The organism is Streptomyces sp. NPDC092370 (assembly GCF_044755265.1).
In the GTDB taxonomy this organism is placed as follows: Bacteria; Actinomycetota; Actinomycetes; order Streptomycetales; family Streptomycetaceae; genus Streptomyces.
In genome coordinates this window covers 425,061-482,731 of record NZ_JBIVQO010000002.1, presented here as the reverse complement: position 1 = coordinate 482,731, position 57,671 = coordinate 425,061, and the positions used below count along the sequence as shown (strand labels likewise).

Below are 57,671 nucleotides of genomic sequence, written 5' to 3'. Positions count from 1 at the left end.
GTCGGTGGCCGGGATGGTGCTGGTGGCCTTGGCGTAGTCGACGAAGTACTTGGTCTGGCGGGAGAACTTCAGCCACGCCTGCGCGCCGGCCTTGTTGGAGCAGGTGGAACTCATGGCCCACTGCCAGGAGGCGCCGCCGATCTTGGGCCCGTTGCCGAAGTCGACCGGCGGGATGATCGCGAGGTCGTCGCCGAGCTTCTCGGCGTTCTTGGTCGCGTTCCAGCTGCCGTCCCACTGGATGGCGCTCTTGCCGGCGAGGAAGTCCTTGTTGGGGTCGGCCCCGGACTTCTTGGACAGGTACCCCTTCTTCACGAGCGACCCGAGCCAGGTCGCCCACTCGACGGACTTCTTGCCGTCGAGGGTGTCCGAGGCGGTCTTGTATCCGTCGCGGTTGATCAGGTCGCCGCCGAAGCTCTGCAGCTGAGGCGAGTAGGCGTACGGGTACCACTCGCCGAGGCTGCCGGTGCCCATCTCCAGCGGGTACTGGAACTTTCCGCTCTTCTTCAGCGTGGCCAGCGCGGAGTCGAACTCGGCCTTGGTCCAGGGCTTGTCGATGGTCGGGATGCGGATGTCGTAGTCGTTCAGCACCGACTTGCGGGCGAAGAAGGTGAGGGCGACGTCGTAGAAGCCGAAGGCGTAGACCTTGTCCTTGTAGCGGCCGACGGTGCTGGGCAGCTGGTCGTCCAGCGGTACCTCGCTGCCGGAGACGTCGATCGGGGCGAGGTAGCCGCCCCAGGCCCAGTTCGGCACGTTGGGGCCGTCCACGTCGAGGAGGCACGGCAGCTTGCGGGCCGAGGCGGCGGCCACGACGGAGTTGTTGTAGTCGCTCTGCGGGAACGCCTGGAGCTTGACTTTGTACTTGCTCTGGGAGCCGTTGAAGTCCTTGATGATCTTCTTGACGACGTCCAGCTCGGTCGAGTTGCCGGCGTTGTGCGTCCACAGCGTCAGCGTGTCGCCGTCGGCTCCGGACGTGCTGCCGCCGCCGCTCCCGGTCGCGCATCCGGCGACCAGCGCGGTCGCCGCTGCCACGGCTACACTCGCTACTGCGAGGCGCCTGGTTCTGAACACCACGAGGGTTCCTCCATCTCACTGAGACGGGTCTTGCCGGACCCGCCTTGGCGACCGGTTGCGACGGTCGCTGTTCTTGGTGGTCGTCCCGCCGCCCGGAGGGTCAGTACTCCTGGCGGCGGGACAACCGTCTTCGGGTGCCCGGTGTCAGCCCCCGGTGGGGGCGCCGACGGAGGCACGTTCCCGCAGCGGCATGGGCACACGGTGGACGACTGCTTCGAGCGGCCCCCTGCGGAGAATCAGCTCCACGGCCCGGCGGCCGAGTTGGTAGTGCGGCAGCTTCAGCGTGGTGAGCGCCGGGCGCAGTACGGACGCGATGTCCTGGTCGTCGAAGGAGACCACCGACACGTCGCCGGGCACGGACAGACCTGCCTCGCCGAGCGCCTGGTAGGCGCCGAGGGACACCCGATCGGCCAGGCACACCAGCGCCCGGGGACGGTGGCCCGCCGCGAGCAGCGCGGAGACCTCCCGGTAGCCGTCCGGCGTGTCCCAGTCGCACTCGATGACACCGTCCAGGTGCGCGCCGCCCTCCCGCAGAACCTCCTCCAGACCGCGCATCCGCTCGTTGCCCGCGATGATCCCCTCGGGCGTGGCCGGAACGGCCTGGTGCCCACCGATCGCCCAGATGCCCCCGCGGTGACCGGCCGCGAGCAGGGCACGGGCCGCATCCCGGCCCGCCTCCAGCTCGTCCGGGACGACCGACGGCGCGTCGAAGCCGGGGGCCAGGCAGTTCAGCAGGACCACCCGGCGCCCGAAGAGTTCCTTGGGCGGAGTCACGTACCGGGTGAACATGGAGGCGTAGATCACCGCGTCGACCTGGCGGTCCAGCAGCGCGTGGACCAGCGACGACTCGGCATCGCGATCGCCGCCCGCCTCTGTGATGAACAGCAGGTTGTCCCGTTCCCGGGCGGCCTCCATCGCGCCGCGGATCACCTCGCCCGCGAAGGGCGTCGTGGTGATCCGGTCCGACACGAACCCAATGGTCTGCGTCGACTTCGTCCGCAGGCTGCGCGCCGTGACGTTGGGGCGGTAGCCCAGCTCCTTCGCGGCGTCCAGGACCTTCTGGCGGGAGGTGTCGGAGATGCGCATGTCGGTGCGGCCGGACAGGGCGAACGACGCGGTCGTCGGCGAGACGCCCGCCTTACGGGCGACATCGGCCATGGTCACACGACGTTCAGACACGCTGTTCAGCTCCGTTGTTAAATCGGATTAGCAAGTTGCGAAGAGATTGATGCGCCCGTGGCCGGATGTCAACACCGCAGACATCTCGAATGAGAAGTGGGGGAGGTATATGCATATTTGTCCGTATCTCTCGTGTCCCCCGGGTGAAACGGTATGCATTAGCTCTTGCATTAGCAGGGGCGGAGCGCGAACGATGCCGAGCCATCTCGCTTAAACCGATTTGGCAGTGCGTCAGACCTGCCGCGCACCACCCAGGAGCCCGCCCATGAGGAGAAGAACAGCCCTCACCGTCGTGTCCGCCGCCATCGGCGGGGCCGTCGTACCGCTCTCGTTCGCTTCCGCTTCCGCCGCCGCGGAGAGCCGACGCGGACCCCAAAGCCCCACCGCCCGCTGGGACTTCGACGAGCGCGGTGGCGCGGTCGCCCGCGAGGCGGTCTCGGGCTCCGCCGACCCCATCGACTACGTCTTCACAGACGCCCGCTACAAGCCGGACACCGACCCCGTCCGGCGGCGCGGAGTGCGCGGCCGGGCGCTGTACTTCGACGGCTACTCCACCGTCGTCACCGCCAAGGGCCCCGGCAAGCTGGACCCCGCCCAGGGCCTGGCCGTCGACGCGTGGATCGCCCCCTACGCGTACGAGCACGGCATCGACGGCAAGCCCCAGGCCCTGGTCAACCAGCACAACCCGGAGGCGAGGACCGGGTTCCTGCTCGGTCTGCGCCGCTTCGGGCAGATCGTCTTTCAACTCGGCTTCGGCACCGACCTGATCGAGGTCAAGGGAGCACCGGACCAGCCGGCCACCAAAGGCCGATGGACACACGTCGCCGCCAGCTACGACCCGGCCGCACACCAGCTGCGCCTCTACCGTGACGGTCGCCTCATCGGCACCGCCACCACTCCCGAAAAGGCCCCCCGACTGGCCCCTGAAGAGCAGCTGTTGATCGGCCGGCACAACCGGCCCACGCTGCTGAACGGCGAGTTCCACGCCAACATGTACATGGGCCTGATGGACAGCCTCGTCATCCGCCCCGGCACCCTGGACGACACCACCGCCCAGCAGGAGCACGCCGATAAGGTCGCCGCGCTGCCGGGTGGCCGCGTGCCCCGCCCGGACCTGACGTTGAACCGGTCCCGCTTCGACGGCGACCGGCACCGCCCCCAGTTCCACATGCTGCCGCCCTGGCACTGGATGAACGAACCGCACGCGCCCGTGTACTTCAAGGGCAAGTACCACATCTTCTACCAGCACGATCCGCTCGGCCCGTTCTGGGGCCAGATCCACTGGGGACACGCCGTCAGCACCGACATGGTGCATTGGCGGGACATGCCCATAGCCCTCGCCCCGGCAGGGGACTCGGTCGGGCCGGACGGGATCTGGTCGGGCTCGGCGTACGTCGACGGCGACCGGGGGCCGGTGCTCTTCTTCACCGGCGGCGACGACCGGCTGCCCTACCGTCAGCGCACCGGGATGGCCGTGTCCTCGTACAAGACCGACCACGACACGGACCTGCCCACCTGGACCATGAAGTCCGAGCCGGTCACCGAGGCCCCGGCCGGCCTCCCCGCAGGCCCCGGCACCGCATGGGCGGAGAACTTCCGCGATCCGTTCGTCTGGGAGGAGGACGGAGTCTGGTACCAACTGGTCGGCAGCGGCATCGTCGACTACAACGGCACCCAGGTCACCAAGAAGCACGGCGGCACCGCACTCGTCTACACCGCCCGCAGGCCCGAGGGGCCCTGGACGTACCGGGGTCCGCTGCACTCAAACGACCTCACGAAGGTCCCCGAGCCCGGAGAGGTCTGGGAGCTGCCGGTACTCCTCCCGCTCCCCGGCCCGAAGGGCAAGCGCAGCGGCAAGCACATCCTGCTGGTCAGCCCCTGGTGGGAGGCGTTCCACCCCGACGCCGTCAAGCACACCTACTACTGGATCGGCACCTTCGACAAGCGCGCCTTCCGCTTCATGCCCGACCACGACACGCCCCGCGAGTTCGACTTCGGCGAGCACTTCACCGGCCCGTCCGGCTTCGTCACACCCGACGGCCGCTCCGTGCTCTTCAGCATCACCCAGGACCGCCGCAGCGAACAGCAGCACGCCCAGTCCGGCTGGGCCCACAACGCCGGCATGCCGGTCAGCGTCTCGCTGCGCCAGGACGGAACCCTCGGAGTCGAGCCGATCGAAGAGGCGGCCGGACTGCGAGGCCGACGACTGGTCAAGATCCGCCAGGCTTCGGTGGAAGAGGCAGACCGCCAACTCGTCGGTGCCTCCGGCGACATGCTCGACATCAAGGCCGTCATCGAGCCCCGCGACGCCGCGACCGTCACCCTGGCCGTCCGGGCGAGCGCCGACGGCAGTGAGCGGACTCTGCTCTCCTATGACACGAGCAAGCAGCGTTTCTCCATCGACCGCGGCCGCTCCAGCCTCGACCCGGACGTCCGCAAGGGCGTCCATGGCGGCACGGTCGAACTCGTCGGCGGACAACTGAGGTTGAGGGTCCTGCTCGACCGTTCGATGTTGGAGGCGTACGTCAACGGCATCAACAGCCTCACCAGCCGCGTCTACCCGACCCGGAAGGACGCCACCGGCCTGCGGCTGACCAGCGAGGGCGGCTCCGCCCGGGTCGTTTCCCTGGACGTCTGGCGCATGAACGGCGCCTACGACACGTCCGTCGCGCCCGCCGCCTACGACCCGCCGCGCCCGACGAACGTCGACGCCCTTCCCAACCACGACTTCGCCACCGGCGACCTCACCGGATGGACCGTCGTCTCGGGCACCACCTTCGGCGCCTCCAACGTGACCACCCGCACCGAGTGGGGTTGGGGCGGACCCTTCTACCAGGCCGAGACGGCGGACGACCCGGCCGGCCACCACCTGTGGGGCTTCAACCCGGACACGGGCGGCGACGACGCCACAGGTGTGCTCCGCTCCGCCACCGTCGTCCTCGGCGGAGACGGCGTGGTCGACCTGCTCGTGTCCGGCGGCAACGACCTCGACCGGCTCTACGCCGCCGTCGTCCGCGCAGACGACGGCAAGGTGCTGGCCAAGGCCACCGGCCGTGGTGCCGAACAGTACCGCCGTGTCGTCTTCGACCTGTCCGAGCACATCGGCGAACGGATCTACGTCGAGGTCGTCGACAAGGCGACGGGCGGCTGGGGCCACATCAACGTCGACGACGTCAACGTACCCGTCCAGCGCTCCTGACCACCGTCCCACCCGCGTTTCACGCTCCCGGGGCCCTGTCGTGGGCCCGCGACCAGGAGAACGCACTGATCAGCCTGCTCAACGCACCTCAACACATCACCGGAGGTATGCATGCGCACGCGTTCATCAGCGACATCCAGGACAGGGCCCCCGGGCAGCCTGCTACGCACACTGCTCGTCCTCGTGGCATGTCTCGGCATGACAACGCCCTTCATGTCGGGACAGGCCGGCGCGAGCGAGAGCACCCTGTCCAACCCCGGCTTCGAGAGGGGCGACCTGAGCGGTTGGAGCACCACAGGAGGCGCCTTCATCGGATCCGTCACCGACCAGCCGGGCTGGGGGTGGGGCTGCTGCTTCAACCAGCAGGGCACCTATCACCTCTGGGGATTCGCGGGCGGCGGTGATGCCCCCACGGGCACCGTCACCTCGGAGCCGTTCACCCTCACCGGCACGGGAATGGTCAGTGTCCTGGTTTCCGGCGGCCGCAACGACGACCAGCTGTACGTGGCTCTGACGACCCGGGACGGCACCGTCCTGCACAAGGCCACCGGCACCGACGACGAGGCGTACCGCCGCGTCACCTGGGACGCCCGAGAGCACCTGGGCGAGCAGTTACGCATCACGGCGGTCGACCGGGCCACCGGCGGCTGGGGACACATCAACCTGGACGACGTGAGAGTCGGTCTGGACGAGGCTCCGGACCCGGGCACCGAGGGGCTCGCCGCCTACTGGGACTTCGCCGAGGGCCAGGGCACCGCGACCACGGAGCGGATCAGCCGGAGCGCGGATCCCATCAGCTACGTCTTCAACAACGCGGTCTACAAGCCGAACAGCGACCCACTGTGGCGTACCAAGCGGAAGGAGGACGGCGTCCTCTCCGGCGCCCTTCTCTTCGACGGCTACTCCACCTGGGTCACCCGCGCCGCATCACAGACCCAACTCCCCACGGACGGCATGACCGTCGAAGCCTGGGTCGCACCACGCGCCTTCGAATGGGGCGACGAAGGCAAGCCCTCGGCCGTTGTCAACCAGCAGGACAAGGCAGCACGCCGAGGATTCTCGCTCGGCGTCGGCCGGCACGGCGTGTGGCAGTTCGGCATCGGCACCGGTGACGCCTGGTACGAAACGGCGGTCCCCCAGGCGGCAGCTCTGGCCGCGGGCAAGTGGGCGCACATCGCGGCGGTCTTCGCTCCGAGCGAGGGCACCATCAGCCTCCACCTGAACGGCGAGCAGGTCGCCCGGACAGCCATCCCCGCCACGGCCCGTCTGGCCAAGGCCGACGTTCCCCTGCTCATCGGCCGCCACAACCAACCCGCCATCATCAATGGCACCTTTGCCGTAAACATGTTCAACGGCCTGGTCGACGAGGTGAAGGTCCACACGGACGCGCTCACCTCCAAATCTGTGCGGGCCGGCCACGAGCACGACGTGCAGACATTCGCCGGGGGCAGCATCCCCGAAGCCCGTATGGCCATGGACCGCTCACGCTACGACGGCGACCGCTACCGCCCGGGCTACCACTTCTCGGCACCCAACCACTGGATGAACGAGCCCCACGCCCCCATCCAGGTCAACGGCAAGTACCACCTCTTCTACCAGCACAACTCCCACGGCCCCTACTGGCACAACATCGGCTGGGGGCACGCGGTCAGCGAGGATCTGGTGCACTGGCGAGACCTACCCGTCGCCCTCGCCCCCACCGCCGGGAGTGTGGCACCCGACGGTGTCTGGTCCGGCGACGCGACCCTCGACGAGAACGGCGTCCCGGTCCTGCTGTTCACGGCCGGCAACGACTCCCAGCGCCCCAATCAGGCAACCGGACTCGCACGCCCTGTCGACCCCGGCGACCCTGACCTGGTCGAGTGGAAGATGCACCCGACCCTGGTGACCAGCCAGACCGCCGATCTGGACGTCGGTGCTGGACGGAAGGTCCGCTTCGGAGACTTCCGCGACCAGGACGTGTGGAAGGAAGGCGACACCTGGTTCCAGTTGGTCGGCTCGGGAGTCCAGACCACCTCAGGCCGAAGTGTCGGCGGGACGGCGCTCCTCTACACCTCCAAGAACCTCACCGACTGGACCTACTCGGGGCCTCTCATGGTCGGTGACGTGGCGGCCCACCCCAAGACCGGCCAGGTCTGGGAACTCCCCACCTTCCTCCCCATCGGCGAGGACGACCAGGGACGCCAGCGACGGGCGCTGCTCGTCAACCCGTCCTTCCCCGACGGCCCCGCCGAGTACAGCAGCAAGTACACCTACTACTGGGTCGGCACCTGGGACGCCCAGGCCCGCCGATGGACACCCGACACCACCGAGCCCAAGCTGCTCGACTACGGCGATCACTTCACAGGTCCCAGCGGCACGATCGACGACAAGGGCCGCTCCCTCGTCTTCAGCATCGCGCAGGACCGGCGCACGGAGCGCGCCCACTACGACGCCGGCTGGGCCCACAACGCCGGACTCCCCGTCCACCTGTCCATGCGACCTGACGGAGACCTGGGAGTCAGCCCCGTCGAGGAGGTCTCCCGGCTCCATGTGGGCGAACCACTCCTCAACATCAACGCACCGACCTCCGTCGCCGACGCCAACGCGCGCTTGGCCGACATCAAGGGGGACATGCTCCACATCAAGCTGACCCTGGAACGGGGCAGAGCCGACACCTTCGGACTCGATGTGCTGCGCAGCCCCGGCGACGAAGAGCGGACCCGTCTGTTCTACGACGCCCCAGCCGGACAGCTGGGCGTCGATCGAACACGATCCGGAAACAACTCCAGCGTCGACGCCAACCCGGGCATCCAGAAAGGTCCGCTGACGCTCTCCAACGGAGAGTTGTCACTGGATGTGTTCCTGGACCGCTCGATGATCGAGGCATACGCGAACGCGCACAAGTCCATCACCACCCGCGCCTACCCCTTCCGACAGGACTCTCTCGGCCTGCGGCTCTTCGGCGACGGCAGTGTCGTCAAGTCCATGACCATCTGGAAGATGGGCAACCTGACCGACTGACCCGTCGGCGCCATCGACCCGGTTGGCACGTCCGACGAGCCGACCGGGTCGATGCGTCTCCCGTTGTCCGATTGGTTCCGGCGCTTCGAGGCGGCCTGGGTGAGGATCAGCGGCCGCAGCAGCGGTGGCAGTTCCGTTCAGAGTTCCAGGTCCGTTCGCCCGCGGGGCCTCGGGCGCGCGGCCCCGAGGTGTCCCGTTCTTGGAGGTACGGGCGGCTCGGCGGCTCAGGGCGCGGGAGAGCTGTCCGCCACTGCCGGTCACGAGTGAGCGAGAAGTCAGCTCATTGTTTGCCCGTCCAGGCCAGGTCGAGCGTCGGTTCGGACGAAGCCACCCGCCCGTGGTCGGGTCATGCCGTCTGTGCCGCGAGCAGTGGGATGGTTGCTCTGTGCGGTCCCGGGGCGGGGGGCTGACTCATGAGATCTATGACCGAAGTGTCCAGTCACGGGCTTGTCGACTCTCGTTGCGGGATGGTATCTGCTGCTACCGAGCCACAGGGCGTATCCCCATAGGGGGCCTTGCCGGCTATCAGGCGCCATCTCCACAGACGGTCTTTGCCTGCGCCGTGTACTCGCTTACCGCCTGGCCGCTGTTCGCGACCAGCGCCATCTACCACCGCGGCACCTGGGGACCGCTCGGCGAGGCTCTTCTGCGACGCCTCGACCACGCCAACATCTTCCTGATCATCGCCGGCACCTGCACCCCCTCGGCCGTGCTCCTCCTCCCGCCGGACCAGCGGTCCGTGCTGCTGTGGATCGTCTGGACAGGAGCGTTGGCCGGCGTCGCGTTCCGGGTCCTGTGGGCCGGAGCCCCGCGCTGGCTGTACAACCCCGTGCTACCTGGCGCTGGGGTGGGCACCGGTCAGCTACCTGCCCGACTTCCTGCACACCGGCGGAACCGCCGTAGTGGTCCTGATCGTTGTCGGCGGTCTCTTCTACAGCGCAGGCGCGGTGGTCTACGCCCTCCAGCGGCCCGACCCCGCACCCCGCTGGTTCGGCTTCCACGAGGTCTTCCATGCGCTGACCGTGGTGGCCTTCACCGCGCACTACATCGCCATCTCCCTCGCCACCTACTGATCCCGCGACAGTGTTCCGGTCCGCCGCTCATCGCCCACGTCGCCGTGTGCTGGACCGCGGCGGACCGGGCGGTCGCCGAGGCATCGCTCCGCGCGTGAAAGTCGAGGCGGAAGACATCAGGGGGATGGTTCGCTGTGGCGCGTCACGCGTACGCCGGTGGAGGGGCCAGGGATACGAGGTCGTACGCGCCGCCGTCCGCCCTGAAAGTTGGCTGCTGTCCAGGGTGTGATGCTCCGTAGGCAGGTAAGGAGGGAGGAGCGAGAGAAAGACGACAGCGGTCTTCAGCTGACCTGAGACAGAGGGGGCTCTCCGTGTTCGAGGCGGAAGACATCAGGGAATGGCGAGGCCGCGACGTGGTCGACCACGAGCGGCACAAGATCGGCGTCCTGGAGGCGGTCTATGTCGACACGGCCACAGACCAGCCCGCGTTCGCGACGGTGACGGTCGGCCTGCCGACCCGGCACCGGCTCGTGTTCGTCCCCCTGGGCGACGCGACGGTCGGTCCCGGTTATCTGAAGGTCGCCTACGACAAGAAGCAGGTCAAGGAAGCGCCCTCGATCGGCACGGACGGCGAACTGCTCGCGGAGGACGAGAAGACCGTCTTCGCGCACTACGAGCTCGCCTACCGAACGGGTGCGGGCGGCGAACGTCGCCTCGCCCGCCGCTGATGCCCTCACCAACGTCCCCGCCATGAGGTGACACCAATGGCTCTCTTCCTCCTGCTGCTCATTGTGGCCATCGTGCTCGGCATCATCGGTGTGGTGGCGAAGGGCCTGTTCTACCTGTTGGTCATCGGCGTGGTGGTTCTGGTCGCCGACCTCGTCCTCCTTGGCCTACGCCTGGGCCGCCGCCGCAGGCGCCTCCCCCGGTGACGCGGTCAGCCGGGCAAGCGCCCCCACGGGCCGCCCGCCCGGGACCGGACGTAGCGGGGTGTCGGAGCAGTCGTCGAGTCATCGCCCAGGAGTGGTCCGCCCCGTCCGCGACGGGGCGGAGGCGTCGGAGAGGTCGGCGCCGGTGTCGGCGTCCCGCTCGGAGTGGCCGACGCCGTGCCAGTCCAGGCACATGACGGTCGCGTCGTCCTGCAGGTGGCCGTGGTTGGCGTCGACGATCGCCGCGATGAGGGTGCGGGCGGCCTCGCGGGGATGCAGCGCACGGGTACCTACGATCAGGTCGGACAGATCGAGGCTGTTGGCGTTGCGCTCCAGCATGCCGTCGGTCAGCATCACCAGCCGGTCGCCCGGCTGCAGGTCCAGCGACTGGACCCGGTAGGTGTGGGGGACCTGGAAGCCGAACGGCATATCGATCTTCGGAGTGATCTCCCGTACCTGGCCGTTCCGCATGCACAGCGGCCAGGGGTGGCCGGCGTTGATGAACTCGGTCCTGCCGTCGGTCAGGTTGATGCGCAGGAGCTGGCCGGTGACGTAGCTCTGGCGGCCGTGTTCACGCATGGCCTGGTCGGCCTGGCGGGCCTGTTCGGCGAGGTCGGCGCCGGCCCGCCGGGCCCGGCGCAGGGCGCCCACCAGGAGGGTGGCCAGCAGCGCGGCGTCGACATCGTGGCCCATGGCGTCGGTGACGGAGAGCTGGACAGTGTCCCGGTCGATCACGTAGTCGAAGGTGTCGCCCCCGACGTGGTCGGCGGGCTCCAGTGCCCCGGCCACCGCGAACTGCGCCGCCTCGCACGCCAGCGACGCCGGGAGCAGCCGGTGCTGGATCTCCGCGGCCAGGCTCAGCGGGCTGGTACGGCGGCCCCACTGGTACACGTCGGTGTAGGACCGGTTCGCGATGACGATGTATGCCAGGGCGTGGGCGGTCTCGCCGATCTCCCGCATCACCTCCGCGTCCGGCGCCGAGGGCAGGAAGAGTTCGAGGAGCCCGATGGCGTCTCCGCGGTTGGTCACCGGGGCGACGATCCGCACCAGCGCGCCGTCGCCCTTGTCCTCCACGCTCGGCCGCTGGGTGCGGATCACGTCGTCGTACAGGGTGCCTCGCAGCGAGATGCGCCGGGCGGGTTCATCGGTATCGATGCTGCCCGCCGCCCCCAGCCGTACGACCGAGCCACCGGTGAAGTCGGTGATGAGGAACGACACCGACGCGGCCCCGAGGCGCTCCTTGAGCATGCCCGCGACCACGTCGAGCGACTCCACAGGCGCCGCGGACTCCGCTGCGGCCAGCGTCTCCGCCAGGGTTATCGCCCCGCCCCGGCCACCCCCGTTCGCGGGAGTACGAGTGGTGTGCCCACCGTCCCCGTCAGGCCCGCGCACGGTCACGGTGACTCCTCGCTGCTCGCTGCTGCTCAGGACTCCGGCCCGGGGATGCGGGGGGCTGGCGCCAAGCCCGGTGCCCGGCAGATGTTATTGCACCACAGAGCCTTTGAACGGATGCACGTGTCGGCCGGCTGTTCGTCGAACGGCCCGGCCACCGTCGCCGTCTGGAACGCCTGGACCTCGTAGTCATCCGGTCTACCAGAGTTCATGCCACGCTGGCATCGGAGACGACAAACAGTAGTGGGGCCCCGAGCAGTACGCCGTTCGGGCCCCCCGGTTCGACGTCTCCCAAGGCCAGAAGGACCCGCAGGTCGAGAACATCAACCCGGCCTGACCTCGCAGCCTTGCCCGAGGGATAGTGCACGCCGTGTCCGGTGACTGCCGCGGCCCGTGCAAGCCGTCCTTTCGGCCGAACAGGGGGTGCGCTTGTGCCGGGCACCGACAGGACCTGTGGCGCACAGGAGTAGGGCCGACCAGCAATGGCTGCCGCCCAACTCCGTTGAGGTGCGTGCGTCCGGGGCGGCCCACCTCGGACGGGACCTTCCTGTACTCGGTCACATCAGGCGTTGTCCCGGGCTCGGCCGCCTCACCGTACGTGTCGCAGTTCATCGGCGACCAGAGTTGCTCGCAAGGTGCTGCAACACCGAACCGGAGGAGTAGGGGTACGAGGCCGGGGTGCGCGCCACGTGCCGACTCGGGCGCCGCATGCCCTTCGCGGATGCCTGGAGGAGCAGTCGTTCAGGCGCTGGTCCAGGCGTCGAGGAGGCTTTCCGCCCAGTCGAATCGTCCGACCTGCGGTCTGCGTGCAGGACGTGCCAGGCGGTGAGCTCGAGATCTCGGAGCCGCAGTTCGGCCGATGACCTGTGTCTTGAGGCCGGGCAGATGGTCGGATTCGGCGAGGCCCCAAATCTGCCGCCCCGGATGCTCGATGGGTGGTCTGGCTCGACAGGGCCTGAGTGAGTGGACGCCCGCCCGGGCTCCGCGCCGGACCCGCACCCCGAACAGGAGGGGCACCGGTGGTGGCGCGTGAGGTGCCTGCACGACGCCGACTGCTTTTCCATGCCCGGCCACCAACCTGGCATCGCCGCGCTCGCGGCCGGCCTGTGGTCTCCCCTCGCCACCCTGGCCCGTGATCGCGCTGACCTTGTGCGGTGCCCTGCCGGTCCAGGCGGCGGACGGCGCGCCGCGCGAGGCCCAGAGGCCGCCCTGCCCACGCGGCCGCAGCGAACCGGCTTCAAGGGGGTAGGGGCGGTCAGCCGCAGGTACGAGAAGACCGGCTCATTCCCCGTGCGCAGGCTTCGTCAGCTCTGCGTTGAACTGAGCGCCGATCAGGAGGGACAGGTTGGAGAGCCACAGCCAGACCAGGAACACCACGACGCCTGCCAGTGAACCGTACAGACGGTCATAGGTGCTGACCAGGGAGGTGTAGACGGCGAATCCGAGTGAGACGCTCAGCAGGAGCGCCACCGCCAATGTGCCGCCGGGCGCCATCCTCCGGACAGGGCGGGAGGACGCCGGCCCCGACCGGTACAGGACGAGCACCAAGGCGACGGCTACCGCGGCCACGACCGGCCACCGCAGCGTGTCCCAGGTGGCCTGGGGCCCGGTACCCAGACTCAGGGCCTGGCCCAGACGCCGGGCCAGGCCGCCGGTGAGCAACAACGCGAGGGTCGACGTCAGAAGCAGGGAGCTCAGGACGAGTGCCGTGGCGATGATGCGCGGAGCGGTACGCCAGACCGGCCGGTCCGCGCTGATCCGATGCATGGAGTACAACGCCCGGCGGAAGACGCTCAGATAGCTGCATCCCGACCACAGGGCCCCCGCCCCTCCGACGAAGATCAGCGTCCATGCCGCCGTCGGCTGTGCGACCATCTGCCGCAGGGTGCTGCGCAGCAGCGCGCGGGACTCGGCCGGGGCCGCCTGCGTCATGCGGTCAATGACCTCCGGCTTGGCCGTGGGCATGGTCAGACCCAGGATCGAGAGGATCACCAGCAGCAACGGGAACAGGGCCAGAACCGCATAGTAGGTCAGCGCAGCGGCCCAGTCCGTGACGTCGTCGTTCCAGACGGCCATCGGCGTCCGGCGCAACGCCACCCACCACCGAGCCGTGTGACCGTCTGCATCATCCATGACGCGGATGCTCTCACTCTTCGTCCGCGGGCCACCATCCAGCACTGCGGTGCGACAGGACCCGGCACGCGTGCCGCGAGCTGTTCCGCACGTGCGCGCGCCTCGGCTCACCCGACGGTGGGGGAGACGAGGACGCGGTGACCCAGGCCACCCACATGACGTTACGCATACTCGCCGAGCGCATCGAACAGCTCACGGCTCAGATCAATGAGCTCAACCAACGCCTGACCCGGCTCGTCGAGCACCACGCCCCGCAGCTGCTCGTGCCGGTGGGCATCGGTTCGGACAGCGCCGTCACTCTCCTGATCACGATGGGAGACAACCCCGAGCGACTGAACAGCGAGGCGTCCTTTGCTGCCCTTTGCGGAGTCAGCCCCATCGAGTGCTCCTCTGGCCGTCGGAACACACGCCGGCTCGACTACGGCGGCGACCGGCAGGCGAACGCGGCCCTGCACCGCATCGTGTTGACCCGGCTACGTCACGACCCGCGCACCCAGGCGCACCACGAACGCCGTACCCAGGAGGGCAAGACCCGACGTGAGATCATCCGATGCCTCAAGCGATACGCAGCCCGCGAGGTCTACAACCTGGTCGGACTGGTTTCCCGCATCCCCGCGTTACAGGGGCGTCCGTGAGACGTGAGAGGCTCTGAGGCGTGAGTGAGACACCGTCGAACACCCTGCAATACCGCTTTGACGGGCCAGAAGACGCCCCGGTCCTGATCCTCGGTCCCTCACTGGGTACCACCTGGCACAGGTTGTAGGGACCGTCTATAGGCGTCCAGGTCAGTCCAAGGCGACCGCACAATTCCAGGTCAGAGCGTTTTGGTCCGGGGGAGTCGACGCAGTCGGTGACAGGTGTGTGATAGCGGTGTTCGACGAGAAGCCTCGCCCGTGCGGTCCGACGGATCTCAATCAGGTGCGTGCAACGTCCGTCGAGGGCACCGTTGCGCCCGGCTTCTCCCCTCCTCAGTACCCGAAGCAAGGAGGGGGCGACGCCGCTCTGACGGCCGAGGCACAGCCTGTCACCCAGGGATTCTCCGCGCCCAACCGGGAGGCACTCTTGGCTCCTGCGAATCCAACCGCCTTTGGGAGTGTCTACGGCACGGCATGTCTCTCCGAGACCGTGCCTCGAGTAGTTCCTCCCGCGCGTGATCTCCGCCACCGGCGTCAGCCGCTCGGTGCGGTCCTCCAGAGCACGACGTGCTGGGTCAGACACTGGAGATCGACGAGGCCCTCGCCCGGCGGCATCCGGCGCCCTCGCCTCACTCGACGGCCACCGCATCACGGTCCACGCCCCGTTCGTCGTCGACGGCGTCGGCGCGGGCGACTCCTTCACCGCCGGCCTGCTCCACCGCCTCTTCGCCCTCGGCCGCCTCGACGGACTGAGCGTCGCGGATCTCACCGAAGCATGCGCTTCGCCGCCCGCGTCGCCGCGCTGACCTGCTCCGTCCCCGGCGCGAACCCTCCGCGCACGGACCCGGCATCCTTGGAGCCCGAGGCGGAACGACTCCTGCCGCACGCCTGAACACGCATACGTCCCCCCCGGCAACAACTGTCGCCGGGTATCAGGCGGTTCTGGTCGTGAACTCGGCCAGGAGTGCGGTGACGACCCGATCTGTCACGGCCGTCATGTCGACGGACTCGGGGGCGAGCAGCCACTGGACCTGGAGGCCGTCCATGACGGCGATGATCGCCGTGGCAGCCTCTTCGAGGTTGAGGTCGGGGCGTGTCTCGCCGAGTTCGGATGCTTCGGCGAGGGCTTCGGTGACCATGACGCGCAGGCCGGCGTAGCGGGCGCGGAAGTAGTCCTGGGCGGGGTGTCCCTCGGTGACGCTTTCCGCCGAGAGCACGGCGTAGAGGCGGACGATGCCTTCGCGTTCGGTGTTGCGGCGGACGGTGTCGACGAGGTGGCGCAGGAAGGCCATCCCCTTGGGGCGGTCGGGGCCGAGCTGCTCGATGTCGGTGGCGTCACGCAGGTCCAGGACGCTGGTGAGCAGTTGAGCCTTGGAGCGGAAGTAGTGCAGGACGCCGGCCTGGGTGACCCCGGCGCGGTCGGCGATCTCTTGAAGCGAGGCGTTGTTGTAGCCGCGGGCGGCGAAGGTGTCCATCGCGATCTGCAGGATCTCCTGCCGTCGCTGCTGGGCCTTGAGACTCTTCCCGGCGCGGGGCTGCCGTTCCCCGTTCGGCGTGCTCTCGCTCATCGTGCGGAGTCTACGGGGCTGTCTATCAGTGGTCACCCTCCGATCAAACCTGAGAAAGAACTTACGCACAAGGACTTACTAAGCACTTAGTGAGTGTGCTTTCCTGCTCCCGTTCCGCCCGCTTCGTGCCGCCCCGCGGCCTGGAAGGACGAGCATGAGCCGCCCTGCCCTCCCTGATGACGCCGAGCTCCGTGACCGCGTCCGCGGCCTGGACCTGGACTCCAAGGTCCGGCTGCTTACCGGCGCGGACCTGTGGAGACTTCCTGCCGAGCCCCGGCTCGGACTGTCCGCGGTGACGATGTCCGACGGCCCGCAGGGCGTGCGGGGGACCGGCGACGACCCCGACGAGACCGGCCTGCTGGCCCCCGCGCCGAGTGCGCTGGCGGCGGCCTGGGACACCGAGCTCGCCGAGCGCCTGGGGGAGCTGTTCGCCACGGAGGCGCGCCGCAAGGGCGTCGACGTGGTGCTGGCGCCGGTGGTGAACCTGCAGCGCACCCCGATCGCCGGGCGGCACTTCGAGTACTTCTCCGAGGACCCACTGCTCACCGGCACCCTGGCCGCCGCCGTCGTACGCGGCCTGCAGAGCCGGGGCGTGGGCGCGTGTCTGAAGCACTTCGTGGCCAACGACTCCGAGACCGACCGCACCGAGTACCGCGCCCGGCTGGACGAGCGGACACTGCGGGAGGTCTACCTGACCCCCTTCGAGCAGGTCCTCGCCGAGGCCGAGCCGTGGAGCGTGATGGCCGCCTACTCGGGCCTGGACGACGGGACCGAGTCAGCGCCGATGACCGAGAACGCGCGGTTGCTGCGCGGGGTGCTGAAGGGCGAGTGGGGTTTCTCCGGGCCCGTGGTGAGCGATTGGGCCGCGACCCGGTCCACCATGGCCTCGGCGGTCGGTGGTCTGGATCTGGTGATGCCGGGTCCAGACGGTCCTTGGGGTGACGCCCTCGCTGCCGCCGTGCGCGCGGGCGAGGTGGACGAGCAGTTGGTCGACGACAAGGTGCTGCGGCTGCTGCGCCTGGCCCGGCATGTCGGCGCACTGGATGAGTCGGCGCCGTCCCCCGTACCGGCCAAGCCCGCGCCGGAGGAGTTCCGCCTGCTGCGCGAGGTCGCCGCTCGCGGCACGGTGCTGCTCCGCAACGAGGCCGACCTGCTGCCGCTGCCCCCGGACGGCATCCGCAGCGTCGCGTTGATCGGCCCCAACGCCGTCGCGCCCTATCTCCAGGGCGGCGGGAGTGCCTTCGTCCCGGCGGTGCGCACGGTGTCGTACGAGGACGGGCTGCGGGCCGCGCTCCCCGAGGACGTCCGGCTGACCGTGCACCGGGGCGGCGACGCCCGCCTGCGCCTGCCCTATGCCTCCGCCGACTTGCTCACCGATCCCGACACCGGCGCGGCGGGCATCCGCGCCGACCACCTGGACGCCGACGGCAACCGCATCGGCGGCGAGGCCGGCGCCACTGGCGACTGGACCATGTACGACGATTTCGCCCCGGCGACCCACCGGGTTCTGCTGCGCACGGAGCTGACCCTCGCCGAACCGGGGACGCACCGCCTGGAGTTCGGCTGCGCGGGGCGCTTCAGCGCGAGCATCGACGGCGAACACGTCCTGGCCGGATACGACGATCGCGGCGTGGAGCTGGTGCTGGAGTCCAAACACGCCCACCCGCCACAGCGGGGGATCGACATCGAGGTGGGGCCGGAAGGCCGCAGACTTGCGCTCGCCCTGGATCTCACCGTCGTCGACGCCGGTGGCTACGGGCGCTTCGTCACCGCCCAGCTGCGGCACACTCCGCCGGGGACCACCCCCTACGAAGAGATCGCCGAAGCCGCCGCCGCGGCCCAGGCCGCCGATGTGGCCGTCGTCGTGGTGGGTACCAACGAGGAGATCGAGTCCGAGGGCTGGGACCGCACCAGCCTCGACCTGCCCGGCCACCAGAACGACCTGGTCCGCAAGGTGATCGCCGCCAACCCGCGCACCATCGTGGTCGTCAACGCCGGCGCCCCGGTGCTGCTGCCCTGGGCCGACGAGGCCCCCTCCCTGCTGTGGTCATGGCTGCCGGGCCAGGAGGCCGGGCACGCACTCGCCGATGTGCTGCTGGGCCGTACCGAGCCGTCGGGCCGACTGCCGTGGACGCTGCCCGCCCGCGCCGAGGACGTCCCCGTCCCCGACGCCCGCCCCCGCGACGGCATCGTGGACTACACCGAGGGCGTCCACGTCGGCCACCGGGCCTGGGACCGGGACGGCCTCACGCCGGCCTTCCCGTTCGGGCACGGTCTGGGCTGGACGCGATGGACGTACGAGTCCGTGACGATCTCCCCGGCTCCCGTCTTCGCCGATCTGCCCTGCCCCGCGGGCGGAGACGGACTCAACCTGACCGTGGAACTGACCAACAGCGGCCCCCGGGCCGGCCGTGAGGTCGTCCAGGTCTACCTGGAGCCGCCGCAGGACGTCTCCGACCGGCCGGTGCGCCTGCTGGCGGGCTTCGCCACGGTCCAGGCGGCACCAGGTACACGCGTCACCGCCGAGGTACACATAGCCGCCCGCGCCTTCCAAATCTGGGACGGCGAAACCCACACCTGGCGTACACCGCCCGGCCGCTACCGCCTGCACGTCGGACGTTCCAGCCGTGATCCGCGCCTCACCGCCGGGGCGACCGTCGATGGCGGCCGCCTACACCCCGAAGGCTGACCCACCCGGCCGCACAGTCGCTTTTGCCCCGCTCACCTCCCGCGCCGTGTCCAGCCCAACCGCAAGGAGCCGCACCCATGCGCACCCCTCGTCCCACCACCAGAACCCTCCAGATCGCCTGCGCCACCGTGGCCGCCGCCCTGCTGGCCACCGGCTGCGGCCGGAGCGACGACGCCTCGTCCTCCGACAACGCCCCGGCGAAAATCGGCAGCGGCAAGGCCAAGGGCAAGCTGGTGATGTGGTCCATGGGCGACAAGGCCGACAAGGACCTGGAGAGCCTGGCGAAGAAGTTCGAGCAGCGGAACCCGGACGTGACGGTTCAGATCACGGCGGTGCCGTGGGACGCCGCGCACGAGAAGCTGACCACCTCGATCGCCGGCGGCAACACCCCGGACATGTCGTTGATCGGCTCGACGTGGATGGCCGAGATGGCCGCGATGAACGGTTTCCAGGCAACGCCGGCCTCGTTCGAGGAGTCCGCGTTCTTCCCCGGCCAATGGGACACCACGAAGTACAAGGACACCTCGTACGGCGTCCCGTTCATCGCCGACACCTCGGTGATCTACTACCGGACCGACATCACCACCAAGGCCGGTATCGAGGGTGCCCCCGCGGGCGACTGGGCCGGATACCTGAAGGACCTGAAGGCCGTCCAGGCCACCGCGGGCAAGCAGAATGCCAAGCTGCGCAACGCCACCCAGTTGCAGGTCGGCTTCAACTCCTGGCTGTTCTGGCTGCCAATGGTGTGGCAGCAGGGCGGTGACATTTACGACGCCGACGCGAAGAAGTTCACCTTCGACACGCCTGCGGTCACCAAGGCCCTGGAGTACTACAGCGGCATCTTCGAGGACAAGCTGACGCCGAACGACAAGACCGACGCACGCCAGAACCTCCAGAACGGGCTGATCGGCACCGTGCAGCAGGGCCCCAGCACCGGCGGCGACCTCCACAAGAACGCCCCGGAACTGGACGGCAAGTGGCAGACCATGCCGCTGCCGAAGGGCACGCAGGCGGCCGGCCTGGCCGGCGGCAGCGACCTCGCCGTCTTCAAGGACGCGGACAACGCCGACGCGGCCTGGAAGTTCGTCAAGTTCCTCACCGAGCCGAAGAACCTGGCCGAGTACGCGGACGCCTCGGGCAACCTGCCCGCCGCCGTCCAGTCCTGGTCGAAGGGCAAGCTGAACGAGAACCCGAAGATGGCCGCCTTCGAGACCCAGCTGAAGGTCACCAAGGCCCCTCCGGCGATCACCACCTGGCAGCAGATCGCCGACGCCATCGACTCCGAGCTCGAGAAGCTCGCCTACGGCAAATCCAGCGTCGCCGAGGTGCAGAAGGCCCTGCAGTCCAAGGCCACCAGCATCGGCACCGGCCGCTGAAGCGCCGCCGCACGCATCCCCCCGTACGGACGGATGACCACCATGCCCACGGACGGATGACCACCATGTCCACGAACACCATCGCCGGGCAGGGCACCGAGGGGCACGACACCGCCGGCAAGCAGCCGGCGGTGCTCCGCCGCACCTCCTCGCCGCGGCGGAGCATCGCACGGGGCCGCCAGGCCCGCGCCGCGTGGATCCTCGCCGCCCCGTTCCTCGCCCTGTTCCTCGCCTTCATGCTGCTGCCGGTCGTCTGGTCGACGCTGATGAGCCTGACCGACACCAAGAGCGCCGACCTGCGCACCCCGCTGAACGTGTCGTTCGTCGGCCTCGACAACTACGTACGGCTCTTCCAGGACCCGCAGTTCTTCACCGCCCTGCGCAACACCGGCGTGTTCGTCCTGGCGGCCCTGCCCCTGACCCTGGCCGCCGGGCTCGCCGCGGCGGTCGCCCTCGACAGTGGCATCCGCCGCTTCCGAGCCGCCTTCCGGGTCGGCTTCTACCTGCCGGTGATCACCAGCATCGTCGCCGTCGCCGTGGTGTGGAAAACCCTCCTCGAACCCCACACCGGCCTGGTGAACACCGTCCTCGCCTGGTTCGGCATCGACGGCCCGGCCTGGCTGGCCGACACCCGCCTCGCCCTGCCCGTCATGATCCTCATGGCCGTATGGCGCAACCTCGGCACCGTCATGATCATCATGCTGGCCGGTCTGCAGTCCGTCCCCCACTCCCTGACGGAGGCCGCCGAACTCGACGGCGCCGGCCCCTGGCAGCGCTTCTGGCGGGTCACCTTCCCCCTCCTGCGCCCCGCCCTCCTCCTCACCGCCGTCACCACCGGCATCGGCTACCTGCAGTTCTTCGACGAGCCGTTCGTCATGACCGACGGCGGCCCCCTGGACTCCACCCTGTCGGCCACGCTGTACGCCTACAAGCAGTTCGGCAACGGCAACTACGACATCGCATCGGCCGCCGGCTACGTCGTCTTCGTTCTCATCATCGCGCTGACCGTGCTGCAGTTCCGCATGCTGCGCGACAAGGACTGATGCCCCATGACCACGACCACGATCGATCCCGCTGTACAGAAGTCCGTACGACGCCGCCCCATCCGCCAGGAGTGGGGCCGCCCCTGGCTGTACCTGCCGCTCACCGGCCTCCTACTGCTGATGGTCACGCCGTTCCTGTGGATGCTCTCCGGGGCGTTCAAGCCCGAGGCGGACATCCGCAAGATCCCGCCCGACCTGATCCCCACCCGCCCCACGCTCACGAACTTCCAGGAACTGTTCAGCAGCCTGGACTTCACGACGATGTTCGCCAACTCCGTGCTCGTGGCCCTGGCCGTCACCGCCGGGAACCTCATCTTCTGCTCGATGCTCGGATACGCCCTCGCCAAACTCGAGTTCCGCGGACAGCGCGCCGTGTTCACCGTCGTCATCGCGACCCTCATGGTCCCGGGCCTGGTCACCTTCGTACCGCTGTACGTCCTGGTGGCCAACATGCAGCTGACCGGCTCCCTGCTCGGGCTGATCCTGCCCTTCCTCGCCACCCCGTTCGGGGTCTTCCTGATGCGGCAGTTCATCTCTACCCTGCCCGACGAACTCATCGACGCAGCCCGCGTCGACGGCTGCCGCGAACTGGCCATCTTCTGGAAGATCATCCTGCCCCTGACCAAGCCGGCCCTCGCGACGCTCGGGATCATCACCTTCCTCGGCTCCTGGAACAACTTCCTGTGGCCGCTGGTCGTGGCCCAGAACGAGAGCCAGTACACCCTCCCCGTCGGCCTCGCCCTGGCCAGCAGCGGACAGGACTTCACCCGCTTCGGCATCCTCCTCGCCGGCGCCGTCGTCGTCCTCCTCCCGGTGACCATCGTCTTCCTCCTCTTCCAGCGCCACTTCGTCGCCGGCATCGCCACCACCGGCCTGAAGTGACCCCGGCTCCGGCGCCCTTACCCGCCCCTCCCGCGCCGGTCCCGCCCCACCCACGTCCTGCACGCGCGCCGCCGTGCCAGGCCGTCATGCCCGCAAGGAGCCGCACCATGAGAACCACCACCCGGCAATGGCGCCGGACATCCCTGGCAGCCGCCGCGACCCTGCTCGCCACGCTCCCCGTCCTTCCGGCAGCCACACCCGCCTCGGCCGACTCCGCGCCCGGACGGGCGTCGGTCTGGATCACCAACCCGTCCACCAAGACGTACCTGTCCCAGCAGTCCCCGGTGACCTGGAAGACCGGACCCGCACCCTCCGGCTCGACGATCACCGTGGACACCTCCCGCAGGTACCAGCCCATGTCCGGCTTCGGGGCCTCGTTCACCGACTCCTCCGCCTGGCTGGTCGGCACCAAGCTCAGCGCCGATCAGCGGAACGCGCTGATGCGTGACCTGTTCAGCCGCCGCGACGGCATCGGTCTGAGCATCCTGCGTCAGCCCATGGGCGCCAGCGACTTCACCGTCAGAGGGAACTACTCCTACGACGACATGCCCGCCGGCCAGAGTGACCCCACACTGTCGAACTTCTCGATCGACCACGACCGGGCATACACCATCCCCCTGCTGAAGCAGGCCCGCGCGCTCAATCCGAAGCTGACGGTCATGGCCACCCCGTGGAGCCCGCCGGGGTGGATGAAGACCAGCGACTCGATGAACGGCGGCCGGCTCAAGCCGGACGCCTACCAGCCGTACGCCGACTACTTCGCGAAGTTCCTCAAGGAGTACGCGGCGGCCGGCGTCCCGGTGCGCTACATCACCCCGCAGAACGAGCCGCTGCACGAACCGTCCACCTACCCGGGCATGCGCCTGTCCGCTGACGAGGCGAACGCCTTCGTCACCGACCACCTCGCCCCGACCCTGCGCGAACAGAAGCTGTCCACGCGCATCCTGGGCTACGACCACAACTGGGACGTCACCAGCTACCCCGAGTCGTTCTACGCCGACCCGGCCACCGCCCGGAACGTCGCCGGTACGGCCTGGCACTGCTACGCCGCCGCCGAGCTGGTCCTGAACCAGACCGTCGTCCACAACGACTACCCCAACGAGGGCGCCTTCCAGACCGAGTGCTCTGGCGGCACCTGGGAGGGCGACGAGCAGGACGGCTTCGCCGGCGCCATGGACAACGTCATCAACGGCCCCCGGAACTGGGCCCAGAGCATCGTCCGCTGGAACGTCGCCCTTGACAACGACAGCGGCCCCAGAAACAACGGGTGCGAAGGCTGCCGCCCCATGGTGACCGTCTCTCAGGACGCCGACGGCACGTGGTCGTACACGCCGACGGCCGACTACTGGGGGCTCGCCCAGGCCAGCAAGTTCGTCCAGCCAGGCGCTCGCCGGGTCGCATCCAACACCCTGGGCAAGGGCAGCGTCGAAGACGTCGCGTTCACCAACCCCGACGGCTCCACCGCCCTGGTCACCTACAATTCCGGCACCACCGACCGCACGTTCACCGTCCGCTGGGGCAAGCGCTACTTCACCTACACCCTGGCCGCCGGAGCAGCCGCGACTTTCACCTGGAACGGCACCCAGCACGGCAGCACCGACCCGGCCGCCATCGGCTCCGTCGACCTCCCCTTCCGCAACCCCGACGGCAGCAAGGCCCTGATCACCTACGACAGCAGCCTGCTCGCCCGGCAGCCCCAGGTCCGCGTCGGCGACCAGTGGCTCGGCTACACCCTGCCCGCCGGCGCCTCGCTCACCCCGCCCACCGGTGAGGTGGCCCTGCCCCGCGGCAGCTGGCAGGCATCGGCCTCCGCGAGCAGCTCGGACGATCCGCCCACCAAGGCGATCGACGGCGACGCGGCCACCCGCTGGAGCTCCGGCCAGGGCATGCGACCGGGCGACTGGTTCCAGCTCGACCTCGGCTCCGCCCGGACGTTCAACGAGATCGTCCTGGACACCAGCGCCTCGTCCGGCGACTTCGCCCGCCAGTACGAGGTGTACACCTCCGATGACGGCACCACCTGGGGCAAGCCGATCGCCACTGGCCCCGGCAGCACCGTGACCCGAATCCTGCTGCCCACCACCACCGCCCGTTATATCCGCGCCGTCAACAAGTCCGACTCCGGCAGCTGGTGGTCCATCCACGACGTCTCCGTCCTCGCTCCCGACGGCAAGGTCACCTCGAACGCCGACGTGACCAAGGGTGTTCAGCGCAAGAGCGCTCAACTGCCGGACGGCACAAGGCTGTCGGCGGCGTACAACTCCGGCAGCGGCACCGCGGCGTTCGACATCCGGTGGGGCGGCACAACATACAGCTATCGACTGCCTGCCGGCGCCGCCGCGATCTTCACCACGCGGTCGGCCTGAACCCATACCCCACACGGAGGTGGCGTTTCGATGAAGGAGTACGGCAAGGCCGTAGACGACCCAGGTGTGAGGTCCGGTACCTTACGCCGCAGGTCGGCCTGGGGCCGTTTCACGGCCGTGGCGGCTGCTGCGGTATCGAAGGCGACCAGCCCGGGCGACCGCGCCAGATCCGGCGCCCGAGGCCGCAGCCGGGCCGCACAGGACACGCTGCCGTCAGCGACCGTCCATCCGCATGCCCGCTCACGCATGACCAGGAGGACAGCGTCCATCGGGCTGGCCCTCGCCAGCCTGCTCATAGGCACGGCAGCGGTGCCGGCCTCCTGCACCCATACCGGGCAAGGTCGGCGACGGCGGCTGGGTACTGAGCACGACCGACACATCGAAGAACTACTCCCCGACGTTCATCGGCAACGGCTACCTCGCCGCACGAGTACCCGCGGCGGGCCACGGATACGGCAGCACGCCCATCGTCACCCAGTCACAGCTGGCCGGCTTCTACGCCCGTCTCCCCAGCAAGTTCGAGGACCGGGCCAGTCTGCCGAGCTGGACCACGCTCGGCTTCGGCCGCGGCGGCGACCTCTACGGAATCGGTCGCTGGTCCTGCGCGTTCAACCAGCTGTGTCCGGCGATGTACGGGCAGATCTCCGGCGGCGCGTTCGTGGAGAGGTCCCACCCCGGCTCGGTCGCCGACGGCTACCTGGCCGGCCTGAACAATGGCGGCAACCCGACGGTCGGCGGCGCCGGCGTCGTCCCGATCCGTGACGCGCCGGCCGGCAAGGCCACCCTGGCCGTCCGGTACGCGAACGGCAGCGGCGGCCCGCAGACCATCCACCTCGGCGTCAACGGCACTCTCCAGCAACTGACCCTGCCCGACACGGGCGGCTGGGACGACTGGGCGACGCTGACGATGCCGGTGACGCTGAACGCGGGCACGAACACGCTCAAGATCACAGTGGCCGAAGGTGACACGGCCCGGGTCAACGTCGACTACCTCACGGTGTACCCGGACGGCGCACAGCCTCCCACCGACATCGCCTCCGCCACCGTCGGCACCACCAGCAAGTACCGGCAGTCGCTGGACCTGCGTACCGGCGTGCTGAGCACGTCGTTCGACTGGACCTCCCCGGCGGGCGACACGACCAGCTTCGACTACGAGGTCAGCGCCAACCGCGCGGACGGCCATCTGGGCACGGTCAGCGTGCGGGCCGTCCCGCACTGGAGCGGAACCGCCACCGTCGTGGACCAGTTCGACGGCCAGGGACTGAAATACGCCTCGACCAGGAACGCGCGCGTCGACGGCAGGACCGCGACGCTGTCCCAAACCGTCGTGAGCGACGGGAACTTGGTCACCGCCGGACTGAACTCCGTACTCCGCGTCAACAACCGAGCCGTGCCGACCAAGGCGATGGCCGTACCCGACGACGGCACCGCCGGGCAGAGCGCGACCATCCCGGTCCGCGCCGGTCAGCCCTTGCGGATCACCAAGTACGTGGGCGCGGCCTCCAGCGTCGACACCGACCGGTCGCTTCGGTCCGCGACCCCGCAGCAGGCCGCCGCGAAGACCGCGGCCCGAGCATCCGCGGACGGCTACCGACAAGCGCTCGCCCGCAACAACAAGGCATGGTCCCGCCTGTGGCAGTCGAACATCTCCATCCCCGGTGACACCGCCATGACCGCGCAGATCCGCGCGTCCATGTTCTACCTGCTCGCAAGCACGCGCGCCGGCGTCGACTGGAGCATCAGCCCGGCCGGACTGTCCTCGGACGGCTACGGCGGTCACGTGTTCTGGGACACGGAGACCTGGATGTACCCGGCCCTGCTCGCCCAGTACCCCGACATCGCACGCGGCGCGAACACCTACCGGCAGAAACTGCTGCCCGCCGCCAGGGCCGCGGCGAAGGAACTGTCCACTCCCGCCCGCCCGATCAAGGGCGCGAAGTTCCCGTGGCAGAGCGCGCTCACCGGCAAGGAGGAGACCCCGCCGCCCTGGAACGAGGGCAACACCGAGCTCCACATCAACTCCGACATTGCCCTGGCGCAGTGGCAGTACTACCAGGCGAGCGGCGACGAGCAGTGGCTGCGGGACAAGGCGTGGCCGGTGCTGAAGGACATCGCCGACTACTGGGCCACGCGCGCCGAGCCCGACCCGGCCGGCGGCTACGACATCAACGACGTCATGGGCCCGGACGAGTACCACGACCACGTCGACAACAGCGTGACCACCAACGCTGGCGCCCAGGCATCGCTGCGCATCGCTGTCAGCGCCGCCCGCATCCTCGGCCAGCCCGCCGAACCGGAATGGAGCAAGGTCGCCGACGGCCTGAAGATCCCGGTGGACACGGCCCTCAACATCCACCCCGAGTTCGAGGGCTACAATGGGCAGACTGTCAAGCAGGCCGACGTCACCCTGCTGCAATACCCCTGGGCGGTGCCGATGCCGGCTGGCCTGGCCCAGAACGACCTGGACTACTACCAGGCACGCACCGACCCGAACGGCCCGTCCATGACGGACGCGATCGCCACCATCGCCAGCGCTGCCCTCGGATCCCCGGACTGCCAGACGTACCACTACATGCGGAACAGCGTGGACCCCTACCAGGCCGCACCGTTCAACCAGTGGTACGAGACCCGCAATGGCGGAGCCTTCAACTTCACCACCGGCCAGGGAGGCTACCTGCAGGAGTTCCTCTACGGCTTCACCGGGATGCGCTGGGGAACCGACACGATCACCATCGACCCCTTCCTGCCGCCGCAGCTCCCGGGCGTCGACATCACCGGGGTGAAATGGCAGGGGCGCACCTTCGACCTGTCTGTCGGCCAGCAGACCACGAAGCTGACCCTGCGCTCCGGCCCGCCGCTTCCCGTCCGAGTCGGCCTTGGCAGCGATGACGTGCGCAAGGTCAAGCCCGGCACAGCGCTGAAGGTGCCCACACGGCACCCGGCCGGCGACGCGACGAACTGCAAACCGTAACACGCCGGGCGCCGACCGCAGTCGTCCGCGACCGCCGTAACCACGGCACGGCCTGCACGGCACAGCGGTCGGCCAGCCCGAACCGTCACTGACCGTGCCCCTCAGCCGGATGCATCCGATGCTCCGGCCGAGGGTGCCCCGAACGCCACCGCCTCCGTCACCAGCGGAGGTTGTGGCCGTGCCCCGTTCGGCTCGTTCCTCGTGGAGCTGGGCGTCTGCGAGCGTCCTGTTGTGCCGGATCACCCGGCACGCCGTCGGCGGCCCTGCAACTGCTGCACCATATCCGCGAACACGCCGCACTCACCGACGCCGTTCGGTGGTCCTGCCACAGCGCCCACCGGGTGCGCGCCGACCCCGAATTGCGCACGGTCCTGCCGGACCCGCACGCCGACGTGGAGCGGTAGCCGCACCCCCCGGCGGAACCCTCGGCCTGACACCGCGGTACGCGGCCATGAGCGGGCCACGGAGACGCCTCGACCCACCCGGAAATCTCTTGGTTTCGCGCACGTACTGTCGGCGCCGGGCGTCGGCTGTCGAATCGTCTCGATTGACGATCGGGTTTGAACACAGGGGCCGATGGGTTGGGAGGGGCGGAAGGATAGGTGGGTGCTGTCCCGGGTCGTGGGGTCTGACTCATGATTTCTCTGACCGAGGTGTCCTGGTGTCACAGTGTCGGCCGTTGGCCGGGGATGGTGCGTTGTCGGTGCCGGGCTGGCGGGGTGTGTCCCGATAGGGGCCTGCCGATTGTTGTGGCGTCCTCACGATTCTGACCGCCCGAGGCGGCCCGGTACCGGCAACGCGACATGACATCGGACCGGAAGGGGAACGGGCATGTCCAGATCGACCGTGCCCAGTACGTCGGCTGCTCCGAAGACCCGCCGTCGCCGCCCTTCGGGGGAGGTGGTGTTGGGAGTGGACACGCACCGTGATGCCCATATGGCTGCGGTGCTCTCCTTGACGGGGGCTGTGCTTGCCACCGACGAGTTCCCGGCCACCGCGGCTGGATACCGTGAGCTGCTGAAGTGGGCCAGGAATTTGGGCGTGGTGGGGCGGGCCGGGGTGGAGGGGACCGGCTCCTACGGGGCGTCCCAGTCGCGCTATCTGCTGGCCCAGGGCATAGACGTGTTTGACGTGAACCGGATGGACCGCGCAGATCGCCGCCGGCGCGGCAAATCGGATCCGCTCGATGCCCAGAACGCGGCCAGGGCCGTATTGAGCGGGCGGACGTGCGCGCGGGCCAAAGCGGGCGACGGTCCGGTGCAGATCGCGAGAATGTACAAACTCACGAAGGCGTCGGCCGTCAAAGCCCGTACGCAGGCCATCAATCAGCTCAAGGCCGTCCTCGTCACTGCTGACCCCGTCTTGCGGGAAGAGCTGGCCGGACTGGGCAATGCCGAACTTTTCCGTACCTGTGCGCGGTTCACCGACGTGAGTGGTCACGGGGAGGTCGGTGAGGAGTCGGTGCTGCAGGCCACGCGGATCACGCTGGGTCTGCTGGCTGATCGGATCGGCCAGCTCTCCGAGCAGATCCGGGAGGTGGACGCTCGTATGGCCCGGCTTGTGGAAGGTCATGCCCCGCAGTTGCTCGAGGTGGTGGGGATCGGTCCGGATACGGCCGTCACTTTGCTGATCACGGTGGGGGACAACCCGGAACGGCTGGACAGCGAGGCGTCCTTCGCCGCGCTGTGCGGGGTCAGTCCCGTCGAGCGTTCCTCGGGGCGCAGGCAGTTCCGTCGCCTCAACCGCGGCGGCGACCGTCAGGCCAACGCCGCGCTCCACCGCATCGTCTTCACCCGCCTGCGGGTCGACCCGCGCACCCAGAACTACTACGAGCGCCGCATCAAGGAGGGCAAGACCCGACGCGAAATCGTCCGGTGCCTCAAACGCTACGCGGCCCGGGAGGTCTTCCACCTGGTCAAACAGCCACAACCAGCACCCCGCTCATAGGGGCTGTCGTGACAGATGAGAGGCTCAGACGGGTGAGCGAGACACCACCGAACAGCCTGCAATACCGCTTTGACGGGCCAGAAGAGGCTCCCGTCCTGATCCTGGGTCCCTCACTGGGTACCACATGGCACATGTGGGACCGCCAGGTCCCCGAGCTGACCAAGCAGTGGCGTGTCTTCCGGTTCGACCTGCCCGGCCACGGCGGCGCCCCCGCGTATCCGGCGGGGTCGGTCGGCGCTCTCACCACGCGGCTGCTGGCCACCCTCGAAGGGCTCGGCGTGCAGCGCTTCGGCTACGCGGGCTGCGCGTTCGGCGGCGCCGTCGGCATCGAGCTGGCCCTGCGCCACCCGGAGCGGCTCGCCTCGCTCGCGCTGATCGCGGCCTCACCCCGCTTCGGTACGGCCGACGAGTTCCGGCAGCGAGGCGTGATCGTCCGCACGAACGGCCTCGACCCGATCGCCCGTACCGCGCCCGAGCGCTGGTTCACCGGCGGGTTCGCCGCCGCGCAGCCCGCGATCACCGAGTGGGCCGTGCAGATGGTGCGCACCACCGACCCCGGCTGCTACATCGCCTCCTGCGAGGCGCTCGCCTCGTTCGACGTCCGTCCCGAGCTCGGACGGGTCGGCGTACCGACCCTGGTCCTGGTCGGGTCGGACGACCAGGTCACCGGCCCCGCCGAGGCCCGCACGCTGGTCGCCGGCATCCCGGACGCCCGCCTCGCCGTCGTCCCCGGCGCCTCCCACCTGGTCCCGGTGGAGCAGCCCAACGCGGTCACCGACCTGCTGGTGCGGCATTTCTCCACGGCCTGGCAGCCCGCCTTCGAGACCTCCACCGGCCCGACCGCCCTGCCCCCGGCCGCCCTCAGGCCGGTCCTGTCTCCCGCCTCGCCGCAGCCCCCGCAGACCGGGCCCCTCGCCGAGATCGCCCCGATCGCCGTACCGCAGCAGGCCCAGGGCAGGCCCGACCCGTACGACGCCGGGATCAAGGTCCGCCGCGAGGTGCTGGGTGACGCGCACGTCGACCGGGCGCTGGCCCAGGCCGACGAGTTCTCCGGGGACTTCCAGGAGTTCATCACCCGCTACGCCTGGGGTGAGATCTGGGACCGTCCCGGACTGGACCGTCGTACCCGCAGCTGTGTCACCCTCACCGCCCTGGTCGCCGGCGGGCACCTGGACGAGCTGGCCTTCCACACCAGAGCCGCCCTGCGCAACGGGCTCACCCCCGGCGAGATCAAGGAAGTGCTGCTCCAGGCGGCCGTCTACTGCGGCGTACCGGCCGCGAACAGCGCCTTCAAGGTGGCCCAGCAGGTCATCCGTGAGGAGACCACGCCCCGGGAGTGAGCCCCGCGCCGGGGCGTGGAGGGAGGATGGAGTCATGAAGCTCACGAAGATGTCGCACGCCTGCGTCCGTCTCGAGAAGGAGGGCCGGACCCTCGTCCTCGACCCCGGCGCCTTCAGTGAGGAGGACGCCGCGCTCGGCGCGGACGCGATCCTCGTCACCCACGAGCACCCCGACCACTTCGACGAGTTCCGGCTGCGGGCCGCGATGGAGAACAATCCGGGCGCCGAGATCTGGACCCTGAAGGCCGTCGCGGAGAAGATTTCCTCCGCCTTCCCCGGCCGCGTCCACACCGTCGGCCACGGCGACACCTTCAGCGCCGCGGGCTTCGACGTCCAGGTCCACGGCGAACTTCACGCGGTGATCCACCCGGACATCCCGCGCGTCACCAACGTCGGCTACCTCGTCGACGGCGGCAGGGTCTTCCACCCCGGCGACGCCCTCACCGTCCCCGGCCGCCCGGTCGAGACGCTGATGCTCCCCGTGATGGCCCCCTGGAGCAAGATCTCCGAGGTCATCGACTACGTGCGCGAGGTGAGGCCGCAGCGGGCCTACGACGTCCATGACGCCCTCCTGACCGACCTGGCCCGCCCGATCTACGACCGGCAGATCGGGCAGCTCGGCGGTTCGGAGCACCTGCGGCTGACGCCCGGCGACTCCGCGGAGGTCTAGGCCGTCACGGGGGCCGGCCGCGTTGTCGGACCCTCCGGGTAGGTTGTGGGACATGCGCATCGCGACCTGGAACGTGAACTCGATCACCGCCCGCCTGCCGAGGCTCCTGGCCTGGCTGGAGAGCAGCGGCACGGACGTGCTGTGCCTCCAGGAGGCCAAGGTCGCCGAGGAACAGTTCCCGGTGGAGCAGCTGCGCGAGCTGGGCTACGAGTCGGCCGTCCACGCCACGGGCCGGTGGAACGGCGTGGCGGTGCTCTCCCGTGTCGGCATCGAGGACGTCGTCAAAGGCCTGCCCGGCGACCCCGGGTTCGACGGCTCGGTGGAGCCCCGCGCCCTCTCGGCGACCTGCGGCCCGCTCCGCGTCTGGTCGGTCTACGTGCCGAACGGCCGTGAGGTGGGCCACCCGCACTACGCCTACAAGCTCCAGTGGTTCGAGGCCCTCAAGGCCGCCGTCGCCGGTGACGCGGCGGGCAGCCGTCCCTTCGCGGTGATGGGCGACTACAACGTGGCGCCGACGGACGACGACGTCTTCGACCCCGCCTTCTTCGAGGGCTCCACCCACGTCACCCCCGCCGAGCGCGCCGCCCTGGCCTCCCTGCGCGAGGCCGGCCTGTCGGACGTGGTCCCCCGGCCCCTGAAGTACGAGCACCCCTTCACGTACTGGGACTACCGCCAGCTCTGCTTCCCGAAGAACCGCGGCATGCGCATCGACCTGGTGTACGCCAACGCACCCTTCGCCAAGGCGGTCAGCGACGCGTACGTGGACCGCGAGGAGCGCAAGGGCAAGGGCGCCTCGGACCACGCGCCCGTGGTCGTGGACCTGGACGTCTAGGGCCGCAGCAGCCGCAGGTCGACCGAGTGCGCCAGGGTCGCCAGCCCCGCGTCGCCCGGATGCAGATGGTCCCCGCTGTCGTGGGCCGGCAGCATCCGGGAGGGCCGCTGCGGGTCACGCATCACCGCGTCGAAGTCGAGCACTCCGTCGAAGACCCCGCCGGCGCGGATCCAGTCGTTCACCGCGACCCGCTCGGTGTCGACGGCGGGCGTGCACCGCGCCTCGCCCTCGCAGGGCAGGATCGTCGCCGCGAGCATCCGCAGCCCGCGGGCGTGTCCGCGCACCGCGAGTTCGCGCAGCCCGTCGATCACCTGCTTCGCCGGGGTGCCCCACCGCAGGTCGTTGACGCCCTCGAAGACGACGGCGGTGTGCGCCGCCGGCTGGGCGAGGACGTCCCGGTCGAAGCGGTGCAGGGCGCTCACCCCTGCCGTGTCCGTGGACACTCCGTCGCCGGGGTACCGGTCGGTGACCACGCGGTTGCCCGAGACGCCGAGGTTCAGCACGCCGTAGCGCGGGACGGTGTCCTGCCTGAGGAGCCGGCCGGCCAGGACGTTCGGCCAGCGCCGGTTCGCGTCCATCGTTGACTTGTCGCCGTCGGTGATCGAGTCCCCGAGCACGACCACGGACCCGGGCCCGCCGCCGACGTCGACCCCGGCGAGCAGCGGCCAGCGGGTGATCACCGAGGTGTACGCCCCGGCCGCGCCGTCCGCCGCGTGGTCGCCGGGCTCGCTGACGTAGGAGCGCTGCTGGGCGAGCCCGTGCACGGGCGCCGCGGCCACCGTGCCGGGCAGGTGGAAGCTCACCAGCAGATCGGCGTCCGCGGGTACGGGGAAGCCGAGCGGATCGCTGAACGCCTGGGCCCCGGCGGGGATGGTCACGCCCGGCGCACCGCCGAAGGCCAACGCCACCGGGGTGCCGCGCGAGGCCGCGCCCGACGCCCGGACCGCCACCGTCGCGCTGCCGATCCGTACCGGGGCCGCCGCGAAGGTGTTGTCGAACCGTAGCCGCACACGGGACCCGCCGGCTGACGTGTGCACGACCAGCCGCAGCGTCCGGTCCGTCCAGGGACCCACGGCGGCGTATCCGCCCGTGGCCGTCGTCCAGCTGCCCGTCCAGCCCCGTGTGGCGGTCCGTACCGACACCGCGAAGACGTGCAGCCCGGCCGCGTCCGGCAGCCGGACCGAGGCCACCGGGCGCCCCGGGACCAGCGGCACCGTCACGGCGTACAGGCGGGCCTGCCGGGTGAGTTGGCCGGCCGGCGTGTTCAGGTGCGGCAGGGCCACCGTCTTGGTCGCGAGCGGGCCGCTACGCCAGTCGGGTGCGGTCAGCCGGTAGCCGGAGCGGGAGCCGTTCGCGTACGTGACCGTGCCCCGGCCGCCCACCTCCGTGCCGGTGGTGCCCGCCACCAGGAAGGCGAGGGCGTCACCGCGTCCCGTGATCCGGACGTCCTGTCCGGCGGCGCGGACGTTGTCCGGCTGGCCGAGCCGCCGGTCGGGCCAGGTCAGCCGGGCACCCTGCACGGTCAGGGCGCGACCGGGCGTCCAGCCCGCGGCCGTGAGGTCCCGCGCCGACAGGGAGGCGCCGGACCCGTCGAAGTCGGCGTCACCGGGACGGCTGTCGTCGCTGACGGCCACGTTGTCGAACAGCCGCTCCAGCGGCACCGGTGCGGCCCGTCCCTTCTCGACCGCCTGCGCGGAGACCGCCGGGACCAATGACCCGCACAGGGCCAAGGCGACCGAGATCCCCCGGAAACATCGGCGCACGGCCGGCTCCTCCCGCTCAGCGACACACGACGCGACAACACCAAACGCAGGGACGGCGAAGAGGTAACGATGGACGAGACGCAAGACGCACGGTGAAGCTAGGGAGGCAGGGATGGCGCGTCAACGCGCGCCGCGTGAACTCGGCCTGAACTCGACCCGGATCGACGGGACCGCGCGCCCTGTGGTGCAGACGGCGGTACGAATGACACGCTGGACGTATGAACATCCCTTTCCTGGGCAACCGGCGCCAGAAGATCGGGTTCCCCGATCCCGCAGGCATAGCGGAACTCCTCGCGGAGTGCGAACTGCTCCGCTCCCAGGCGTACCGGGAGGGTGTGCGGCTGGACGACTCGGCGGCCTCCCTCGAAGCGCTGGACCAGCTCGTGCCGCGCTGGCGGGACGACGAGGAGACCCTGCCCTGGCTCGGCAACGACGCCGGGCTCTACCTCGGCACCGTCATCGTGCGCACCGTTCCGGGGGCCGCCTGGGAGATCCGGTCCGACGGGCAACCGGTCGTACGGCTGACCTCCGGCCGGGAGGTCGACGTGGTGGACGCCGGGCGCGAGTGGGCCGTCAACGGGGTCCCCGAGCTGTCGCAGTTGTACGCCGAAGTCGCGGAGTCGTGAGCCCCATGACGGCATCCAATGGCCCAATGTTCCACGTAAATACGGCTAATGATCGAAAAGTGCGTGTCGCCCGACAACTTCGATCTTGTCTGGATACGTTGCGGCAACCACCACACAGCTGAGAGTGAGTAGGGCTGAGTATGGCCGTCGAGCCGCTGATCGAGCTGCGTGACGTCAACAAGCACTTCGGGGAGCTGCATGTCCTGCAGGACATCAACCTCACCGTCGGCCGGGGGGAGGTGGTCGTGGTCATCGGCCCGTCCGGCTCGGGGAAGTCGACCCTCTGCAGGGCGATCAACCGTCTGGAGACCATCGAGTCCGGAGAGATCGTCCTCGACGGGCAGTCGCTGCCGGAGGAGGGCAAGCCGCTGGCCCGGGTGCGCGCCGACGTCGGCATGGTCTTCCAGGCGTTCAACCTCTTCGCTCACAAGACCGTCCTGCAGAACCTCTCGCTGGGGCAGGTCAAGGTGCGCGGGCGCAAGAAGGAGGACGCCGACAGGCGCTCCCGGGAGCTGCTCGAGCGGGTCGGTGTCGCCGATCAGGCGGACAAGTACCCGGCGCAGCTCTCCGGCGGCCAGCAGCAGCGCGTGGCGATCGCCCGCGCCCTGGCCATGGAGCCCAAGGCGATGCTCTTCGACGAGCCGACCTCGGCCCTCGACCCGGAGATGATCAACGAGGTGCTGGAGGTCATGAAGCAACTCGCCCGCGAGGGCATGACCATGATCGTCGTCACGCACGAGATGGGCTTCGCACGCTCGGCCGCCAACCGCGTCGTCTTCATGGCCGACGGCCGGATCGTCGAGGACCGCACCCCCGACGAGTTCTTCACCAACCCCAGCAGCGACCGCGCCAAGGACTTCCTTTCCAAGATCCTCAAGCACTGAACGAGCAGGCACCGGACGGCTCATCGAATCGGACCTCGACTACGATGTGCCCTTCATCCCTGTCGGAGAGGGGGACTTCGCCGAAGGCCACCGATCCCGCCAGGGGTGAGCAGACCGCCCGCCCGGTCCGCGGGGCATTCCCACCGGGCGCGGCCCCCACGGCCCGATGGCCATGGGGGCGGCGGTTCACATCGGCCAGGCCCGTCCGGCGGCAGCCGGAGATCACTGCTCGCGCAGCGGAACCGACACGTACGACGGGTCGTTCGCCGGCGAGGAGAAGGTCAGCTGCGCGCCGGACGGGTTGTGCTCGATGTAGAGCGGGTCGACCGTGTCGACGACCAGGGCGAGGCGATGCCCGGCCGGGACGTCGTAGGCCGTGGAGTACAGCTCCAGGTCGACGCCGAACGGCTTTCCGGGGGTGCGCCCGTGGAAGGTGTACGGCGCGTTGGTGACCAGCTTGCCGAGGCCGAGCGGCCCCACGTCGTACAGGTAGGCGACGAGGGTGCCGCTCTCCTTGGTCGGGGTGAGGGTCGTGTGCAACGTGGCCGTTCCGCGTACCTGTTGGGCCGAGGTGTACTTCTCGGACTGCCAGACGGCCGCCCAGCGGCGGGGGATCAACGGGATCGAGGCCATCGGCGGCACCTTCGCCACCTGGTCGAGGATGCTGGACAGGAAGACGACCCCGCCGTCCGCCCCCGAGTTCACGTTGGCGCGGATCGTGGTCGTGCCCGCGAGGGCGATCTTCCGGTGGGCGGCGCCGGCCGACTTCCAGTCCGGGTAGCCCTCGTAGCCGCCCGCGGAGCGGGACATGAGCTGAACGGGGTGTTCACGGTCGATGCCGTTGTCCGCGCCCCTCAGGTAGTGGTCGAACCAGCGCTCGGTGTCCTTCCACACGTCGTTGGGCAGCCCGAACAGGCCGGTCAGCTCGGCGGTGGCGTGGTCACCGGGCCGCATCTCCAGCCGTTTCGGCCCGGTCAGCTTCTCGTAGAAGTCGGCGTACTGGTTGGGTGGGAAGATGCTGTCGCCCCAGGCGTTGGCGAGCATGATCGCCGCGCCGTTTCTGTTGATCTGGTCGACGTAGGTCGTAGCGGAACGTTTCTTCCCCCAGGCGATGAGCTCGGGTTCCTTCGCCAGGTTGGAGCTGTAGAAGTCGTCGAAGGTCTGCCGCAGTTCAGCGCTCTGGCGGCCCGTCACCACGCTCGCGCCGTCCAGCAGGGCGGCGCCCTGGACGTGCTGGGTGCGCCCGGCGTAGATCGAGCCGATCAGGTCGGCCCAGCCGCTGAGCGATGCGACCGCCTTGACCCGCCGGTCGTGCGCGGCGGTGAGCAGGCTGATGCCCGCGCCGTAGGAAACCCCCGCCATGCCGATGTGCCCGGCGTCCGCGGGCGTGTGGGTGAGCGCCCAGTCGATCACCTTCGACGCGTCGGCCACGTCGGGTGGGCCCGCCACTTCTATCTCGCCGCCCGACTGCCAGAAACCGCGCACGTTATAGGTGATGACGACATATCCGGAGTCGGCGAGCTTCTGCGCCTGGGCCAGGTACTCGATCTGCGGCAGGCCCCAGCTCGTGGGCATGACGAGCAGCGGGTAGCGGTCGCCGCCGCGGGCACCGGCGGGGGTGACGACGTTGGCCTTGAGGACGGTGCCGCCGTAGCCGGCGATGTCGACGAAGCGGATGGGGTTCGGTGCCGCCTGGGCGGTGGGGGCGAATCCGAGGGCGGTGCCGGCGACCAGGGTCGCCGAGACGGCGCCCACGGCGGTGGTGCGCAGGGCCTTGCGGTGGGGTCCCACGGGTCACTCCTCACTCGTGTCAGTGCAAAGTGACCGAACGGTAACCTCGACCGCTTACCAGAGGTAACCCGTCGGTAAGTTACGTGCCAGTAACGATTGTTGAGCAGCGGAGGACTTCAGGAGGCACGGTGTGTATTGCGTGGAGACCCCGTCGCCGCGACGGGCAGCGGGGTCCGCGCCGCTCGCGTCACGTCCTCCACCAGTTCGACGACGTCCGGGCCGTACGCCTGCGAATTGATCACCTTGAGCAGCAGTACGAACTCCCCGGTGCCGTACGTGCGGGACAGCCGCTCGTGATGGCGCGCGAGGTAGCGGGTGGCCGCCTGGTTGGTGATGGCCCGCTGGCCGCAGAAGAGGAACACGGGACGGGCGTCGCGGCGGTCACCCGCGGTGAGCCGGGCCAGCAGCACGTATTCCGTGACGCCGGGGTCCATGCGGTAGCGCTCGCCGCCTATCCGGAAGGCGCCCCGGTCCGGCCCCGGTTCGGCGTCGACGTTGACGCGCACACCCGGCAGCATGGCCGACATGTGCGCCATCATGCGCCGGTTGGACGCCGGGCCGCCCACGCAGAACTCGGTGCGCTCCCCGAAGCCCTGGTGCGCGGCGTCCTGGGTGAGCACGTGGAAGTGCGCCCCGCAGTCCTTGACCAGCGCCGAGAGCTCCAGGAGCGCGTACACGTCGAAGCGGTGGACCGCCGGTTCGCTCGCGGCCGGATCCCGGTTGACGACGAGCAGGGACTCGGAGTTCTCGGGCAACCCGAAGAAGGCCTGCTTGCGGCGGAGTTTGCGCTTCCACAGGAACGTACGGGTGAGCCAGCCCAGCACGGCACTGATGCCCGCCGCGATCAGGCCCAGAACGATGTTGCGCACGTCGTCGGTCATGGGCGCGCATGCTAGCGGCCCCGACGCACCGGTGTTCGACGCCTGCCTGACGCGGCCATGGCGATGAATTAAGCTGCGCGGACGGCCTTTGACTGGAGGTGCGGATGCGTCGCCCTGTCGCACGGAATCTGACGGTCCTGGCGGTTTCGGCCGCCGTGGTGATGTCGGTGGGAGCGGTGGCGCCGCCACCCACCGCGCAGCACACCGGCGGTGAGAAGTCCCCGCTGGCCGTCGGCTACGGCGGTGCCGTCTCGAGCGTCGATCCCGACGCCTCCGCCGCCGGGATCGAGGTCCTCAGGAAAGGCGGCAACGCCGTCGACGCGGCCGTCGCCACGGCCGCCGCGCTCGGCGTCACCGAGCCCTACTCCGCCGGCATCGGCGGAGGCGGCTACTTCGTCTACTACGACGCCGAGTCCCGCACGGTACGCACCATCGACGGCCGCGAGACCGCCCCGCTGAGCGCCGACAAGAACCTGTTCGTCGAGAACGGCAAGCCCCTCGCCTTCGCCGACGCCGTCAGCAGCGGCCTGAGCGTCGGCACCCCCGGCACACCCGCCACCTGGCAGCGGGCGCTCGACCAGTGGGGCAGCAAGCGGCTCTCCACGGTGCTGAAGCCCGCCGAGCGGATCGCCCGCGAGGGCTTCACCGTCGACGAGACCTTCCGCTCGCAGACGGCGTCCAACGAGAGACGCTTCCGCTACTTCCCGGACACCGTCGACCTGTTCCTGCCGGGCGGGAAACTCCCGGTCGTCGGCTCCACCTTCAAGAACCCCGACCTCGCCCGCACGTACGCGGAGCTGGGACGCAAGGGCGTCGACACGCTCTACCACGGCCGGCTCGGCCGGGACGTCGTCGACACCGTCAACAAGCCGCCGGTGGACCCCGGCTCGGGCTGGAACGCCCGGCCGGGCGACCTGACCGCCGAGGACCTGGCCGCATACCGCACCAGGCTCCAGGCACCCACCAGGACCTCGTACCGCGACCTCGGCGTCTACTCCATGGCACCGTCCTCCTCCGGCGGCACGACGGTCGGGGAGGCGCTCAACATCCTTGAGCGGACCGACCTGTCCCAGACGAGCAAGGCGCGCTATCTGCACCGCTTGATCGAGGCCAGCCGGATCGCCTTCGCCGACCGGGGCCGGTGGGTGGGGGACCCCGCCTTCGAGGACGTGCCGACGAAGGAACTGCTGTCGCAGCGGTTCGCCGACTCGCGTGAATGCCTCATCAAGGACGACGCGGTGCTGACCAGCCCCGTGGCGCCCGGTGATCCGCGTCGTCCGCAGCGCTGCGGCTCGGGCGGCACGGCGGCTCCCACGACGTACGAGGGGGACAGCACCACGCATCTGACGGTGGCCGACAAGTGGGGCAACGTCGTCGCCTACACCCTCACCATCGAGCAGACCGGCGGCAGCGGGATCACCGTCCCCGGGCGGGGCTTCATCCTCAACAACGAGCTGACGGACTTCTCCTTCACCCCGGCCAACCCGGCCGTGCACGACCCGAACCTGCCGGGGCCGGGCAAGCGTCCGCGGTCGTCCATGTCGCCGACGATCGTGCTGGACCGGCACGACAGGCCCGTGGTGGCGCTGGGGTCGCCGGGCGGCGCGACGATCATCACGACCGTTCTGCAGACGCTCACCGGGTTCGTCGACCGGGGGCTGCCGCTGGTCGACGCGATCGCCGCTCCGCGAGTCAGCCAGCGCAATGCCGCGCAGACCGAGCTGGAGCCGGGTCTCGACGGTGACGTCAGGAAGCAGCTCGAAGCGATCGGGCACTCCTTCAAGGCGAACCCGGAGATCGGCGCGGCAACGGGCGTCCAGCGGCTGTCGGGTGGGAGGTGGCTGGCCGCCGCCGAGACCGTGCGGCGGGGTGGGGGATCGGCGATGGTGGTGCGGCCTGTGCGCTGAGTGCGTGCGGGCGCGTGGGGGCTGGTCGCGTAGTTCCCCGCACCCGTCAGGGCGATGCCGAACCCTGCGTCCGGAAGTTCAGGTGCCCGTCCTCCACGTCCACCGTCACCTGGCCGTTGTCCGGCACCCTGCCGTCCAGCAGCAGTCGTGACAGCTCGTTGTCCACCTCGCGCTGGATGGTGCGGCGGAGCGGACGGGCGCCGTACTCCGGCTGGTAGCCGCGCTCGGCCAGCCACTCCACGGCCCGGTCGGTGAAGGTCACCGTGATGCCCTTGCCCCGCACCAGGGAGCGGGTGCGGTCCAGCAGGAGGTCGGTGATCCGGCGCAGCTGCTCCGTGCTGAGCTGGCGGAAGACGACGATCTCGTCGATGCGGTTGAGGAACTCGGGGCGGAAGTGCTCACGCAGCGGGCGCAGGATCTGCTCGCGGCGGGCCTCCTCGTCCGCGTCGGCACCACCCGCGGCGAAGCCCGTCGTGGCGCCCCGGCGAGTGATCGCCTCGGAACCGAGATTGCTCGTCATCACGATGACCGTGTTGCTGAAATCCACCGTGCGGCCCTGGGAGTCGGTCAGCCGGCCGTCGTCGAGGACCTGGAGCAGGATGTTGAAGACGTCCGGGTGGGCCTTCTCCACCTCGTCCAGCAGGAGCAGCGAGTACGGGTGGCGGCGCACGACCTCCGTCAGCTGGCCCGCCTCCTCGTGGCCGACGTAGCCGGGCGGGGCTCCGACCAGCCGGCTGACGGTGTGGCGCTCCTGGTACTCGCTCATGTCGAGCCGGACCATGCGGTCCTCGCTGCCGAACAGCGCCTCGGCGAGCGCCCGGGCCAGTTCGGTCTTGCCGACGCCCGTCGGGCCGAGGAACAGGAAGCTGCCGATCGGGCGGTCGGGAGCCGCGAGCCCGGCGCGGGAGCGCAGCACCGCGTCCGAGACGACCCGTACGGCCTCGTCCTGGCCGACGACCCGCTGCTGCAGATGTTCCTCCAGACCCAGCAGGCGTTCCTTCTCCTCCTGAGTGAGGCTGCTGACCGGGATGCCGGTCTGCCGGGACACCACCTCCGCGATCGCCTCGGCGCCGACCACGAGGTCCTGGCCCTCGTCGACCTCACTGTCGCCACCGGCGTCGGTGATCCGCTGCTTCAGCTCCGCGATCCGGTCGCGCAACTGGCTGGCCTGCTCGTAACTCTCGTCCGCGACCGCCTGGTCCTTGTCCCGGATCAGTTGCTCCAGCTCCCGCTCCAGGGCCCGTACGTCCGTGCCCTTGGTCCGGGCCCGCAGCCGCACCCGGGCACCGGCCTGGTCGATCAGGTCGATCGCCTTGTCCGGCAGGCGGCGGTCGGTGAGGTAGCGGTCCGACAGCTCCACGGCCGCGACCAGCGCCTCGTCGGTGTAGCGGACCTGGTGGTGGGCCTCGTAGCGGTCCTGGAGGCCGCGCAGGATCTCGATCGCGTCCGCGGGTGTCGGCTCCGGCACCATGATCGGCTGGAAGCGGCGGGCCAGCGCCGCGTCCTTCTCGATGCGGCGGTACTCCTCCAGCGTGGTGGCGCCCACGATGTGCAGCTCACCCCGGGCGAGGGCCGGCTTGAGGATGTTCCCGGCGTCCATCGAGCTGCCGTCGCCGCCACCGGATCCGGCGCCCACGACCGTGTGCAGCTCGTCGATGAAGATGATCAACTGGTCGGAGTGGGCGCGGATCTCGCCCACGATGTTGTTCATCCGCTCCTCGAAGTCACCCCGGTAGCGGGTGCCGGCGACCACGCCCGTGAGGTCCAGGGCGACCACGCGCCGTCCGGTCAGCACATCGGGCACGTCCGCCTCGGAGATGCGCTGCGCCAGCCCCTCCACGATGGCCGTCTTGCCGACTCCCGCGTCACCGATCAGCACCGGGTTGTTCTTGCCGCGGCGCGAGAGGACCTCGACGGTCTGCTCGATCTCCTGCTCCCGGCCGATCACCGGGTCGATCCGGCCCTGCCGGGCCAGCTCGGTCAGGTCACGGCCGTACTTGTCGAGCGTGGGTGTGTTCGTCGGGCGCGGGCGCTCCGACTGGGGAACCTCCGGCGCCTCGGGCGGTTCGGAGGGGGCGAAGCGGGCCGCGTTCAGGATGTGCCCGGCGGCCGAGTCGGGGTTCGACGCCAGAGCGCTGAGCACGTGCTCCGGGCCGATGTAGCCGTAGCCGCGTGCCCGGGCCATGTCGTGCGCGTCCAGCAGGGCCCGCTTCGCGGCCGGGGTGAGGGAGAGCGCGGTCGGCGGCGGGGCGTCGTCCGGCGTGTGCTGGGCGGGGCCCGACCGGTCGTCGATCTGCGACGCCAGCGAGTCGGGGTTGGCGCCGGCCTTGCTGAGCAGGGTGCGGGTGGGCTCGGTGGCGAGCGCCGCCCGTAGCAGGTGCTGGGTGTCGAGGTCCCGGCTGCCGTGCTCGGCGGCGTACTGGGCGGCGCCGCGGACGAGCTCCCGGGCCGGCTGACTGAGCAGCCGCCCGAGATCGATCTGCCGGGGACCTGGACGCGGTCCGCCGAAGAAGCGTGCGAGGAATTCTCCGAAGGGGTCCGAGCCGTAGCCCTCCGGGCTGGTGAAGCCGCTGCTCATGGGCTTTTCCGTTCCCGGCGTCCCCGGCGCGCGGGCGGGGGACGCCCTCGCTGGTCGACGTGCCGGGGTCGGGTAACCCGGGTGGCAGCCGGTTACACCTGGGGCGCGCTCGTAGAACACCTTCGCACGATCGTCGGCGACGGGCACCTTCAGGGCATATCGGGAGGAAGGGGGTACGGGGTGGGTTTCAGCGCGCCGTCAGGATCCTCGGCCCGGAATCCGTGATCGCCACCGTGTGCTCCGCGTGGGCGGCGCGGGAACCGTCGTTCGTTTTCAGGGTCCAGCCGTCGGGGGCCGCGTGGTAGCCGTCCGTGCCGCCCGCGATGACCATGGGCTCGATCGCCAGCACCATGCCGTGCCGCAGCCGCATGCCGCGACCCGGGCGGCCCTCGTTCGGCACCCCGGGGTCCTCGTGCATGCGGCGGCCGATGCCGTGGCCGCCGAAGCCGTCCGGGATGCCGTAGCCGGCCCCCCGGCACACCGTGCCGATCGCGTGGGCGATGTCGCCGATGCGGTTGCCCACGACGGCGGCCTCGATGCCGGCGGCGAGGGCCTGCTCGACGGTCCCGACGAGGCGGAGATCCGCGGCGCGCGGGGTGCCCGCGACGAAGCTGAGCGCGGAGTCGCCGACCCAGCCGCCCAGTTCGGCGCCGAAGTCGATGGACACGAGGTCGCCGTCGCACAGGCGGTAGCGGGTCGGGACGCCGTGCACGATCGCGTCGTTGACCGAGACGCACAGGACGGCGGGGAAGGGGGTCGGCGCGAAGGACGGCCGGTAACCGAGGAAGGGTGAGGTCGCGCCCGCCTCGCGCAGGACGTCGTGCGCCACCTCGTCCAGCTCCAGCAGGGACACGCCCACGTCGGCGGCCTTCCGGGCGGCCGTCAGGGCGCGGGCGACGACCTGGCCCGCCTCGTACATCGCGTCGATCGACGTGTCTGTCTTGAGCTCCACCATGCCAATTACTATACCGGTATTAGAATGGGGTCATGGTGCGCACCCCTCTCACCCCCGAAGAGCGCGAACGCGGCGAGCGGCTCGGCCGACTGCTGCGTGAGGCGCGTGGTCCCCGGAGCATGACGGAGATCGCGGCGAGCGCGGGCATCTCCGCGGAGACCCTGAGGAAGATCGAGACCGGGCGGGCCCCGACGCCGGCCTTCTTCACGGTGGCCGCCCTGGCGGGAGTGCTCGGGCTGTCGATGGACGAACTGGCCGGGAAGTGCGTGCTGGTGCCCGTCTGAGGCTTCCGCGCCACGCGTGAAAACTCCCTGTAGCACCTCCGTAACACGACTGGTGTTGCCTACGGGGCGGAGTGCTCCGGTCTCACGGGAGTTGAGCGATGGCGGCGGATCGACTCCCGGCTGAGGTCGGGGAGTTCGCGACCTACCTGAACGGCCTGCTGGCACGCCTCGATCCGTCCGGCGGCTGGTGCGCGGTCTTCTGGCACCGCGACCCGGAGGGCATGCGGGCCTGTCTCGACGGGCGGGAGATGCCTCCGTGGGACGTGGTCGAGGCCCTGCTCCAGGATCTCGCCGGGCGGCACGGTCCCGGAAGCGCCGGCCCGGAGCAGGACCACGCCCGCTCCCTGCACGCCGCCGCGCTCGCCGCGCACGACACCCGGCCCGGGGGCCGCGACGCCCTCGGCGACCGCCTCGACGTCATGCTCCGCGAACAGAAGTACGCCGCGGAACGCCGGGCTGCCCTGGCCCGCCAGCTGACCTCGGCCACGACCCGCGCACAGGCGGACGCCCTCCGCGTGGACCTGGCCTGGGCCCAGGACGACCACGAACGGGCCGCCGCGCGCTGCGCGGAACTCCGGGCCCGGATCGCTCAAGTGGACCGGCGCGAGCAGGGGGTGCCCCCAAGAGCACGCGACGAGGCCGACGGGCTGCACGGCACCACGGCGGGGTCGCCTGCCCTGCCGCAGCACTCCACGGGTCAGGCCTCGACGGTGCCCGCCTCACCCGGCCGGTACGACGCCGTCACCCCTGAGGCCGGGCGGCCCGCCCAGGGGCGTCCGGGGAGCCGGAGCGGTTCCGGGGAGGCTGTCGAGGGGGCCGTGCCCGAGGTGTTCGTGGGTCCGGGCGGGACCGGGGCGGGGTGGCGCGCTCTGCGGCGTCCGGGGGCCCGGAGCGGTTCCGGGGGGGCCGTCGAGGGGGCCGAGCCCGAGGTGTTCCCGGGTCCGGGCGGGGCCGGGGCCGGGCGGTACGCCCCGCAGGGCGTGGAGCACCGGAGCGGTTCCGCGGAGGCCGTCGAGGGGGCCGAGCCCGAGGTGTTCCCGGGTCCGGGCGGGGCCGGGGCCGGGTGGTACGCCCCGCAGGGCGTGGAGCACCGGAGCGGTTCCGCGGAGGCTGTCGAGGGGGCCGTGCCCGAGGTGTTCCCGGATCCGGGCGGGATCACGGCTGGGCCGTACGCCCCGCAGGGCGTGGAGCACCGGAGCGCCCGTACGGAAACCGCCGCGGGCGGTTCGCCCGACGCGTTCACCGTCCCGGCCCTCCCCGACGCGTTCACCGCCCCAACCCCCACGCCCCCCGTCTCCAAGCAACGCAAACGCCGTCGTGGCGGCGCCCGTTTCGCCGGAATGACGGACGAGGGCACCGCACCCGTCATGGTGCCGACCGCCGCCGTGCCGACCTTGCCCGCACCGGCCCCCGCGGCCCCCGGACGCAGCCCCCGGGGTGCGCGCTTCGCCGGGGCCGCCGAGGAGGCGGGGGCGGAGCGCCCGGTGCGGGAGGCGGCGTCGGCCGGGGCCGCCGACCTGGCCGAGGTGGGAAGGACCGTCGACGCGCTGGCCCGGCTGCGGAGCGAGGGACGCGGCGGGGAGGCCCACGCGCTGCTCGCCGAGGTCGCCTCGTGGCAGCCCGGCCGGTTCCCGCTGCTCGCGGAGGGGCTGCACGCCGCCGGGCTGGGCGCCGACTGGCAGACGCTGCTGTGGGAGGCCGCCTCACTGCCCGCCGGACGGCTGGTCGCCGCCGCCGACGCGCTGGTCGCGGCCGGGCGGCCGGGGGACGGGCGGCAGATGCTCCGGCAGGGAGTCGCCCGGCCGCCGGGCGAGCTCGGGCAGGCCGTCCTCGGCCTGGTCGCCGAGGGCCGCCACCGCGAGGTGAGGGTGCTGCTCGACGCGTTCGTGAGGGCCCGTACCCCCGAGGAGGCCGCCCGCAGCGCCGAGCCCGATCCGCAGCGCCTCGTGCCGCTCCTGCTGGAAGCCGCCCGGGGCGTCTCTCAGGAACGCCGCTGGGATGTCGTGCACGCCCTGCGCGTCGCCGGATTACCCGCCTGACCGGCGACGTCGTACCCCGGGTGACTCACCCACAGGAGTGCGAATCGCGCAATGCCCCGCGGGTTGGCGACGATGGTCTTGGCAACCCCGTGCCAGAGGCTTACGTTCGTGGCTCTACGGCCCGCTTCTACGGGCGTAGAGGCGCAGACGTCGCGTCGAAGGAGCAGCTCATGGCCAACGTCGTACGTGCCGCCCTGGTCCAGGCCACCTGGACCGGCGACACCGAGTCCATGGTGGCGAAACACGAGGAGCACGCCCGCGAGGCGGCCCGCCGGGGCGCGAAGATCATCGGCTTCCAGGAAGTCTTCAACAGCCCCTACTTCTGTCAGGTCGAGGAACCGGAGCACTACCGCTGGGCCGAACCCGTCCCCGACGGGCCGACCGTGCGGCGCATGCGGGCACTCGCGCGCGAGACCGGCATGGTCATCGTCGCGCCGGTGTTCGAGGCGGAGCAGCCCGGCTTCTACTACAACACCGCGGCCGTGATCGACGCCGACGGCACCTACCTCGGCAAGTACCGCAAGCACCACATCCCGCAGCTCAAGGGTTTCCGCGAGAAGTTCTACTTCAAGCCAGGCAACCTCGGCTGGCCCGTCTTCGACACGGCCGTCGGCAAGGTCGGCGTGTACATCTGCTACGACCGCCACTTCCCGGAGGGCTGGCGGCAGCTCGGCCTGTCCGGAGCCCAGCTGGTCTACAACCCCTCGGCCACCCACCGGAGTCTGTCGTCCCACCTGTGGCGGCTGGAGCAGCCCGCGGCGGCCGTCGCCAACGGGTACTACATCGCCGCTATCAACCGCGTCGGGCAGGAGGAGTACGGGGACAACGACTTCTACGGCACCAGCTACTTCGTCGACCCGCGCGGGCAGTTCGTGGGGGATGTCGCCAGCGACAGCCAGGAGGAGCTCGTGATCCGGGAACTGGACATCGACCTCATCGAAGAAGTGCGGCAGACGTGGGCCTTCTACCGCGACCGCCGTCCCGATGCCTACGAAGGGCTGGTGAAGCCGTGATCAACGACCTCCTGGGCCGCCACCGGGCGGTGCTCCCCGACTGGCTCGCCCTCTACTACGAGGAGCCCCTCGAGATCACCCACGGCGAGGGCCGCCACGTCTGGGACGCGCAGGGCAACCGCTACCTCGACTTCTTCGGCGGCATCCTCACCACCATGACGGCCCACGCGCTGCCTGAGGTGACCAAGGCGGTGAGCGAGCAGGCCGGGCGGATCATCCACTCCTCGACCCTCTACCTCAACCGTCCGATGGTCGAACTCGCAGAACGCATCGCCCAGTTGAGCGGCATCCCGGACGCCCGTGTCTTCTTCACCACCTCGGGCACCGAGGCCAACGACACCGCACTGCTGCTGGCCACGGCGTACCGGCGCAGCAACACCATCCTGGCCATGCGCAACAGCTACCACGGCCGCTCCTTCAGCTCCGTGGGCATCACCGGCAACAGCGGCTGGTCCCCGACCTCGCTCTCCCCCCTCCAGACGCTGTACGTCCACGGCGGCGTGCGCACGCGCGGCCCGTTCGCCTCCCTGGGCGACGACGACTTCATCGCGGCCTGTGTCGACGACCTGAAGGACCTGCTCGGCCACACCCGCCCCCCGGCCGCGCTGATCGCGGAACCCGTCCAGGGAGTCGGCGGTTTCACCGCACCGCCGGACGGGCTGTACGCGGCCTTCCGCGAGGTGCTGCACGAACGCGGCATCCTGTGGATCGCCGACGAGGTGCAGACCGGCTGGGGCCGCACCGGCGAACACTTCTGGGGCTGGCAGGCCCACGGCCGCAACGGACCGCCCGACATCATGACCTTCGCCAAGGGCATCGGCAACGGCATGTCCATCGGCGGGGTCGTCGCCCGCTCCGAGATCATGAACTGCCTGGACTCCAACAGCATCTCCACCTTCGGCGGCACCCAGATCACCATGGCGGCGGGCCTCGCCAACCTCACCTACCTGCTGGAACACGACCTCCAGGGCAACGCCCGGCGCGTCGGCGGCCTGCTCATCGAGCGGCTGCGGTCCGTCGCCGCCCAGGTGCCGGCCGTACGGGAGGTACGCGGACGCGGGCTCATGATCGGCATCGAGATCACCAAGCCCGGGACCGACGAGGCCGATCCGCAGACCGCCGCGGCCGTCCTGGAGGCGGCCCGCGAGGGCGGCCTGCTGATCGGCAAGGGTGGCGGGCACAACACCAGTGCGCTGCGCGTCGCCCCGCCGCTGTCCCTCACCGTCGCGGAGGCCGAGGAAGGCGCCGCGATCCTCGAGAACGCTCTGAGGAGCATCCGGTAGCAGTGCGCTGAGCAAGGGACCGCCCATGACCACCACCCCGGATTCCCCGGAACCCGCGCTGTCGGTGCGGCAGATCCTCACCCTGGAGCGGGTGCTCGCCGGGGAGCCCGAGGTGGTGGCCGGTGCGACCCACCTCGACCGGCCGGTGCGCTGGGTGCACGTCGCCGAGGCCGCGGACGTCGGAGTGATGCTCCGCGGCGGCGAGATGGTCCTCACCACCGGCGTCCTGCTCGCCGGCGACGAGGACAAGCAGGCCGAGTACGTCCGGTCCCTGCACCGCGCGGAGGCCGCCGCCGTCGTCCTCGGACTCGGCCGGGCCTTCCCCGCGGCGCCGGACGTGATGCGCCGGGCGGCCGAGCGGTGCGGACTGCCGATGGTCGTCCTGCACCGGCCCTTCCCCTTCGCCGAACTGACCGAGGAAGTCCAGTCGAGGCTCGTACGGCGCAAGTTCGCCGCCGTCAGCCTCTCCGAGGCCGTCCGCACCGAACTCACCGCCCTCATCACCGCCGGCGCCCCGCTGCAACGCCTGCTCGACGAGATCGCCCGGCACAGCGCATGCCCGGTCGTCGTCACCAACCTCGCCCACCGCGTCCTCGGCACGGCGGGGGAGCGGCCCGCGGTGGACGACGTGCTGCGCGACTGGGAACGCATCGCCCGGCAGGCGTGGGGGCACCACCCAGGCCGTTCAGGCACTGGGGGAGGCACCGCGGGCGACGGCTGGATCCGGGCCGAACTGGGCGGGCGCGGGGAACGCTGGGGCCGGATCGTGCTGTGCGGCTACCGGGGCGACACCGCCACCGGACGGCTGCTCGCCGACCGCGCCGCCGAGGCCCTCGTCCTGCACCGCATGCTCGCCGGTGGCGCCGCCTGCTCCTGGGAGGAGCAGTCCGCGCAGGGCCTGCTGACCGACCTCGTCAGCGGTGTCGTACCGGCGCGGCACCTCCTGCCCCGGGCCCGCGCGGCCGGGCTGCCCGTCAACCGGCGCACCTTCGTGCCGCTGGTCGTCCGCGACGGCGACCCCGCCCGGCTCGAACGGCTCCTGCGGCTGCTGGGCCTGCCCGGGCTGGTCGCCGAACTGGCCGACGGCGCCACCGCCGTGCTGCTCAGCCTGCCGCGGGACCAGGACGCGGGCGCCCTCGCCGCGCACTTCGCGACCCGGCTGCGCAGCGAGCCCGGCCCGGACCGCACCGTCGTGGCGGCGGCCGAACCCCGGTCCGCCTGGGACGACGTACCCACCGGCCTGCGCGAGGCGCAGCACGTCGCGGACGCCGTGGCCGGCTCCTCCGCCGTCCTCGACCTCCCCCCGGTCGTGCGTCTGAAGGACGTCCATCTGCGGGGCCTGATCCGATTGCTCCGCGACGACCCGCACGTGCAGTCCTTCGCGGAGCGGGAGCTGGACGGGCTGCTGCGCGAGACCGAGGAGGACCTGCTGTCGGTCCTGCGCACCTACCTCGCCACCGGCCGCAACAAGTCCCGCACGGCCCAGCTCCACCACGTCTCCCGGCCGGCTCTCTACCGCCGTCTGGAGGCCATACAGGTCCGCCTCGGGGTGGACCTCGACGACTTCGAGCAGGCCGCATCGGTGCACATCGCACTCCTCGCGCACGACGCGCAACAACAGTGAAACACGCGACCACCTGGGAAAACGGCGGTGAAACATGGGACCACGACAGAGTGACACGGTGGCACGCCGCATGCCCTTCGACGTGACACGCTGCAACTCAAAGACGCCCACGCGACTTCCTAGGCTCGCGGCACACCGAGCGACCGGAGGTCCCGATGAGCCCAGTGATCCGTGCCGCCGTCTTCCAGACCGCCTGGACGGGCGACAAGGAATCGATGATCCAGGTCCACGAGCAGGCGGCCCGCGACGCCGCCGCGCAAGGCGCCCAAGTTCTCTGTTTCCAGGAGCTGTTCTACGGACCGTACTTCTGCCAGGTCCAGGACCCGGCCTTCTACGAGTACGCCGAGCAGATCCCCGAGGGTCCGATCGTCCGCCGTTTCCAGGCCCTCGCGAAGGAACTCGGCATCGTCCTGGTGCTGCCGATGTACGAGGAGGAGCAGCCCGGCGTGCTGTACAACACCGCCGCCGTGATCGACGCGGACGGCTCCTACCTCGGCAAGTACCGCAAGACGCACATCCCCCAGGTCAGGGGCTTCTGGGAGAAGTTCTACTTCCGTCCGGGCAACTCCGGCTGGCCGGTCTTCGACACGGCCGTCGGCAAGGTCGGCGTGTACATCTGCTACGACCGCCACTTCCCCGAGGGCTGGCGCGCCCTCGGCCTGGCGGGCGCCGAGATCGTCTTCAACCCCTCGGCCACCTCGCGCGGCCTGTCCGGGTACCTCTGGCAGCTGGAGCAGCCGGCGGCGGCGGTCGCCAACGAGTACTTCGTCGGCGCGATCAACCGGGTCGGGGTCGAGGAGTACGGCGACAACGACTTCTACGGCACCTCGTACTTCGTGGACCCGGAGGCACAGTTCGTCGGCGAGGTGGCGAGCGACAAGGAGCCCGAACTGGTCGTGCGCGACCTGGACATGGCCAAACTCCGGGAGGTCCGCGACCGCTGGCAGTTCTACCGGGACCGGGCACCGGGCGCGTACGGGCCGCTGACTGCACCGTAAGCGCCCCGACAGGGGCGCGGGGAACCGCGCGACCAGCCACACACAGCCCGCACCTTCACACGGCGAGGAGCGACACACCATGAGCACCCGAACCGTCATCCGCGGCGGCCTCGTCATCACCGCGTCCGACGAGATCCACGCCGACGTCCTGATCGAGGACGGCCGCATCGCCGCCCTCGCCGCCTCCGCCACCCCCGCCGCGGAAACCTTCACCGCTGACCGCACGATCGACGCCACCGGAAAGTACGTCATCCCCGGAGGCGTCGACGCTCACACCCACATGGAGCTGCCCTTCGGCGGCACCTTCGCCTCCGACACCTTCGAGACCGGCACCCGCGCCGCCGCCTGGGGCGGCACGACCACCATCATCGACTTCGCCGTGCAGAGCGTCGGCCACAGCCTGCGCGAGGGCCTCGACGCCTGGCACGCCAAGGCCGACGGCAACTGCGCGATCGACTACGGCTTCCACATGATCGTCTCCGACGTCAACGAGCACACCCTCAAGGAGATGGACCACCTGGTCGAGGAGGGCGTCACCTCCTTCAAGCAGTTCATGGCCTACCCGGGCGTCTTCTACAGCGACGACGGCCAGATCCTGCGCGCCATGCAGCGCTCCGCCGACAACGGCGGCCTGATCATGATGCACGCCGAGAACGGCATCGCGATCGACGTCCTGGTCGAGCAGGCGCTGGCCCGGGGCGAGACCGACCCCCGCTACCACGGCGAGGTCCGCAAGGCCCTGCTGGAGGCGGAGGCCACCCACCGCGCCATCAGGCTCGCGCAGGTGGCCGGCGCGCCCCTGTACGTCGTGCACGTCTCGGCGACGGAGGCGGTCGCCGAACTGGCCCGGGCCCGTGACGAGGGGCTCAACGTCTTCGGCGAGACCTGCCCCCAGTACCTGTTCCTGTCCACCGACAACCTCGCCGAGCCCGGCTTCGAGGGCGCGAAGTACGTGTGCAGCACGCCCCTGAGGCCGAAGGAACATCAGGCCGCGCTGTGGCGGGGCCTGCGGACGAACGACCTCCAGGTGGTCTCCACCGACCACTGCCCCTTCTGCTTCACCGGCCAGAAGGAACTCGGCCGCGGCGACTTCTCCAAGATCCCCAACGGCCTTCCCGGTGTGGAGAACCGTATGGACCTCCTCCACCAGGCGGTCGTCGACGGGCACATCTCGCGCCGCCGCTGGATCGAGATCGCCTGCGCCACCCCGGCCCGGATGTTCGGCCTGTACCCGAAGAAGGGCACCCTCGCGCCGGGCGCCGACGCCGACGTCGTCATCTACGACCCGCACGCCGAGCAGGTCATGTCGGCCGAGACGCACCACATGAACGTCGACTACTCGGCGTACGAGGGCAAACGCACCACCGGCCGGGTCGAGACGGTCCTCTCGCGCGGCGAACCCGTCATCACCGAGCGGGAGTACACCGGCCGTGCCGGGCACGGCGTCTTCACCCCGCGTTCCACCTGTCAGTACCTCAACTAGGAGTGGTGCAGATGGACTTCGGACTCGTCCTGCAGGCGGACCCGCCGGCCTCGCGGGTGATCAGCCTGATGAAGCGGGCGGAACGCAACGGCTTCACGCACGGCTGGACCTTCGACTCCGCCGTGCTGTGGCAGGAACCGTTCGTGATCTACAGCCAGATCCTGGCCAACACCACGACACTGAAGGTCGGGCCGATGGTGACCAACCCGGGCACCCGCACCTGGGAGGTCACCGCCTCCACCTTCGCCACCCTCAACGACATGTTCGGCAACCGCACGGTCTGCGGCATCGGCCGCGGCGACTCCGCGATGCGCGTGGCCGGCCGCAAACCCAACACCCTGGCCCGCATCAGCGAGGCCATGAAGGTCATCCGGGACCTCGCCAGCGGACGGGAGGCCGACCTCGGCGGCGGCACCGTCGTCCGGTTCCCCTGGATCAAGCCGGACGCCGAACTGCCCGTCTGGATGGCCGCGTACGGCCCCAAGGCCCTGAAGATGGCCGGTGAGGAGGCGGACGGGTTCATCCTCCAGCTGGCCGACCTGTACCTCACCGAGTACATGGTCAAGGCCGTTAAGGACGCGGCCGTCGCCGCCGGCCGGGACCCCGCCGAGGTGACCATCTGCGTGGCCGCCCCGGCGTACGTCACCGAGGACGACTCGCCCGAGGCGCTCGCCCACGCGCGCGAGCAGTGCCGCTGGTTCGGCGGCATGGTCGGCAACCACGTCGCCGACCTCGTCTCCAAGTACGGCGAGCACTCCGCCCAGGTACCCGACGAGCTCACCGAGTACATCAAGGCCCGCGAGGGCTACGACTACTCCCACCACGGACGCAGCGGCAACCCCGACGCCCAGTTCGTGCCCGACGAGATCGTCGAGCGGTTCTGCCTGATCGGCCCGGTCGACAAGCACATCGAGAAGCTGGACGCGCTGCGCGCGCTCGGCGTGGACCAGTTCGCCGTCTACGACATGCACGACGCGCAGGAGGCCGTGATCGAGGCCTACGGATCACGGGTGATCCCGGCCGTCAACGGCTGATCTCCTCCGCAGCATCTCCCCCCCCCCGTGAACTCCCCCTTCCCAGTGGCTCGGGAAGGGGGCCCAGGACGCTCACCGGCGCACCCGGAGCGCACCCCCCCATCGGCGCCCCCGCACGGCCTTTCCCGTCCCGTCTCCCCTGATTGGCCCGGCCCATGACCGATACCGCTCCCACCGCCCCACCGCCGCCCAGCCACGTCACCCGCGACGACGGCCGGGTGGAGATCGCCCCCGGCGCTCCCGCACCGACCGGCCCCTACGCCAACGAGGACCTGCTGCCGGTCCCGGTCGAGAAGCGCACCTGGACCACCTACAACTTCTCCGCACTGTGGGTCGGCATGGCCCACAACACGGCCTCCTGGACCCTGGCCTCCGGGCTCATCGCCGTCGGCATGGACTGGAAGCAGGCGGTGCTCACCATCGCCCTGGCCAACGTGATCGTGCTGATACCCATGCTGCTCACCGGGCACGCCGGGCCGAAGTACGGCATACCCTTCCCGGTCTTCGCCCGGGCCTCCTTCGGCATCCGCGGCGCCAATCTGCCCGCCGTCGTACGGGCGCTGGTGGCGTGCGGCTGGTTCGGCATCCAGACCTGGATCGGCGGTGAGGCCATCTACTTCCTGGCCGGCAAGCTCATCGGCACCGGCTGGACGGACGCCGCGAAGGTCGGCGGCTACGCCTGGACCATGTGGCTGTCGTTCGCGATCTTCTGGGCGCTGCAGGTCGTCATCATCTACCGGGGCATGGAGACGATCCGCCGCTTCGAGAACTGGGCGGCGCCCTTCGTGCTCGTCGGCGCGTTCGTGATGCTGTGGTGGATGAGCGACAAGGCGGGCGGCTTCGGCCCGCTGCTCGACCAGCCGTCGAAGCTCGGCTGGGGCACCGACTTCTGGAAGCTGTTCGCCCCCGCCCTCATGGGCATGATCGGCTTCTGGTCCACCCTGTCGCTGAACATCCCCGACTTCACCCGCTACGGCAGGAGCCAGAAGGCGCAGACCCGGGGCCAGGCGCTCGGCCTGCCGACCACCATGACCCTCTTCGCCTTCCTGTCCGTGATGGTCACCTCGGGTTCCCAGGCGGTCTACGGCGAGGCCATCTGGGACCCGGTGCAGCTCGCCGCCAAGACCGACAGCACGGTGGGCCTGCTGTTCGCGCTGGTCACCGTCCTGGTCGCGACCCTCTCCGTCAACGTCGCGGCCAACCTGGTCTCTCCGGCGTTCGACTTCTCCAACATCGCGCCCCGCAGGATCAGTTTCCGGGCCGGAGCCCTCGCCACCTGCGTTCTGGGTGTGCTGATCTTCCCGTGGAAGCTGTACTCCGACCCGCAGGGCTACATCTTCACCTGGCTCGGCCTGGTCGGCGGGCTGCTCGGCACCGTCGCGGGCATCCTCATCGCCGACTACTGGATCCTGCGCCGCTCCCGGCTCGACCTGGCCGATCTGTACCGCCCGGGCGGCCGCTACTGGTACGACGGCGGCTGGAACTGGCGGGCCGTCGCCGCCTTCGTGGTCGGCGGTGTCCTCGCCGTCGGCGGCGCGAGCTTCAAGCCGCTGATCGACGGCCGTCCGATCCCGGCGCTGGCCGGTCTGGCCGACTACGGCTGGGCGGTGGGCCTGGGCACGTCGATGATGCTGTACCTGCTGCTGATGGCCCTGCGAGGCCGTGACCGCGCGGGTGTCTGACCCGGAACCGGCGCTGGAGGGCGGCGTTCAGCCCCCGTCGGCCTCCAGCGCGGCCACCGCTTCCTTCGCGGCCTTGATGGCGCCCTTGTTGATCGTGTCCGTACTGGGCGCCTTCTTCGACTCGAAGTCACTGCCGTTGTAGGTGATCGTCACCAGCGCGTTGGAGGCGCGGGCGATCACGACGCCCTCGCGCGTCTCCTGCTTGTCCTCGGTGGTGAGGTTCACGACGGAGTACGCGCTGTCACCCAGACCGGGCACGGCCCCGCCGCCGCTCTTCTTCCCGGTGTGCTCCTCGTACGCCTTCCGTGCCGCCTCGTCCGACTTCATGACCTCGTAGGACACGTCGAGCCAGCGGTAGTCGTACCCCTTGAGGGCGTTCCAGGAGCAGGTACGGCGCAGCTTCGTGTCCGTGGACGGGATCTCCTTGCCGCCCGTCTTGGCGCCCGGCACCAGCGACTCGATCGTCTTCTCGGCGATGCTGTCGCACGGGGCGGGCGCTGCCGAGTACGCCGTGGACACCGTGGACGTGGACGGGACGGACGCGGCCCGGGTCTCGGTCTTCGCTTCGGCCGGCTTGCGCTCGGCGGCCTGTGGCGCGGCGAGCGGACCGGACGACAACGCCCAGCCCACCGTGGCGAGCACCACCACCGGGGACAGACGGGCGGTCAGGGCCAAGGACAGGGGTAGAGAACGCACGGCGCCCTTCTCGTGGGGGACGACGGTGCGGAACGGGTCCGCACGGCGGACGGAACGACAGTGTCACATGAGTGCCTGTGGGGCGGAAGTGCGAACTCGCTCCGTGGCTGCGCGGTGACGGGGGCCCACTGTCCACCGCCCGGATTTCGGCTGGTTCAGCGGTCGGTGAGTGTTTTGCGGCAGGTGCGTGTGTAGTCGGCGGGCTGCGGTGGTTCCTGTCGAGAAGTGCCCGCCCACCTGCGATCTTCCGGGGTTTTGGCGGGAGCGCGACACGGGGAGGGGGACGGGTGGCGTGCCCTTGAGCGCATACGACGACGAGAGATGAGAAGGCCGTATGTTCACGACCCGCCCCACCCTCCAGGGCACCTTCGGCATGGTGTCCTCCACTCACTGGCTCGCCTCGCAGTCGGCGATGGCCGTGCTGGAGGACGGCGGCAACGCCTACGACGCGGCCGTGGCGGGTGCCTTCGTGCTGCACGTCGTCGAACCGCACCTCAACGGCCCGGCCGGGGAGGTGCCGATCCTGCTCGCCCCGGCCGGCGGTGAGGTACGGGTGCTGTGCGGGCAGGGCGTCGCACCGGCCGGGGCGAGCGTCGCCCACTACCGTGGCCTCGGCCTGGACCTCGTCCCCGGCACCGGGCCGCTCGCCGCCGCCGTGCCGGGCGCGTTCGACGCCTGGATGCTGCTGCTGCGCGACCACGGCACCAAGTCCCTCGACGACGTCCTCAAGTACGCCATCGGGTACGCCGAGCACGGCCACGCGCCCGTGGAGCGCGTCGGCGAGACCGTCGAGACGGTGCGCGAGCTGTTCGAGACGGAGTGGGCCTCGTCCGCGGAGGTCTACCTGCCCGGCGGCACCGCACCCCGCCCCGGTGAGCTCTTCACCAACCCCGCACTCGCCGCCACCTGGAAGCGCCTGCTCGCCGAGACCGCCGGAGCGGGGGACAGGAACGAGCGGATCGAGGCCGCGCGGCAGGTGTGGCGCACCGGATTCATCGCCGACGCCCTCGTCCGCCAGGCCGGGCGCCCCACGAGGGACACCAGCGGAGAACGCCACACCGCAACGCTCACGGCCGCCGATCTCGCCGCCTGGTCCGCGACCTACGAGACGCCGGTGACGTACGACTGGAACGGCTGGACCCTGTGCAAGCCGGGCCCCTGGAGCCAGGGCCCGGTCCTCCTCCAGCAACTCGCCCTGCTCCCGCCCGAACCGCCCCGCTACGGCTCGGCCGACTACGTCCACCTCCTGGTCGAGAACTGCAAGCTCGCCATGGCCGACCGGGAGGCCTGGTACGGCGACGCCGCCGACGTGCCGCTCGACGACCTGCTGTCCGACGCGTACAACACGACCCGCCGCGCCCTCGTCGGCGAGCGGGCCGAGCACGACCTGCGGCCCGGCAGCCCCGGCGGGCGCACCCCGCGGCTGTGCGCGCACGCACGCGTGGCGGCCGCCGCCCAGGAAGGCTACGACGCCCTGGGCGTCGGCGAACCGACCCTCGCCAAGGGCCCGGCGTCCCCCGTGCCGGGCGAACCTGAGGTCCTCGCGGACGGGACCACCCGCGGCGACACCTGCCACCTCGACGTCGTCGACCGCTGGGGCAACATGGTCTCGGCCACGCCCAGCGGCGGCTGGCTCCAGTCCAACCCCGTGGTGCCCGAACTCGGCTTCCCGCTCGGCACCCGGCTCCAGATGACGTGGCTGGAGGAGGGACTGCCCAACTCCCTCACCCCCGGCCGGCGCCCCCGCACCACCCTGACGCCCTCCATCGCCCTGCGCGACGGCGTGCCCGTCATGGCGTTCGGCACACCCGGCGGTGACCAGCAGGACCAGTGGCAGCTGCACTTCTTCCTCGCGGTCGCCCTGCGCGCCCCCGTGCGCGGCGGCCTCGACCTCCAAGGCGCGATCGACGCC

General features: G+C 70.3%; 39 protein-coding genes and 4 pseudogenes (2 of these 43 cut by a window edge). 32 read left to right on the top strand and 11 right to left on the bottom strand.

What is annotated here, in order from left to right; all coding sequences use genetic code 11:
* Positions 1-1,029, bottom strand: partial view of an extracellular solute-binding protein gene (locus ACIQHQ_RS08790; RefSeq protein ID WP_402611045.1) — the 5' portion only. Its footprint begins 237 nt before the window's first position; only the first 1,029 of its 1,266 coding nucleotides appear in the window; it begins with the start codon at positions 1,027-1,029; the stop codon falls past the left edge of the window.
* Positions 1,030-1,215: 186 nt separating this feature from the next.
* Complete coding sequence (locus tag ACIQHQ_RS08785; protein WP_402611044.1) at positions 1,216-2,250, bottom strand: LacI family DNA-binding transcriptional regulator; 1,035 nt, start codon at positions 2,248-2,250, stop codon at positions 1,216-1,218.
* Between the two features lie 265 nt (positions 2,251-2,515).
* Between ACIQHQ_RS08785 and ACIQHQ_RS08780 the strand changes: the two genes are divergently transcribed.
* From ACIQHQ_RS08780 to ACIQHQ_RS08760, 5 genes and pseudogenes are all read left to right on the top strand, one after another.
* The gene (locus ACIQHQ_RS08780) at positions 2,516-5,449 is read left to right on the top strand and encodes a GH32 C-terminal domain-containing protein (protein WP_402611043.1); all 2,934 of its coding nucleotides are present in this window, start codon (positions 2,516-2,518) and stop codon (positions 5,447-5,449) included.
* 198 nt (positions 5,450-5,647) lie between these two features.
* A complete protein-coding gene (locus ACIQHQ_RS08775; protein ID WP_402611042.1) occupies positions 5,648-8,452 on the top strand; it encodes a GH32 C-terminal domain-containing protein in 2,805 nt (934 codons plus the stop codon).
* A 538-nt stretch (positions 8,453-8,990) separates the two neighbouring features.
* A pseudogene (locus ACIQHQ_RS08770) lies at positions 8,991-9,525 on the top strand (hemolysin III family protein); the annotation flags it as partial.
* 311 nt (positions 9,526-9,836) lie between these two features.
* Positions 9,837-10,193 carry a PRC-barrel domain-containing protein gene (locus tag ACIQHQ_RS08765; protein WP_059420885.1) on the top strand — a complete coding sequence of 119 codons (357 nt, stop codon included), beginning with the start codon at positions 9,837-9,839 and terminating at the stop codon, positions 10,191-10,193.
* A gap of 36 nt (positions 10,194-10,229) precedes the next feature.
* Complete coding sequence (locus ACIQHQ_RS08760) at positions 10,230-10,397, top strand: hypothetical protein (protein WP_167551660.1); 168 nt, start codon at positions 10,230-10,232, stop codon at positions 10,395-10,397.
* A gap of 78 nt (positions 10,398-10,475) precedes the next feature.
* Here ACIQHQ_RS08760 and ACIQHQ_RS08755 read toward each other — a convergent pair whose 3' ends face one another.
* On the bottom strand, positions 10,476-11,714 hold the full coding sequence (locus ACIQHQ_RS08755) for a PP2C family protein-serine/threonine phosphatase (RefSeq protein ID WP_402611615.1): 1,239 nt from the start codon (positions 11,712-11,714) through the stop codon (positions 10,476-10,478).
* Between the two features lie 1,007 nt (positions 11,715-12,721).
* Here ACIQHQ_RS08755 and ACIQHQ_RS08750 point away from each other — a divergent pair.
* Positions 12,722-12,954: pseudogene (locus ACIQHQ_RS08750) on the top strand (amino acid transporter); the annotation flags it as partial.
* A 113-nt stretch (positions 12,955-13,067) separates the two neighbouring features.
* On the opposite strand, the gene ACIQHQ_RS08745 reads toward ACIQHQ_RS08750, so the two are convergent.
* Positions 13,068-13,919 (bottom strand): YihY/virulence factor BrkB family protein, encoded by an 852-nt coding sequence (locus tag ACIQHQ_RS08745; RefSeq protein WP_402611040.1) that lies wholly within the window; start codon positions 13,917-13,919, stop codon positions 13,068-13,070.
* Between the two features lie 137 nt (positions 13,920-14,056).
* Here ACIQHQ_RS08745 and ACIQHQ_RS08740 point away from each other — a divergent pair, with 137 nt between their 5' ends.
* From ACIQHQ_RS08740 to ACIQHQ_RS08730, 3 genes and pseudogenes are all read left to right on the top strand, one after another.
* Positions 14,057-14,554 (top strand): transposase, encoded by a 498-nt coding sequence (locus tag ACIQHQ_RS08740; RefSeq protein ID WP_402611038.1) that lies wholly within the window; start codon positions 14,057-14,059, stop codon positions 14,552-14,554.
* A 20-nt stretch (positions 14,555-14,574) separates the two neighbouring features.
* Positions 14,575-14,673 (top strand): annotated as a pseudogene (locus ACIQHQ_RS08735) (3-oxoadipate enol-lactone hydrolase); the annotation flags it as partial.
* A gap of 498 nt (positions 14,674-15,171) precedes the next feature.
* A pseudogene (locus ACIQHQ_RS08730) lies at positions 15,172-15,446 on the top strand (PfkB family carbohydrate kinase); the annotation flags it as partial.
* Positions 15,447-15,486: 40 nt separating this feature from the next.
* On the opposite strand, the gene ACIQHQ_RS08725 reads toward ACIQHQ_RS08730, so the two are convergent.
* The gene (locus tag ACIQHQ_RS08725; protein WP_390979318.1) at positions 15,487-16,122 is read right to left on the bottom strand and encodes a TetR family transcriptional regulator; all 636 of its coding nucleotides are present in this window, start codon (positions 16,120-16,122) and stop codon (positions 15,487-15,489) included.
* 154 nt (positions 16,123-16,276) lie between these two features.
* Between ACIQHQ_RS08725 and ACIQHQ_RS08720 the strand changes: the two genes are divergently transcribed.
* From ACIQHQ_RS08720 to ACIQHQ_RS08675, 10 genes are all read left to right on the top strand, one after another.
* Entirely contained in the window at positions 16,277-18,811 is a 2,535-nt protein-coding gene (locus ACIQHQ_RS08720; RefSeq protein WP_402611037.1) for a beta-glucosidase, read from the top strand.
* A 77-nt stretch (positions 18,812-18,888) separates the two neighbouring features.
* Positions 18,889-20,187: an extracellular solute-binding protein gene (locus tag ACIQHQ_RS08715; RefSeq protein ID WP_402611035.1), complete on the top strand. Its 1,299-nt coding sequence runs from the start codon at positions 18,889-18,891 to the stop codon at positions 20,185-20,187.
* A gap of 65 nt (positions 20,188-20,252) precedes the next feature.
* Positions 20,253-21,230, top strand: a complete 978-nt coding sequence (locus tag ACIQHQ_RS08710; protein WP_402611034.1) for a carbohydrate ABC transporter permease — start codon at positions 20,253-20,255, stop codon at positions 21,228-21,230.
* Between the two features lie 6 nt (positions 21,231-21,236).
* Positions 21,237-22,112, top strand: coding sequence for a carbohydrate ABC transporter permease (locus tag ACIQHQ_RS08705; protein WP_402611033.1), 876 nt, complete (start codon positions 21,237-21,239; stop codon positions 22,110-22,112).
* A gap of 107 nt (positions 22,113-22,219) precedes the next feature.
* A complete protein-coding gene (locus ACIQHQ_RS08700) occupies positions 22,220-24,478 on the top strand; it encodes a discoidin domain-containing protein (RefSeq protein WP_402611032.1) in 2,259 nt (752 codons plus the stop codon).
* Positions 24,479-25,106: 628 nt separating this feature from the next.
* Positions 25,107-27,449: a glycosyl hydrolase family 65 protein gene (locus ACIQHQ_RS08695; protein WP_402611030.1), complete on the top strand. Its 2,343-nt coding sequence runs from the start codon at positions 25,107-25,109 to the stop codon at positions 27,447-27,449.
* A 912-nt stretch (positions 27,450-28,361) separates the two neighbouring features.
* The gene (locus tag ACIQHQ_RS08690; RefSeq protein WP_402611029.1) at positions 28,362-29,396 is read left to right on the top strand and encodes an IS110 family transposase; all 1,035 of its coding nucleotides are present in this window, start codon (positions 28,362-28,364) and stop codon (positions 29,394-29,396) included.
* 32 nt (positions 29,397-29,428) lie between these two features.
* Positions 29,429-30,736, top strand: coding sequence for a 4-carboxymuconolactone decarboxylase (gene pcaC / locus ACIQHQ_RS08685; protein ID WP_402611028.1), 1,308 nt, complete (start codon positions 29,429-29,431; stop codon positions 30,734-30,736).
* 34 nt (positions 30,737-30,770) lie between these two features.
* Positions 30,771-31,406, top strand: coding sequence for an MBL fold metallo-hydrolase (locus tag ACIQHQ_RS08680; RefSeq protein WP_402611027.1), 636 nt, complete (start codon positions 30,771-30,773; stop codon positions 31,404-31,406).
* A gap of 52 nt (positions 31,407-31,458) precedes the next feature.
* On the top strand, positions 31,459-32,238 hold the full coding sequence (locus tag ACIQHQ_RS08675; protein WP_402611026.1) for an exodeoxyribonuclease III: 780 nt from the start codon (positions 31,459-31,461) through the stop codon (positions 32,236-32,238).
* Here the strand turns inward: ACIQHQ_RS08675 and ACIQHQ_RS08670 are convergent.
* The gene (locus tag ACIQHQ_RS08670; RefSeq protein WP_402611024.1) at positions 32,235-34,001 is read right to left on the bottom strand and encodes an SGNH/GDSL hydrolase family protein; all 1,767 of its coding nucleotides are present in this window, start codon (positions 33,999-34,001) and stop codon (positions 32,235-32,237) included. The two genes, ACIQHQ_RS08675 and ACIQHQ_RS08670, sit on opposite strands and share 4 nt — an antisense overlap.
* Before the next feature lie 218 nt (positions 34,002-34,219).
* Here ACIQHQ_RS08670 and ACIQHQ_RS08665 point away from each other — a divergent pair, with 218 nt between their 5' ends.
* The gene (locus ACIQHQ_RS08665; RefSeq protein ID WP_402611022.1) at positions 34,220-34,627 is read left to right on the top strand and encodes a DUF6278 family protein; all 408 of its coding nucleotides are present in this window, start codon (positions 34,220-34,222) and stop codon (positions 34,625-34,627) included.
* 140 nt (positions 34,628-34,767) lie between these two features.
* On the top strand, positions 34,768-35,511 hold the full coding sequence (locus ACIQHQ_RS08660; protein ID WP_402611020.1) for an amino acid ABC transporter ATP-binding protein: 744 nt from the start codon (positions 34,768-34,770) through the stop codon (positions 35,509-35,511).
* Positions 35,512-35,733: 222 nt separating this feature from the next.
* Here ACIQHQ_RS08660 and ACIQHQ_RS08655 read toward each other — a convergent pair whose 3' ends face one another.
* Both ACIQHQ_RS08655 and ACIQHQ_RS08650 read right to left on the bottom strand, forming a co-directional pair.
* Positions 35,734-37,302 (bottom strand): alpha/beta fold hydrolase, encoded by a 1,569-nt coding sequence (locus ACIQHQ_RS08655; protein ID WP_402611018.1) that lies wholly within the window; start codon positions 37,300-37,302, stop codon positions 35,734-35,736.
* 116 nt (positions 37,303-37,418) lie between these two features.
* Complete coding sequence (locus tag ACIQHQ_RS08650) at positions 37,419-38,183, bottom strand: hypothetical protein (protein WP_402611016.1); 765 nt, start codon at positions 38,181-38,183, stop codon at positions 37,419-37,421.
* Positions 38,184-38,287: 104 nt separating this feature from the next.
* On the opposite strand from ACIQHQ_RS08650, the gene ggt reads away from it, so the two are divergent.
* Entirely contained in the window at positions 38,288-40,090 is a 1,803-nt protein-coding gene (gene ggt / locus ACIQHQ_RS08645) for a gamma-glutamyltransferase (RefSeq protein ID WP_402611014.1), read from the top strand.
* Positions 40,091-40,136: 46 nt separating this feature from the next.
* Here ggt and ACIQHQ_RS08640 read toward each other — a convergent pair whose 3' ends face one another.
* Both ACIQHQ_RS08640 and map read right to left on the bottom strand, forming a co-directional pair.
* Positions 40,137-42,668 (bottom strand): ATP-dependent Clp protease ATP-binding subunit, encoded by a 2,532-nt coding sequence (locus tag ACIQHQ_RS08640; protein ID WP_402611013.1) that lies wholly within the window; start codon positions 42,666-42,668, stop codon positions 40,137-40,139.
* 187 nt (positions 42,669-42,855) lie between these two features.
* Positions 42,856-43,623 carry a type I methionyl aminopeptidase gene (map, locus tag ACIQHQ_RS08635; protein ID WP_402611012.1) on the bottom strand — a complete coding sequence of 256 codons (768 nt, stop codon included), beginning with the start codon at positions 43,621-43,623 and terminating at the stop codon, positions 42,856-42,858.
* Positions 43,624-43,655: 32 nt separating this feature from the next.
* Here map and ACIQHQ_RS08630 point away from each other — a divergent pair, with 32 nt between their 5' ends.
* The 9 genes from ACIQHQ_RS08630 to ACIQHQ_RS08590 all read left to right on the top strand — a co-directional run bounded on the left by ACIQHQ_RS08630 (position 43,656) and on the right by ACIQHQ_RS08590 (position 55,063).
* Complete coding sequence (locus ACIQHQ_RS08630) at positions 43,656-43,907, top strand: helix-turn-helix domain-containing protein (RefSeq protein ID WP_402611010.1); 252 nt, start codon at positions 43,656-43,658, stop codon at positions 43,905-43,907.
* A 98-nt stretch (positions 43,908-44,005) separates the two neighbouring features.
* On the top strand, positions 44,006-45,946 hold the full coding sequence (locus tag ACIQHQ_RS08625) for a hypothetical protein (RefSeq protein ID WP_402611009.1): 1,941 nt from the start codon (positions 44,006-44,008) through the stop codon (positions 45,944-45,946).
* A 170-nt stretch (positions 45,947-46,116) separates the two neighbouring features.
* The gene (locus ACIQHQ_RS08620) at positions 46,117-46,959 is read left to right on the top strand and encodes a nitrilase-related carbon-nitrogen hydrolase (RefSeq protein WP_402611008.1); all 843 of its coding nucleotides are present in this window, start codon (positions 46,117-46,119) and stop codon (positions 46,957-46,959) included.
* Positions 46,956-48,242 (top strand): aspartate aminotransferase family protein, encoded by a 1,287-nt coding sequence (locus ACIQHQ_RS08615; protein WP_402611006.1) that lies wholly within the window; start codon positions 46,956-46,958, stop codon positions 48,240-48,242. The genes ACIQHQ_RS08620 and ACIQHQ_RS08615 overlap by 4 nt, the downstream gene beginning before the upstream one ends.
* 25 nt (positions 48,243-48,267) lie before the next feature.
* Positions 48,268-49,866, top strand: coding sequence for a PucR family transcriptional regulator (locus tag ACIQHQ_RS08610; RefSeq protein WP_402611005.1), 1,599 nt, complete (start codon positions 48,268-48,270; stop codon positions 49,864-49,866).
* Positions 49,867-50,021: 155 nt separating this feature from the next.
* On the top strand, positions 50,022-50,864 hold the full coding sequence (locus tag ACIQHQ_RS08605; RefSeq protein WP_386502590.1) for a nitrilase-related carbon-nitrogen hydrolase: 843 nt from the start codon (positions 50,022-50,024) through the stop codon (positions 50,862-50,864).
* Between the two features lie 79 nt (positions 50,865-50,943).
* Positions 50,944-52,347, top strand: coding sequence for a dihydropyrimidinase (hydA, locus tag ACIQHQ_RS08600; RefSeq protein ID WP_402611004.1), 1,404 nt, complete (start codon positions 50,944-50,946; stop codon positions 52,345-52,347).
* 11 nt (positions 52,348-52,358) lie between these two features.
* On the top strand, positions 52,359-53,381 hold the full coding sequence (locus tag ACIQHQ_RS08595) for a TIGR03842 family LLM class F420-dependent oxidoreductase (protein ID WP_402611002.1): 1,023 nt from the start codon (positions 52,359-52,361) through the stop codon (positions 53,379-53,381).
* Between the two features lie 155 nt (positions 53,382-53,536).
* Positions 53,537-55,063: an NCS1 family nucleobase:cation symporter-1 gene (locus ACIQHQ_RS08590; RefSeq protein ID WP_402611001.1), complete on the top strand. Its 1,527-nt coding sequence runs from the start codon at positions 53,537-53,539 to the stop codon at positions 55,061-55,063.
* A 27-nt stretch (positions 55,064-55,090) separates the two neighbouring features.
* On the opposite strand, the gene ACIQHQ_RS08585 is transcribed toward ACIQHQ_RS08590, so the two are convergent.
* The gene (locus tag ACIQHQ_RS08585; protein ID WP_402611000.1) at positions 55,091-55,759 is read right to left on the bottom strand and encodes a hypothetical protein; all 669 of its coding nucleotides are present in this window, start codon (positions 55,757-55,759) and stop codon (positions 55,091-55,093) included.
* A gap of 334 nt (positions 55,760-56,093) precedes the next feature.
* Here ACIQHQ_RS08585 and ACIQHQ_RS08580 point away from each other — a divergent pair, with 334 nt between their 5' ends.
* Positions 56,094-57,671 carry the 5' portion of a gamma-glutamyltransferase family protein gene (locus ACIQHQ_RS08580; RefSeq protein WP_402610999.1) on the top strand. 249 nt of this gene lie beyond the right edge of the window, so the window shows 1,578 of its 1,827 coding nt (coding positions 1-1,578); the start codon lies at positions 56,094-56,096; its stop codon lies beyond the right edge, outside the window.

Coding starts and splice junctions, on each gene's coding strand:
- ACIQHQ_RS08780 (WP_402611043.1), top strand. CDS start 2,516: ATGAGGAGAAGAACAGCCCTCACCGTCGTGTCCGCCGCCATCGGCGGG.
- ACIQHQ_RS08775 (WP_402611042.1), top strand. CDS start 5,648: ATGACAACGCCCTTCATGTCGGGACAGGCCGGCGCGAGCGAGAGCACC.
- ACIQHQ_RS08760 (WP_167551660.1), top strand. CDS start 10,230: ATGGCTCTCTTCCTCCTGCTGCTCATTGTGGCCATCGTGCTCGGCATC.
- ACIQHQ_RS08745 (WP_402611040.1), bottom strand. CDS start 13,919: ATGGATGATGCAGACGGTCACACGGCTCGGTGGTGGGTGGCGTTGCGC.
- ACIQHQ_RS08725 (WP_390979318.1), bottom strand. CDS start 16,122: ATGAGCGAGAGCACGCCGAACGGGGAACGGCAGCCCCGCGCCGGGAAG.
- ACIQHQ_RS08720 (WP_402611037.1), top strand. CDS start 16,277: ATGAGCCGCCCTGCCCTCCCTGATGACGCCGAGCTCCGTGACCGCGTC.
- ACIQHQ_RS08715 (WP_402611035.1), top strand. CDS start 18,889: ATGCGCACCCCTCGTCCCACCACCAGAACCCTCCAGATCGCCTGCGCC.
- ACIQHQ_RS08710 (WP_402611034.1), top strand. CDS start 20,253: ATGTCCACGAACACCATCGCCGGGCAGGGCACCGAGGGGCACGACACC.
- ACIQHQ_RS08705 (WP_402611033.1), top strand. CDS start 21,237: ATGACCACGACCACGATCGATCCCGCTGTACAGAAGTCCGTACGACGC.
- ACIQHQ_RS08700 (WP_402611032.1), top strand. CDS start 22,220: ATGAGAACCACCACCCGGCAATGGCGCCGGACATCCCTGGCAGCCGCC.
- ACIQHQ_RS08695 (WP_402611030.1), top strand. CDS start 25,107: ATGTACGGGCAGATCTCCGGCGGCGCGTTCGTGGAGAGGTCCCACCCC.
- ACIQHQ_RS08680 (WP_402611027.1), top strand. CDS start 30,771: ATGAAGCTCACGAAGATGTCGCACGCCTGCGTCCGTCTCGAGAAGGAG.
- ACIQHQ_RS08675 (WP_402611026.1), top strand. CDS start 31,459: ATGCGCATCGCGACCTGGAACGTGAACTCGATCACCGCCCGCCTGCCG.
- ACIQHQ_RS08665 (WP_402611022.1), top strand. CDS start 34,220: ATGAACATCCCTTTCCTGGGCAACCGGCGCCAGAAGATCGGGTTCCCC.
- ACIQHQ_RS08660 (WP_402611020.1), top strand. CDS start 34,768: ATGGCCGTCGAGCCGCTGATCGAGCTGCGTGACGTCAACAAGCACTTC.
- ACIQHQ_RS08650 (WP_402611016.1), bottom strand. CDS start 38,183: ATGACCGACGACGTGCGCAACATCGTTCTGGGCCTGATCGCGGCGGGC.
- ggt (WP_402611014.1), top strand. CDS start 38,288: ATGCGTCGCCCTGTCGCACGGAATCTGACGGTCCTGGCGGTTTCGGCC.
- ACIQHQ_RS08640 (WP_402611013.1), bottom strand. CDS start 42,668: ATGAGCAGCGGCTTCACCAGCCCGGAGGGCTACGGCTCGGACCCCTTC.
- map (WP_402611012.1), bottom strand. CDS start 43,623: ATGGTGGAGCTCAAGACAGACACGTCGATCGACGCGATGTACGAGGCG.
- ACIQHQ_RS08630 (WP_402611010.1), top strand. CDS start 43,656: ATGGTGCGCACCCCTCTCACCCCCGAAGAGCGCGAACGCGGCGAGCGG.
- ACIQHQ_RS08625 (WP_402611009.1), top strand. CDS start 44,006: ATGGCGGCGGATCGACTCCCGGCTGAGGTCGGGGAGTTCGCGACCTAC.
- ACIQHQ_RS08620 (WP_402611008.1), top strand. CDS start 46,117: ATGGCCAACGTCGTACGTGCCGCCCTGGTCCAGGCCACCTGGACCGGC.
- ACIQHQ_RS08610 (WP_402611005.1), top strand. CDS start 48,268: ATGACCACCACCCCGGATTCCCCGGAACCCGCGCTGTCGGTGCGGCAG.
- ACIQHQ_RS08605 (WP_386502590.1), top strand. CDS start 50,022: ATGAGCCCAGTGATCCGTGCCGCCGTCTTCCAGACCGCCTGGACGGGC.
- hydA (WP_402611004.1), top strand. CDS start 50,944: ATGAGCACCCGAACCGTCATCCGCGGCGGCCTCGTCATCACCGCGTCC.
- ACIQHQ_RS08595 (WP_402611002.1), top strand. CDS start 52,359: ATGGACTTCGGACTCGTCCTGCAGGCGGACCCGCCGGCCTCGCGGGTG.
- ACIQHQ_RS08590 (WP_402611001.1), top strand. CDS start 53,537: ATGACCGATACCGCTCCCACCGCCCCACCGCCGCCCAGCCACGTCACC.